52 protein-coding genes and 1 pseudogene (1 of these 53 cut by a window edge) are annotated in these 57003 nt (G+C 70.3%); 29 read left to right on the top strand and 24 right to left on the bottom strand.

Features of this window, described 5'->3' with window-relative positions:
* Positions 1–182: 182 nt before the first annotated feature.
* Together ENC19_RS09840 and ENC19_RS29250 are read right to left on the bottom strand one after the other, a co-directional pair.
* A pseudogene (locus ENC19_RS09840) lies at positions 183–661 on the bottom strand (hypothetical protein).
* 100 nt (positions 662–761) lie between these two features.
* A complete protein-coding gene (locus ENC19_RS29250; RefSeq protein WP_166458377.1) occupies positions 762–1088 on the bottom strand; it encodes a hypothetical protein in 327 nt (108 codons plus the stop codon).
* Positions 1089–1416: 328 nt separating this feature from the next.
* On the opposite strand from ENC19_RS29250, the gene ENC19_RS09830 reads away from it, so the two are divergent.
* The 4 genes from ENC19_RS09830 (at position 1417) to pdxY (ending at position 6616) form a co-directional block, all read left to right on the top strand.
* Positions 1417–3864 carry a M14 family metallopeptidase gene (locus tag ENC19_RS09830; RefSeq protein ID WP_164446890.1) on the top strand — a complete coding sequence of 816 codons (2448 nt, stop codon included), beginning with the start codon at positions 1417–1419 and terminating at the stop codon, positions 3862–3864.
* 105 nt (positions 3865–3969) lie between these two features.
* Positions 3970–4638 carry a HEAT repeat domain-containing protein gene (locus ENC19_RS09825; RefSeq protein ID WP_164446889.1) on the top strand — a complete coding sequence of 223 codons (669 nt, stop codon included), beginning with the start codon at positions 3970–3972 and terminating at the stop codon, positions 4636–4638.
* A 6-nt stretch (positions 4639–4644) separates the two neighbouring features.
* Positions 4645–5649, top strand: a complete 1005-nt coding sequence (locus ENC19_RS09820; protein WP_164446888.1) for a HEAT repeat domain-containing protein — start codon at positions 4645–4647, stop codon at positions 5647–5649.
* Positions 5650–5764: 115 nt separating this feature from the next.
* The gene (gene pdxY / locus ENC19_RS09815; protein ID WP_164446887.1) at positions 5765–6616 is read left to right on the top strand and encodes a pyridoxal kinase PdxY; all 852 of its coding nucleotides are present in this window, start codon (positions 5765–5767) and stop codon (positions 6614–6616) included.
* A gap of 42 nt (positions 6617–6658) precedes the next feature.
* Here pdxY and ENC19_RS09810 read toward each other — a convergent pair whose 3' ends face one another.
* Positions 6659–6832 (bottom strand): hypothetical protein, encoded by a 174-nt coding sequence (locus ENC19_RS09810; RefSeq protein ID WP_164446886.1) that lies wholly within the window; start codon positions 6830–6832, stop codon positions 6659–6661.
* An 18-nt stretch (positions 6833–6850) separates the two neighbouring features.
* Between ENC19_RS09810 and ENC19_RS09805 the strand changes: the two genes are divergently transcribed.
* The gene (locus tag ENC19_RS09805) at positions 6851–7270 is read left to right on the top strand and encodes a helix-turn-helix domain-containing protein (RefSeq protein ID WP_166458385.1); all 420 of its coding nucleotides are present in this window, start codon (positions 6851–6853) and stop codon (positions 7268–7270) included.
* Positions 7271–7323: 53 nt separating this feature from the next.
* Positions 7324–7752, top strand: a complete 429-nt coding sequence (locus tag ENC19_RS09800) for a VOC family protein (protein WP_164446885.1) — start codon at positions 7324–7326, stop codon at positions 7750–7752.
* Between the two features lie 97 nt (positions 7753–7849).
* Here the strand turns inward: ENC19_RS09800 and ENC19_RS09795 are convergent, their stop codons facing one another.
* The 4 genes from ENC19_RS09795 to ENC19_RS09780 all read right to left on the bottom strand — a co-directional run bounded on the left by ENC19_RS09795 (position 7850) and on the right by ENC19_RS09780 (position 12419).
* Positions 7850–8833, bottom strand: coding sequence for a sugar phosphate isomerase/epimerase family protein (locus ENC19_RS09795; RefSeq protein ID WP_164446884.1), 984 nt, complete (start codon positions 8831–8833; stop codon positions 7850–7852).
* Positions 8834–8852: 19 nt separating this feature from the next.
* Positions 8853–10985 (bottom strand): PQQ-dependent sugar dehydrogenase, encoded by a 2133-nt coding sequence (locus ENC19_RS09790; protein ID WP_235944641.1) that lies wholly within the window; start codon positions 10983–10985, stop codon positions 8853–8855.
* A gap of 392 nt (positions 10986–11377) precedes the next feature.
* Positions 11378–11980, bottom strand: coding sequence for a dihydrofolate reductase family protein (locus ENC19_RS09785; protein ID WP_164446883.1), 603 nt, complete (start codon positions 11978–11980; stop codon positions 11378–11380).
* A 70-nt stretch (positions 11981–12050) separates the two neighbouring features.
* Positions 12051–12419 (bottom strand): MmcQ/YjbR family DNA-binding protein, encoded by a 369-nt coding sequence (locus ENC19_RS09780; protein ID WP_164446882.1) that lies wholly within the window; start codon positions 12417–12419, stop codon positions 12051–12053.
* Positions 12420–12551: 132 nt separating this feature from the next.
* On the opposite strand from ENC19_RS09780, the gene ENC19_RS09775 reads away from it, so the two are divergent.
* A complete protein-coding gene (locus ENC19_RS09775; RefSeq protein WP_309246041.1) occupies positions 12552–12935 on the top strand; it encodes a nucleotide pyrophosphohydrolase in 384 nt (127 codons plus the stop codon).
* A 68-nt stretch (positions 12936–13003) separates the two neighbouring features.
* Here ENC19_RS09775 and ENC19_RS09770 read toward each other — a convergent pair whose 3' ends face one another.
* The 4 genes from ENC19_RS09770 to ENC19_RS09755 all read right to left on the bottom strand — a co-directional run bounded on the left by ENC19_RS09770 (position 13004) and on the right by ENC19_RS09755 (position 15087).
* On the bottom strand, positions 13004–13306 hold the full coding sequence (locus ENC19_RS09770; RefSeq protein ID WP_164446881.1) for a hypothetical protein: 303 nt from the start codon (positions 13304–13306) through the stop codon (positions 13004–13006).
* 23 nt (positions 13307–13329) lie between these two features.
* Complete coding sequence (locus ENC19_RS09765) at positions 13330–13695, bottom strand: RNase H family protein (RefSeq protein ID WP_164446880.1); 366 nt, start codon at positions 13693–13695, stop codon at positions 13330–13332.
* Positions 13696–13821: 126 nt separating this feature from the next.
* The gene (locus ENC19_RS09760) at positions 13822–14478 is read right to left on the bottom strand and encodes a hypothetical protein (protein WP_164446879.1); all 657 of its coding nucleotides are present in this window, start codon (positions 14476–14478) and stop codon (positions 13822–13824) included.
* Between the two features lie 78 nt (positions 14479–14556).
* Positions 14557–15087 carry a DUF4352 domain-containing protein gene (locus ENC19_RS09755; RefSeq protein ID WP_164446878.1) on the bottom strand — a complete coding sequence of 177 codons (531 nt, stop codon included), beginning with the start codon at positions 15085–15087 and terminating at the stop codon, positions 14557–14559.
* A gap of 215 nt (positions 15088–15302) precedes the next feature.
* On the opposite strand from ENC19_RS09755, the gene ENC19_RS09750 reads away from it, so the two are divergent.
* The 5 genes from ENC19_RS09750 to ENC19_RS09730 all read left to right on the top strand — a co-directional run bounded on the left by ENC19_RS09750 (position 15303) and on the right by ENC19_RS09730 (position 24914).
* A complete protein-coding gene (locus ENC19_RS09750) occupies positions 15303–17432 on the top strand; it encodes a hypothetical protein (protein WP_164446877.1) in 2130 nt (709 codons plus the stop codon).
* A 31-nt stretch (positions 17433–17463) separates the two neighbouring features.
* A complete protein-coding gene (locus tag ENC19_RS09745) occupies positions 17464–19077 on the top strand; it encodes a class I SAM-dependent DNA methyltransferase (RefSeq protein ID WP_164446876.1) in 1614 nt (537 codons plus the stop codon).
* Positions 19070–20284: a restriction endonuclease subunit S gene (locus ENC19_RS09740; protein ID WP_164446875.1), complete on the top strand. Its 1215-nt coding sequence runs from the start codon at positions 19070–19072 to the stop codon at positions 20282–20284. Before ENC19_RS09745 ends, ENC19_RS09740 begins: the two co-directional genes overlap by 8 nt.
* Positions 20281–23484: a type I restriction endonuclease subunit R gene (locus ENC19_RS09735; protein WP_164446874.1), complete on the top strand. Its 3204-nt coding sequence runs from the start codon at positions 20281–20283 to the stop codon at positions 23482–23484. Before ENC19_RS09740 ends, ENC19_RS09735 begins: the two co-directional genes overlap by 4 nt.
* A gap of 77 nt (positions 23485–23561) precedes the next feature.
* Positions 23562–24914, top strand: a complete 1353-nt coding sequence (locus tag ENC19_RS09730; RefSeq protein ID WP_164446873.1) for a hypothetical protein — start codon at positions 23562–23564, stop codon at positions 24912–24914.
* Here the strand turns inward: ENC19_RS09730 and ENC19_RS09725 are convergent.
* Positions 24877–25092, bottom strand: coding sequence for a DUF397 domain-containing protein (locus ENC19_RS09725; RefSeq protein ID WP_164446872.1), 216 nt, complete (start codon positions 25090–25092; stop codon positions 24877–24879). The two genes, ENC19_RS09730 and ENC19_RS09725, sit on opposite strands and share 38 nt — an antisense overlap.
* Entirely contained in the window at positions 25085–25972 is an 888-nt protein-coding gene (locus tag ENC19_RS09720) for a helix-turn-helix domain-containing protein (protein WP_164446871.1), read from the bottom strand. Before ENC19_RS09720 ends, ENC19_RS09725 begins: the two co-directional genes overlap by 8 nt.
* Positions 25973–26199: 227 nt before the next feature.
* Here ENC19_RS09720 and ENC19_RS09715 point away from each other — a divergent pair, with 227 nt between their 5' ends.
* On the top strand, positions 26200–26454 hold the full coding sequence (locus tag ENC19_RS09715) for a DivIVA domain-containing protein (protein WP_164446870.1): 255 nt from the start codon (positions 26200–26202) through the stop codon (positions 26452–26454).
* Positions 26455–26784: 330 nt separating this feature from the next.
* Here the strand turns inward: ENC19_RS09715 and ENC19_RS09710 are convergent, their stop codons facing one another.
* Positions 26785–27699 (bottom strand): EamA family transporter, encoded by a 915-nt coding sequence (locus ENC19_RS09710; protein ID WP_328824196.1) that lies wholly within the window; start codon positions 27697–27699, stop codon positions 26785–26787.
* Between the two features lie 79 nt (positions 27700–27778).
* Here ENC19_RS09710 and ENC19_RS09705 point away from each other — a divergent pair, with 79 nt between their 5' ends.
* Positions 27779–28678, top strand: a complete 900-nt coding sequence (locus ENC19_RS09705) for a LysR family transcriptional regulator (protein ID WP_164446869.1) — start codon at positions 27779–27781, stop codon at positions 28676–28678.
* Between the two features lie 39 nt (positions 28679–28717).
* Here ENC19_RS09705 and ENC19_RS09700 read toward each other — a convergent pair whose 3' ends face one another.
* Positions 28718–29332: an NADPH-dependent FMN reductase gene (locus ENC19_RS09700; RefSeq protein ID WP_164446868.1), complete on the bottom strand. Its 615-nt coding sequence runs from the start codon at positions 29330–29332 to the stop codon at positions 28718–28720.
* A 63-nt stretch (positions 29333–29395) separates the two neighbouring features.
* On the opposite strand from ENC19_RS09700, the gene ENC19_RS09695 reads away from it, so the two are divergent.
* Complete coding sequence (locus ENC19_RS09695) at positions 29396–29785, top strand: MerR family transcriptional regulator (protein ID WP_164446867.1); 390 nt, start codon at positions 29396–29398, stop codon at positions 29783–29785.
* Positions 29786–29854: 69 nt separating this feature from the next.
* Positions 29855–30973, top strand: coding sequence for an erythromycin esterase family protein (locus tag ENC19_RS09690; RefSeq protein ID WP_164446866.1), 1119 nt, complete (start codon positions 29855–29857; stop codon positions 30971–30973).
* Between the two features lie 61 nt (positions 30974–31034).
* Here the strand turns inward: ENC19_RS09690 and ENC19_RS09685 are convergent, their stop codons facing one another.
* The 3 genes from ENC19_RS09685 to ENC19_RS09675 are packed head-to-tail and all read right to left on the bottom strand — an operon-like array spanning position 31035 to position 34368.
* Positions 31035–31823: a hypothetical protein gene (locus ENC19_RS09685; RefSeq protein ID WP_164446865.1), complete on the bottom strand. Its 789-nt coding sequence runs from the start codon at positions 31821–31823 to the stop codon at positions 31035–31037.
* A 35-nt stretch (positions 31824–31858) separates the two neighbouring features.
* Positions 31859–33154: an HEXXH motif domain-containing protein gene (locus ENC19_RS09680; protein WP_164446864.1), complete on the bottom strand. Its 1296-nt coding sequence runs from the start codon at positions 33152–33154 to the stop codon at positions 31859–31861.
* Positions 33155–33171: 17 nt separating this feature from the next.
* Complete coding sequence (locus tag ENC19_RS09675; protein WP_164446863.1) at positions 33172–34368, bottom strand: FxsB family cyclophane-forming radical SAM/SPASM peptide maturase; 1197 nt, start codon at positions 34366–34368, stop codon at positions 33172–33174.
* 278 nt (positions 34369–34646) lie between these two features.
* Between ENC19_RS09675 and fxsA the strand changes: the two genes are divergently transcribed.
* From fxsA to ENC19_RS09660, 3 genes are read left to right on the top strand one after another with little or no spacing between them, the layout of a single operon-like run.
* A complete protein-coding gene (gene fxsA / locus ENC19_RS09670; RefSeq protein ID WP_164446862.1) occupies positions 34647–34829 on the top strand; it encodes an FxSxx-COOH cyclophane-containing RiPP peptide in 183 nt (60 codons plus the stop codon).
* Entirely contained in the window at positions 34816–38709 is a 3894-nt protein-coding gene (gene fxsT / locus ENC19_RS09665; protein WP_164446861.1) for an FxSxx-COOH system tetratricopeptide repeat protein, read from the top strand. Before fxsA ends, fxsT begins: the two co-directional genes overlap by 14 nt.
* Positions 38710–38720: 11 nt before the next feature.
* Complete coding sequence (locus ENC19_RS09660; RefSeq protein ID WP_164446860.1) at positions 38721–39734, top strand: hypothetical protein; 1014 nt, start codon at positions 38721–38723, stop codon at positions 39732–39734.
* Positions 39735–39765: 31 nt separating this feature from the next.
* On the opposite strand, the gene ENC19_RS09655 is transcribed toward ENC19_RS09660, so the two are convergent.
* Positions 39766–41928: an AAA family ATPase gene (locus ENC19_RS09655; RefSeq protein ID WP_164446859.1), complete on the bottom strand. Its 2163-nt coding sequence runs from the start codon at positions 41926–41928 to the stop codon at positions 39766–39768.
* A gap of 169 nt (positions 41929–42097) precedes the next feature.
* On the opposite strand from ENC19_RS09655, the gene ENC19_RS09650 reads away from it, so the two are divergent.
* The 6 genes from ENC19_RS09650 (at position 42098) to ENC19_RS09625 (ending at position 48013) form a co-directional block, all read left to right on the top strand.
* Entirely contained in the window at positions 42098–42328 is a 231-nt protein-coding gene (locus ENC19_RS09650) for a zinc-binding dehydrogenase (RefSeq protein ID WP_309246039.1), read from the top strand.
* A gap of 94 nt (positions 42329–42422) precedes the next feature.
* Entirely contained in the window at positions 42423–44036 is a 1614-nt protein-coding gene (locus tag ENC19_RS09645) for a flavin monoamine oxidase family protein (RefSeq protein ID WP_164446858.1), read from the top strand.
* 133 nt (positions 44037–44169) lie between these two features.
* Positions 44170–45972, top strand: coding sequence for a RyR domain-containing protein (locus ENC19_RS09640; protein ID WP_164446857.1), 1803 nt, complete (start codon positions 44170–44172; stop codon positions 45970–45972).
* Positions 45962–46468 carry a hypothetical protein gene (locus ENC19_RS09635; protein WP_164446856.1) on the top strand — a complete coding sequence of 169 codons (507 nt, stop codon included), beginning with the start codon at positions 45962–45964 and terminating at the stop codon, positions 46466–46468. The genes ENC19_RS09640 and ENC19_RS09635 overlap by 11 nt, the downstream gene beginning before the upstream one ends.
* 130 nt (positions 46469–46598) lie before the next feature.
* The gene (locus ENC19_RS09630) at positions 46599–47714 is read left to right on the top strand and encodes a WD40/YVTN/BNR-like repeat-containing protein (RefSeq protein WP_164446855.1); all 1116 of its coding nucleotides are present in this window, start codon (positions 46599–46601) and stop codon (positions 47712–47714) included.
* On the top strand, positions 47711–48013 hold the full coding sequence (locus tag ENC19_RS09625) for a MoaD/ThiS family protein (RefSeq protein ID WP_164446854.1): 303 nt from the start codon (positions 47711–47713) through the stop codon (positions 48011–48013). Before ENC19_RS09630 ends, ENC19_RS09625 begins: the two co-directional genes overlap by 4 nt.
* A 6-nt stretch (positions 48014–48019) precedes the next feature.
* On the opposite strand, the gene ENC19_RS09620 is transcribed toward ENC19_RS09625, so the two are convergent.
* The 4 genes from ENC19_RS09620 to ENC19_RS09605 are packed head-to-tail and all read right to left on the bottom strand — an operon-like array spanning position 48020 to position 51276.
* The gene (locus ENC19_RS09620; protein ID WP_164446853.1) at positions 48020–48646 is read right to left on the bottom strand and encodes a response regulator transcription factor; all 627 of its coding nucleotides are present in this window, start codon (positions 48644–48646) and stop codon (positions 48020–48022) included.
* Complete coding sequence (locus tag ENC19_RS09615; RefSeq protein WP_328824195.1) at positions 48643–49824, bottom strand: sensor histidine kinase; 1182 nt, start codon at positions 49822–49824, stop codon at positions 48643–48645. Before ENC19_RS09615 ends, ENC19_RS09620 begins: the two co-directional genes overlap by 4 nt.
* A 4-nt stretch (positions 49825–49828) precedes the next feature.
* A complete protein-coding gene (locus tag ENC19_RS09610) occupies positions 49829–50284 on the bottom strand; it encodes an ABA4-like family protein (protein WP_164446852.1) in 456 nt (151 codons plus the stop codon).
* Positions 50281–51276 (bottom strand): hypothetical protein, encoded by a 996-nt coding sequence (locus ENC19_RS09605; protein ID WP_235944640.1) that lies wholly within the window; start codon positions 51274–51276, stop codon positions 50281–50283. The genes ENC19_RS09610 and ENC19_RS09605 overlap by 4 nt, the downstream gene beginning before the upstream one ends.
* Before the next feature lie 181 nt (positions 51277–51457).
* On the opposite strand from ENC19_RS09605, the gene ENC19_RS09600 reads away from it, so the two are divergent.
* Positions 51458–52192 (top strand): CBS domain-containing protein, encoded by a 735-nt coding sequence (locus ENC19_RS09600; protein WP_164446851.1) that lies wholly within the window; start codon positions 51458–51460, stop codon positions 52190–52192.
* Positions 52185–53201, top strand: a complete 1017-nt coding sequence (locus ENC19_RS09595) for a CehA/McbA family metallohydrolase (protein WP_164446850.1) — start codon at positions 52185–52187, stop codon at positions 53199–53201. The genes ENC19_RS09600 and ENC19_RS09595 overlap by 8 nt, the downstream gene beginning before the upstream one ends.
* Before the next feature lie 84 nt (positions 53202–53285).
* Here the strand turns inward: ENC19_RS09595 and ENC19_RS09590 are convergent, their stop codons facing one another.
* Positions 53286–53903, bottom strand: coding sequence for a CG0192-related protein (locus ENC19_RS09590; RefSeq protein ID WP_164446849.1), 618 nt, complete (start codon positions 53901–53903; stop codon positions 53286–53288).
* Between the two features lie 178 nt (positions 53904–54081).
* Here ENC19_RS09590 and manD point away from each other — a divergent pair, with 178 nt between their 5' ends.
* Positions 54082–55311, top strand: a complete 1230-nt coding sequence (gene manD, locus ENC19_RS09585) for a D-mannonate dehydratase ManD (protein WP_164446848.1) — start codon at positions 54082–54084, stop codon at positions 55309–55311.
* Between the two features lie 129 nt (positions 55312–55440).
* Positions 55441–57003 carry the 5' portion of an AMP-dependent synthetase/ligase gene (locus ENC19_RS09580; protein WP_164446847.1) on the top strand. The gene runs 267 nt beyond the window's last position, so 1563 of the gene's 1830 nt are visible here — the first part of the coding sequence; the start codon lies at positions 55441–55443; the stop codon falls past the right edge of the window.

Raw genomic sequence — 57003 nt, 5'->3', positions numbered from 1 at the left:
GTCGGTGAGGTCGAGAATCCAGATGCCGGTGACCAGGGCCATCGCGCTGCCGCCGAGGCCGGACAGCAGCGACACCGCCACGAACAGGACCGCGTTGCGCCGCATGGGCCCTCCGGAAACGAGTCAGGGAGGCTCACAGCGTCCATTCTTGAGTTACTTCGAGGCAATACTCCGGGTAGATGTCAACGCCGCGTTGACAATGCCTCGGCGAGGTGGCGGGCGACGGCGCGTACCGGGGCGGGTAGTTCGGGATCGTTGGTCGGTAGGTCGGCGCGGATCCGGTTGGCCAGGTCGTACAGGCCGCCGGGCTCGGCCTCCAGGGCGAGCATCGTGGTACGGCGGGTCAACGCGGCCCGGTCGAAGCGGGCATCCCAGCGACGGTCGGCGTCGATCCAACGCCGCAGGTCGATGAGGAGGCCGCGTAACACGGCGACCTCGGCCGGCCAGCCCCGGTCCGCCGCCGCTCGACGGGCCGCACGTGCGGCGGCCAGGCGCTGGCGGCGCTGCTCGGCGGCCTGCCGGCTGGCCAGGCCGAGGGCCCGGCCACCTGGGCCCAGGTCGCACCGGCCAGCCGGGCACGGTCGATGAGATCGAGTTCGGTCTCGTCGAGCCGGTCCCGCGCGGCCGGGACGCCGGCCAGTTGATCGAGCGGGTCACCCACGCGTCAACGCTACATTGACAGCAACCCGGTCCGGTCGGTCAGCCGCCGGAGGTGCTGGCCTTCGGCGACATGACCAACGATCTGCTGGGCGGTCGGTCGCTCAGGCGGCTGCGGACTCGTGGCGGGACCGCTCCGTCGACCAGGTCGACCGGGCAGCCGGGGCTGCCCAGGCGCCTTCCTGCGGGGCGGCGGATGCCGACGTCTCGTCGGCCGTGCCGCCCTGGGCGAGGTTCAGTGCCCGCTGGGCCTGCTGCCACGGCTCGCACGGCCAGTTCTGGCCGGCGCACAGCAGGTGGGTGCAGCCACCGTCCTCGCCCGGTGCGTGCGCGTCGGCGACGTCCAGGGCGAGCCGCCACAGCAGCGGGTCGGTGACCCCGGCCGGACGGTCGGCGGTCTGGTGGTGCCGGTCGGTGGCGTTCTCGGACACGCGTGATCCCCCTCGTAGTCGAGCCTCACGCTCTTGATCTCCAGTCTGCACGCAGGTCAAACACGAGTTCCGCGACGGTCGGGCGAGGTGGGCGTGGTCACCGGGGGCGGGGCCGCCGATGATTGACAGATCCCTATCTGTGGGCGAAGGATGTCGGCATCTCGATCACTCCTACGACCCGGATGCGCGACGCTGCGTAATCGGCGATGCGGGCAGCGTCGACCGCCGAGCGCGTCGCCGTGGCTGTCCCGCAGGCTGGGCGGCCCGGTGGATCCGCGCTGAACCCGCTGCCTCCGTGCCGCGCGCCGAGAAGAGGGGCGACCGCCTCATGTCGAAGGTCCTTACGGGCTTGCGCTGGCGACCCCAGCTGCCCGCCGCCACCGCACTGGCCGCCTTCGCGGCCGTGCTGCTGCTTGTCAATCCCGCTGCGGCGATCGTGCCGCAGGCCGCCGCGCCGGTGACCGCGCCCGCCGACCTCGGCCGGCTCGCCGACGAGCGGGCCAGCGTGGTCGAGGTGATCCTGGCCGACAACGCCGAGCTGGACGCTCTGGTGGCCACCGGCGTCGACCTCGACCATCACATCACCCACACCGGGGACGGCATCGTCGTGCACGCCGTGGTGACCGGCAACGAGGTCACCACGCTGACCCGGGCCGGCTTCACCTTCGGCAAGGTGCTGCACACACCGCAGGACGCGGCTCAGCGGGTGGCCGAGCGGGAGGCGACAATCGCCGCCCACCTGGCCGAGAACCGGGAGTACGCGGCCGCCGCCGACTTCTCCGCCCGGTCCACAGTCTCCGACGTCAGGATCATCCGGGCGGACTACTACACCTCCGGCGACACGCAGGTCCTCTCGGTCGAGGCGAAGTGGGCGCAGGGACAGGCCGACGCCAGCCCGTTGACCGTCGAGCGGGACAGCGGGCCGGGCACCGAGATCGGCTCCGGTGGCACCCAGACCATCTCCCGGTTCGTCGACGCCGGCGTCTACCTCTACCACCGGGGCGCGGCGCAGGTCAGCAGCCGTCCGGCGTACGTGCGGATCACCAGTCCGAGCGGTGACGTGGCGGTGGCCAAGGTCAACGAGTGGCTGCCCATCCCGCCGAAGGACCCCGAGGGGCCGGGCTACATGAAGGACTTCGTGGCCAGCTACCTGACCCCCACCGAGCTGTACGACCGGATCAAGGCACTGTCCGCGCAGTACCCGAAGATCTCGGAGATCGTCGAGTTGCCGTACCGGACCAACGGCTACCGGCGTAAGGCGCAGGCGGTGCTCGGCACCGTCGACGCCAGTCGGGTCGCGGTCGACTCGCTGGCCTGGGGTCACCAGGGCGGCAACGACATCTCCGTCGAACTCGCCGATCCCGGTACTGCCGACGCACCCCTGGCGGTGACCGTCACCGGCACCGCAGTCCGCGTCGACCTCGCCACCGACGGCAGCGGCACCGTCACCAGCACCGCCGAGCAGGTCGTCGCCGCGCTCAACGCGCAGGCGGGGACGCTGCTGACCGCGTACACCTATCGGGGCAGCCCGGGCACCGGGGTGGTCGCGCCGGTCGCGCGGACCGCGCTCTCCGACGGCCTCGCCGCGCCGGCATCGGTCTCCCGCGACCCGCACCCGGTGTACGCCATCCGCATCGGCAAGCACCGCGACGGCTCCCGGCTCGGAGTGCTGGCGTACGCCCAGGAGCACGCCCGGGAGTGGGTGCCGCCGCTGGTCACCATCGAGACCGCCGAGCGGCTGCTGCGCAACTACGCGCACGACCGCAAGACCCGCGACCTGGTGGACAACCTCGACATCTGGATCGCTCCGTCGATCAACCCGGACGGCGGGCACTACTCCTTCTACGACTTCAACTCCCAGCGCAAGAACATGACCAACCACTGCGCCCCGCAGGCGCCGGCGGACTTCCTCGGCCGCAACTCGTGGGGCGTGGACAACAACCGCAACTACACCGAGTACAGCCTGTTCGACGGGTACGCGGGCGCGTCGACCAGCTGCACCAGCGGCACGTACGCCGGCCCGGGCGAGCTGTCCGAGCCGGAGAACCGCAACGTCGACTGGCTGGCCTCCCGACCGAACATCAGGTTCTCGATGAACCTGCACTCGTCCGGCAACTACTTCATGTGGTCGCCCGGCTCGTACGCCCTCCCCGGCCGGGTCTCGGCACCGCGGCCGACGCTGGCCGAGGAGTCGCTGTTCTGGGGCGCGTCGTCGCGGATCCTGACCGCCATCAAGCGGCACCGCAACCTGGCCGTCACCCCGGCCCGGACCGGCCCGATCGCCGACGTGCTCTACTCGGCGGCCGGCAACTCCGGAGACATGCTCTGGTACAAGTACGGCATCTACGCCTGGAACTTCGAGGTCGGCACCTCGTTCCAGCCGGACTGGCAGGAGGCGCACGCCGAGACGATGGAGTTCGCCAACGGCCTGACCGAGATGCTGCGGGTGGCCCGGGACTTCGACACGGACCGGAAGCGACCGAGAAGCTCGCTGTCGGTGCGGGCGAGCGCCACCCCGGGCATGGTGGACGTCACCTTCTCCACCAGCGAACCGGCGGCCGTGTTCTACACCCTCGACCGGAGCCGACCCACCTACGCCTCCACGCTCTACGGCTCGGCCGGCATCCGGGAGGGCGGTGAGACGCTCACCATCCCCGTCGGCACGACCGTGCACTGGTTCTCCGTGGACGCGGCCGGCAACGTGGAGCGCAACTACAAGCCCGACGGCCGGGGCAGCAACCACAACAAGCAGAAGGTCAAGGCACCGAAGCGCTGACCGACGGGCCTTCCGCGGGCCGTGGGTGCCCGGCCAATCGCCGGCACCCACGGCTTGACCTTGACAGAGTGACAAGGTCTTCACTGTGTCGAGGAGGTGATCCGGATGAACACGTCACAGGAGGCCACGCAGACGGCACGGATACTGCGTGGGCTGGCGCACGGCGATGCGTCGGTGCGGCTGCGGGCCGCGCTGGCGGCCGGCACGACCCCCGACCCGCAGTTGATCGACAAGCTGGTGGAGCGCTGCGCGGTCGAGCCCGACTTCTCCGTACGCGAGATGCTCACCTGGGCCCTCACCCGGCACCCGGCCGCACTGACCGTCCCCGGGCTCGTGGCGGAGCTGCGCTCGGAAACCGCACAGGCCCGCAGCCAGGCGTTGCACACCCTGTCCAAGATCGGGGACCGGCGGGCGTGGCCGGCGATCACGCGGGCGCTGCTGACCGACACCGACGACGAGGTGGCCCGCAGCGCCTGGCGGGCGGCGGTGGTGCTGGCACCCGACGGAGACCGGCCGGCGCTGGCCGCCGTGCTGGCGACCCAGCTCGGGCGCGGCGGACGGGAGACGGGGTTGAGCCTCAGCCGGGCACTCGTCGCGCTCGGCGAGGTGATCACTCCGGTCCTGGACGCGGCCGGGACGCATCCCGACCCCGGCGTGCGGCAGCACGCGATCGCCACGCAACGCCTGCTCGACGACCCGGACGCCGGCTTCGAGTTCGCGATCGAGGAGGCCAAGCGCGTGGTGGCCCTCGGCGAGAACGACCGGATCCGGTGACCGACGGTGCTGATCGGTGAGGTGGCCCGACGCTCCGGCGTCAGCGCCCGGATGCTCCGGCACTACGAGTCGCTCGGTCTGGTGGAGCCGACGGGCCGCAGCGGGGTCGGCTACCGGGAGTACTCGAGCGACGACATCCGGAGGATCTTCCACATCGAGAGCCTGCGGTCGCTGGGGCTGTCGCTGCGGGAGGTGAGGCGGGCGCTCGACGATCCCGCCTTCACCCCCGCGCAGCTCGTGGCAGACCTGATCCAGCAGACCCGGGAGCGGATAGCGGCGCAGACGGAGCTGCTCACCCGGCTGCGGCGGATCGGGGCCGCGCAACCCGCCGACTGGGCGGACGTGCTCCAGGTCGTCGCCCTGCTGCAGGCGCTCGGCTCCGAGAACGCCGGGCACCGTCAGCACGCCGCCCTGTCCTCGACCGGTGACCCGACGATGCCGGCGGAGGCACTCGTCGAGGCGGTGTTGGGCGAGTCGGACCCGAACGTCGCCGGTGCGCTGCGCTGGGCGCTGGCGCAGTCGGCCGGCGATGTGGCGGCCCTGCTGGCGGTGGGCCTCGACGCACCCGACGCCGAGGTACGCAAACGCGCCGTCCGGTCCATCGCCGAGATCCCCGACGGTGCCGCGACCGTGCTGCTGCGGGACGCCCTCGCCCACCCCGACCCCGTCGTCCGCAGGTACGCGGCCCTCGCGCTGGGGGCACGTGGCGTGTCCGAGGCGATCCCGACCCTGATCGAGATGATCGTCGAGGAGACAAACGAGGCCGACGCGGCCGACGCCCTGACCGCGCTGGCCGGTGACCCCGCGCTGGCGGACCAGATCGCCACCCGGCTCGTCGAGCGCCTCACCGACAGCGGCGTCGGGCCGCCGGTACGCAGCCGGCTGACGCAGGCGCTCGCCGACATCCCGGGGGCCACGGCCACCCGGGCCCTCACCGAGCTGTCCGAGGACGCGGACCGCACCGTCGCGGCCACCGCCAGGTACGTGCTCACCCTGCGCGACGGACGATAGCGGGATCCGGCGCGATCCGTCCGTACGGTCAGGTCGACAGCGTCGGCACACCGGGCCGACCGGCTGGTGACGGGACCCCGGCCCATCGAGGGCCGCCGACCGCCATGATGGGACGGTGAAGATCCTGTCCATCCAGTCCTCGGTCGCCTACGGCCACGTCGGCAACTCGGCGGCGGTGTTCCCGCTGCAACGGCTCGGCCACGAGGTCTGGCCGGTGCTGACCGTGCACTTCTCCAACCACACCGGCTACGGCGCGTGGCGCGGACCGCTGCTGGCCCCCACCGACGTCGCCGAGGTGATCGCCGGCATCGCCGACCGTGGGGTGCTCGGTGACGCCGACGCGGTGCTCTCCGGCTACCAGGGAGATCCGGCGATGGGCGCGGTGATCCTCGACGCGGTGACCCTGGTGAAGACCGCCAACCCCGACGCGCTCTACTGCTGCGACCCGGTGATGGGCGACGTCGGCCGGGGCATGTTCGTCCGGCCCGGCATCCCGGAGTACCTGCGCGACGTGGTGGTGCCCCGCGCCGACATCGTCACCCCGAACCAGTTCGAACTGGAGTTCCTCGCCGGCCGACCGACGAACACGATCGACGACCTGCTGGCCGCCGTCGACGCGGTACGCGCCACCGGCCCCCGGCACGTCCTGGTGACCAGCGTGCTGCACGGCGACCTGCCGGCGGACACACTGGAGGTGGTGGCCGTCTCGGACGCCGGTGCCTGGGCGGTGACCACCCCGCTGCTGCCGATCACCCCCAACGGCGGCGGCGACGTCACCGCCGCGCTGTACCTGGCGCACCTGTCCACGACCGGATCGCCGGCCACGGCGCTGGAACGCACCACCGCCTCGATCTTCGCGGTGCTGGAGGCCACCCTGGCGGCCGGCACTAGGGAACTCCAACTGGTCGCCGCCCAGACCGCGATCGCCGACCCACCGCCGAGGTTCCCCGCCCGCCGGCTGCGTTGACGCGGCCCGGAAGGGCGGGTCCGCGCCGCCGGCCGGCGACACTCAGGTGAGCCGCTGATCCGTGACGATCTCCACCGCGCACGTATTGTCACCGTCACTTTCGGTTGGTGCTGCTGTCGTCGGCCCCCGCTCAACACCGAAGATCATGCTCATGTTGATCCGGCAGCCCTTCCCGATGCCGAGGCCGGATTGTGCCGAGGCATCCGGACCGACCACGGCATAAGCTTGCCCGTGATGAGCGCTCCACCCCGCCGCGCCTCCGGTGACCTGCTGGTTCACCTGCGACGCGCCCGCGATCACATGGATCGCCACTACACCGAGGCGTTGGATCTCACCGCTGTCGCGGCTGTCGCCAGCGTCAGCAAGTACCACTTCCAGCGCCTGTTCACCGTCACCTACGGTTGCTCCCCGGCGGCGTACCTGTCGCGGCGGCGCATCGAGCGGGCCCAGGACCTGCTGCGGAGCACCAACCTGACGGTGACCGAGGTCTGCTACGCCGTCGGGTTCGCCAGTCTCGGCTCGTTCAGCAGCCGTTTCCGCGCCGTGGTCGGTGAGACACCGAGTGAGTTCCAGCGCCGCTGGGCGAGCAGCGGAGCGCCGCACATTCCCGGCTGTTTCGTCTTCATGTGGGGCCTCGCCGAACGACGTGGGTGACGCCGCAAGCCAGGAGAAGCCGGACGCCGCCGACCGTCTCCTAACCTGGTCCCATGATTACCAACGTCTCGTTGACCAGCGTGTTCGTCAAGGACATCGACGCCGCCAAGACGTTCTACGTCGACATTCTGGGTTTCGTCGAGGGCGTCGACATCACCCTCGGCGAGGGCTACCGGTGGTGCACCGTCAAGCACCCCAGCCAACCGGAACTGGAGGTGCACCTGACCCTTCCCGGGCCGCCGCTGACGCCGGAGGTGGCGGAGATGTTCCGTCGGGCGCAGGACGAGGGCAACCTGTTCGCCGTCGGCTTGGCCGTCGACGACTGCCGCAAGACCTACGATGACCTGCGGGCCAAGGGGGTCGACTTCATCCAGGAACCGGCGGATCGGCCGTACGGGGTGGAGGCCGTCGCGCGGGACAACTCGGGCAACTGGCTGGTCCTGGTCGAACAGCGGGAGTTCACCCCTGCGGACTTCGACTGAGTGAGCAGGTCCGACGACGTACGAGCCTCCGCATCGCCGGGGTGCCGTGCCGATCTGGTCGACTCGGCACCCCGGCGACTACCGCGGAGAAGGTTCGTCAGTACCGCAGATGGCGCAGGTAGCGGTAGCCGACCTCGGCGGTGCGCTGGGGCGTCACGTCCGGCGTGTCGTTCTCCACGATGTACTCCAGCACCGGGTGCTTCCGGAAGATCCGCGCGAAGTCGATCATCCCGGTGCCGAGGTCGGCCATGTCGCCGTCGGCGGCGTGCCGGTCCTTGACGTGGTACTGGAGCACCCGCTGCGGCGCGGCGCGGATCACGTCGAGAGTGAAGCCCTCAGGGTCGCGCACACCGTCGCCGGACTCGATGCCGCCGGTCACCGCCCAGTAGATGTCGATCTCCAGGTGGACGAGCCGGGGATCCAGTTCCTCGGTCAGCACGTCCCACGGCGTACGACCGCCGCCGAGGTCGATGGTGAACTCGTGGGCGTGGTTGTGGTAGCCGTAGCGCAGACCGGCCCGGGCCGCCGCGGCGGCCTCGACGTTCATTTGCTCCGCCCACCGTTTCCAGTCGTCGACGTTCTCCGAGTAGAGGTACGGCACCACCATGAACTTCTGACCCAGCGTCACCGCGTTGCGGATCTTCTCCTGCAGCGCGGCGGGAGTCTCGCTGATCCCGTCGTGGCTGGACGTGGCCTTGAGGCAGATGCTGTCCAGGAAGCGGCGCAGTTGGGCGGCGTTGCGGCCGAAGTAGCCGAGTGCCAGTTCCACCTTCGGGTAGCCGATCCGGGCGAGGTGCCGCAGGGTGGCGTCGTATCCCGGTTCGCCGTTCAGCGCGCCGCGGACCGTCCAGAGCTGGATGCTGATCAGCCCCGGCGGCACCCGCCGCCGACCGCCGTGCCCGTGCCCGGGGTCGTGTCCGTGACCCGGACCGTGCTTCGGACCGGCGGAGGCGGCGGTCGCGCCCACCCCCGCGGTGGCGAGGCCGACGCCGGCCATCGCGGCCATCGAGCCGCGTAGCAGGCCCCGCCGGTCGAGAACGGAACGCCGCAGCGCGGCCATCCCGTCGTATCCGTAACACATGATGACTCCTCTCGTGGTTCTACACGCCGGGTACGAGCACGACCTGGTCGGTCCCGGTCAGCGGCGGCAGTCCGTCGTCACCGGGGTCGGTGTAGGAGGCGACAAACACGGCGGACAGGTTGTCGGTGGCCGGGTCGTGCCCGGACGGGACAGTGGTCAGAATCGACCCGGTGCAGCCGTTGGCGGTGGTCTGCGGATGCCCGTGGTCGTCGTGACCGAGGATGTAGGTCACGCTGACCCGGGCACAGTCGACCGACTGGTCGTCGGTGACCCGTACTTCGTACCGGATGGTGTCGCCGAAGGCGAAGGGTTGGCCCTCGGCCGGCGCGACCAGCTCGACCACCGGCACGGCGTTGCCGACCACGACCCGCACCGAGGCGGACGCCGAGCGTCCCTTCCGGTCGGTAACCTTCAGCGTCGCCTCGTAGCTGCCGTTCTCGCGGTAGGTGAACGTCGGGTTCGTCGACCGCGAGTCGACCCGGTCGTCGTCGTCGAGGTACCACTCGTACCGCAGGCGGTCGCCGTCCGGATCGGTGGTGCCCTCGCTGGAGAACTCCACGGTCAGCGGGGCCAGGCCGGCGGTGTGGCTGGCCGAGACCACCGGGATCGGGCTGCGGTTGCCGTCCCGACCGATGAAGTCGATCCGGGCCACCTGAGCCTCCGGGTTCTCGCTGAAGAATCCGTCGCCGTACTCGAGGACGTAGAGCGCGCCGTCGGGGCCGAACTCCAGGTCCATCGGGTTGTCGAAGACGACCGAGGGCAGCACCGGCTCGATGCCGTCGAGCGTGTCGCGCCGGTCCAGCTGGAACGCCTTGACGTAGTCGCGGGTCCACTCGTAGAACAGCGGCTTGCCGTCGTAGTACGCCGGCCACGCCACCGGGTTGCGGCCCCGGGTGGTGGAGCGGTCGAAGCGGTACGCGGGCCCGGCCATCGGGCCGATGCCGCCGGTGCCCAACTCGGGGAACTGCGCGGAGGCGTCGTAGCTGTACCACACGTCCGGCTGTTGCGTGGCGGGCAGCTTGCGCAGCCCGGTGTTGTTCGGTGACTCGTTGACCGGTGCCGTGCAGTCGAACTCCGCACCGGACTCCTCGGTGGCGAAGTCGTAGTCCCGGTACGGCAACTGCGGGGTGACGCAGTAGGGCCAGCCGTGGTTGCCGGCCTTGCGGGCCACGAACCACTTGCCGTGCCCGGCCGGTCCGCGCAGTGGGTCGGGCTGACCGGCGTCCGGGGAGTAGTCGGCGACGTACAGATCGCCGGTCTTGCGGTCCAGTTCGATCCGGAACGGGTTACGCAGCCCCATCAGGTAGATCTCCGGCCGGGTGCCCCGGGTGCCGGGCTTGAACAGGTTCCCCTTCGGGACGGTGTACCTGCCGTTGGCGCCGACCTTGATCCGCAGAATCTTGCCGCGCAGGTCGTTGGTGTTGGCGCTGGTGCGCTGCGCGTCGTACGCCGGGTTGCGGCCGGGCCGCTCGTCGATCGGGGTGTACCCGCCGGACTCGAACGGGTTCGTGTCGTCCCCGGTGGACAGGTACAGGTTGCCCTTCGCGTCGAAGACGATGTCTCCGCCGACGTGACAGCAGATGCCCCGGTTCACCGGCACGTCGATGATCCGCTGCTCGGTACGCAGGTCCAAGGTGTCCTTGACCAGCCGGAACCGGGACAGTCGGATGACCCCGTTGAACGGTGCGAGTTCCTCCTCGGTGCCCCAGGCGGGCGCGTCGCCCTCGTTGACGTCCGGGGTGGACGGGTCGTCGACCGGGGTGTCCATCGGCGGCGAGTAGTACAGGTAGACCCAGTTGTTGCCGCGCCGGCCGAAGCCCGGGTCGATGGCGACGTTCTGCAGGCCCTCCTCGTCGTGCTGGTAGACGTCGAGGGTGGCGGCAATCGTGTTGCGGCCGGTGTCGGGATTGTGCAACCACACCTCGCCGGCGCGGGTCACGTGCAGCACCCGACCGTCGGGTAGCACGGCCAGGTCCATCGGTTCGCCGGGACGGTCGTTGAGGGTGACCTTCTGGAAGGCCGTGTCGGGCGGGGGAGTGGTGGTGCCGGGCGCGGCCGTGGGGTTGGTCGGCGCGGCCATCGAGCTGGCGGGCGGGGCGACGAGCGTGATGGTCGTCAGACCGGCCACCGCGAGCGCGAGTCGTCTCTTCAACTGCCTCTCCTTGGTGTGAGGACGGGTCGGGCAGGTCGGGGACGTACGGGGTGCTGGGCTTCTCCTCCGGGTTTTGGGCAGCACCGAATGGCCCGTTGGACCGCCGGTGGGCGGCGCGGGCGCGGAAACTGAGGATTGGGGTAGGTGTCCGAGGGGCCGTCGGAGGTCACGAGCGTGGCGCTGGCCCCTGCGGCGGTTCACCCCGTCGTAACATCCGGGGTGAAGTTAACAAAAGCCATGTCGATGTGTCCATGGCTTCTGCCAGGTTAAATCGAACTTTCGGCCACGATGGCGAAAGGATCGTCCACACACGAAAAACCGCCCTCGGTCTCTGGGCGGCTCCGCAGCACCCGAGGGCGGTGCAGGTTGGACCGACGACTCAGCGTGGCCCTTCAGGCCACCGGCTCGGCGTCGCGGCCGCCTCGGACGGCGTACCGGTGCATCGTCACGCCCTGATCGAACGACGCCTGCTCGATCAGGTCCAGCTCGACCGGCTCGTCATGGTCGTCGAACAGCGGCCGGCCGGTACCGAGCACGACGGGGTGGGTGAAGAGCAGCAGTTCCTCGAGCAGCCCCGCCCGCAGCAGGTTGGTGGCCAGGGTGGCACCGCCGACCCCGATGTCACCGTCGGACTGCTCCCGTAGCAGAGCGAGCTGCCCGATCGCGTCGTCCCCACCGATGACCCGGGTGTGATGCCCGGCGTTGTCGCGGGTGCGAGAAACGAGCACCTTGGGCATCGAGGTCCAGATCTCGCCGTACTCCCGCAGGTATTCCGGCAGAGATTCGTCGTCGCGGGCGCCCGGCCAGAACGCCTCCATCGTCTCGTAGATCGTGCGGCCCTCGACCATGAGCGACATCGCCCGCGCCCGCCTGTTGAACTCCCGATGCAGCGACTCGCCGATGCGCATCCAGTCGCCACCGCCCTGCTCACCCGGGGCGCGCTCGATCCGCAGATCGACCGACACGTTCATCCAGTACACGAACCGACCCGACACGCTCTCTCCCAAGTGTTTGGCGATCTGCAACTGCTTCCGGCCCGACGCCAGGTTGTGTCGGAGCGTGGCTTCATCGAGGCGCGTCGAGCCGGGCGAGCAACGTCCGGGGTGCCACCGCCCGGTAACCGTCCTCGATGATCTCGGCCAGCTCGGCCTCGCCGATCCCGGTGTCGAGGCGTACGCCGACCCAACCGCGATGCCCCACGTAGGGCGGGCGGAAGTAGGTCCGCGGATTCTCCGCGATCAGCTCCTCTGCGGAGCCCGGCGGGGCGGCGCACCAGAGGTGGGCGAAGTCGTTTTGGTGGTGCCCGTCCGGCCAGACCATGACGAAGGACCTTTTGCCCCGGATGAACCAGGTCGGGGTGCCGTGGCTCAGTCGCTCGCTGACCTCGGGAAGACGCAGGCAGGCCCGCCGGACGATCGCCACCATGTCGGTCATCGGCCCACGCTAGGACACGGGTCTGACAAAACCTGGGAGCGCCGGAGGTTCGATCGGGAAGCCGGGCCGGGGCGGCACTTACCAGCCCGGCCGAAGTCGGCTGATGGTCCGACGGCGGTAGGGTTCGGCCCCGTGGAACACGAACCGAACGACCCCGGGCTGGCCGACCTCGTGCACCGGCTGCGCCGGTTCGCCGACGAGCGGGACTGGCAGCGGTTCCACACGCCGAAGAACCTGGCGATGGCCCTCGCCGGCGAGGTGGGCGAGTTGCTGGCCGAGTTGCAGTGGCTCACCCCGGAGGAATCCGCGCAGGTGATGGCCGATCCCGAGCACGGCGCACGGGTGCGCGCCGAGATCGGCGACGTCATGATCTACCTCGCCCGCCTGAGCGACATCCTGGGCATCGACCCGGTGGCCGCCGCCACCGACAAGTTGACGGAGGCGGCCCGGCGCTACCCGGTCGAACGGTCGTACGGCTCCGCGGCCAAGGCTCCATCGGCAGACAGCGCTGGTTAGCCGCGACCACCCTGAGGCCCCGAGCCAACTGAGGAATGCGCAGCAGGCCTACCCGCATCGGCCTACGGTCACCGGGATCGGTCCCAGGGACGGTGGGCGGCGCGTAGATGGATGACGAGGGTGTCGACCGGGATGCCCAGCACAGCGGCGAGCAGCGTCAGCGGCTCAGGGTGACCCTGCGCGGTCAGCTCGTCGAAGATCTCCAGCAGGACGCGCCGCCGGAACTCCTGCGCTTCCGGGCCGGCGGGCAGCGCGGCTATGCGACGCTGCACGTACCGCCGAGTGACGAGCTGGCACGGACCCTGCTCATCGGTTCGTTTCGGGTCGGGCAGGTCGGCGGGCGGTGATACCGGGCCGTGGTCGTTCGACATCCCGCTCCCAGTGATCGACGCGGTCAGCATGTGGTGTGCCAGTCGCGCAGGAACGCGTCGACCAGGTCGTAGGCCCGTGGGCGTACGTCGAAGACCTCGCCGAGCCGACGGCGCGCCATGTGCGACAGGGCGTCGGCCGTCTCGTTGAGCGCGTGGCCGGTGTGTGCCTTCACGTGCGTGAAGGACAGGTCAGGCCGCCGGGCCACGAGCTGTGCCAGGCGGACGAGGGTGGGCTGCGGCGACCACCGACGTGGAAGCAGGTCGTAACCGGCCGGCGTCTCCTCGGTCTGGCCGGCCTGCCAGCGGTGTAGGTACCGCAGGGCGGTGGTGCGCTCCCGCAGGGGAGCGGGGAGCAGGTCGAGGGTACGCAGGATCTCATCGGTACGCACGACGCCTCCTGACGTCTCGCGGGGGATGGGGAAGGGGCGCCGGAGCGAGACAGTGGGCTCGCCCCGGCACGGCGAAGCTGATGTCGCAGCCGGATCAGGTCGGCGAAATTGTCGAACTTTGGTCCGCTACGACTCGGAGATGTCGGCCACGACGGCGGTCAGCTTGTCGCTGGAGCGCTTCGTGCCGGCGCTCTCTTCCTCCTGTACCGAAGCGGAGTCACCGGTGACCTCAAGGGTGTTGATGATCGGGTCTTCGGCTCCGGTGACCTCGTAGGTGATCTCGTAGGTCTTCGACGGATCCAGTTCGCCGCCCAGATAGGTGACGTCGATCCGGTAGTTGATGTTGCATCCGGCGCTGCCGAAGCACTGCTTGCGTAGGATCTTCACGCCGAGCTTGAAGTCTTTCGTGGTGGGCGTGTGAAAGGCAGGGGCTGCGGTCGTGGGGGCAGCGGTGTGCGTTGCCGCGGTTTTCGTGGCGGCGGGGCTGCTCGGTGCGGCCGATGTCGAGCTGCTCACGCTGGCGGCCTGGTCACCGTTGCTGGCCGCGACACCACCGATGGCGATGCCGGCGGTGAGGGTGATGACCAGAGCCGCTCCGCCGAGAATCCAGGGCTGAGCGGTTGGACGCTTCGGCGGGCTGACGGCCTCAGCCACCGTGACTCCGGACCAGGATGACGCATCAGGGGCGGGCACCGGGCCGCCTGGCGGTGCGGCCGGAGACTGGTTCGCCTGCGGCGAATCGGTGGGCTGGTCGGGCGGTTTGGGCGCGGACGGATCGGTCATGGCGTACTCCCGATGTGAGCGGTGGAAGTTGTGCACAGTCGGGGCGGGCAGGGAGGCTCGCCCCGACACGGAGACAAGTCAGCTGAGCGAGACCTCGACGCCGCCGGAAAACGGCGAGTCGTGCAGCTCGAGCTTGGTGAGCTTGACCTTCTTCGGGATGTCGAAGACGAGGACGCCGGTCACCTGGTTGCCAGGGTTGATCTCCGCGAACAGGGTCTGCTGGTCCTCGTTGGCGTAGATCGCGGCCTCCGAGTCGGTGGAGTACTCGGTGCCGTCGGCGTCGTACGCCTTCTGACTGCTGTCGAGCAGCGTCTGCGGCTCCTTGCCGATGTTCTTGACGTTGACCGTCACCAGGCAGAACTGGCCCTGGGCCTTGTCGCCGAGCAGGTCGGAACCGACCTTGCGGACACCGCACTTGTTCGACTTCACCGTGAACTCGAACTTTCCGTCCCGAACGGCCTGGCCGATCTTCGCGGTCTTGGGCTTGTCCTCACTCTTGGCGGCGGTGTCGCCGTTGCCGGCGCTGCCGCCCTCGTCGGTAGCGCCGGCGCCGCAGCCCAACGCGATGAGGGCGGTGGCGAGCAGCGTGAACGTGGTGGTCTTGCGCATGAAGGAGCTCCGATTCTGGAGGGATGGCGTGGCTTCCGAGCGGAAGCGGTTCGTTGATGCCGCTGAATCACAGCAGCGGTCATCGTCCGAGCGCCAGCTAAAAGGCATCCGAAGGTTGGTAACCAGGGTTACCAAAAGGACGACTGTCGGAGACTCGGCGGGTCGCTTACTGTCGACCCGTCGCCTGACGAACGAGCGGGACGAGGAGGTGCCCCATGGTCGTTACAGATCTCATCTCGCTGCCCGAGATCGCCACCCTGGCTGGGGTGCGGCGTCCTGTGGTCACCACCTGGCGTCGCCGCTATCCGGCCTTTCCCACGCCGGCCCAGGTCGACCGTGGACGGCCATTGTTCAAGGCGCGTGAGGTGGTCGACTGGCTGGTCGACACCGGCCGGGCCGAGCGCCAGTCAATCGAGCCGGACCTCCGGCTTCACCTGCTCGCCGGCCTGACGCTCCGGGCCGCCTCGTCGACGGGGGTCGGCCGGCGCCGCACGCTCACTCCGCAGCAACTGGTGCCCGCCATCACCGCCCTGATCTGTCTGCATCACCTCGACGACGAGCCGCTGCACCCGAGCGGCTACACCGACCGGCAGGTGGTGGAGGCGCTTCGTGAGCGCGCCGTCGAGGTCGACTGGGACGACGAGCTGCTGCGATCGGAGATCGAGGCGCTGCCGACTGAGGCGGCCTGGCTGACCGAGGTGGTCGACGAGCTGATCGAGGCGGCGTGGGGCACCGCCCAGGCGTACGAGCGGGTGCTCGCCGCCCGGAACCGGTTCGCCGTGCCGCAGCTCTACGAGGCGGCGATCCTCCCGCAGTTGGCCCGTCTCATGGTCGGGCTCTCCGGCGTACGCGAGCACGCCGACCTGCACGGATTCGTGCAGGTGGCCGACCCGAGTGCCGGTGCCGGCGACCTGCTCATGGCCGCCCGCCAGGTGCTAGGCGAGCATGATCCGGTCATGTTCGCCGCCGAGGCCGACCCGCTGCTGGCCCGCCTGGCCCGCCGCCGGCTCGTCGTGCACGGCGTCTCACGGGGCAGGTGGCAGCTCGACATCGGCGCAGCCCGACAATCGGGCCCGGTCGCAGGCGACGCGCAGTTCATCCAGCTGCCCTACCAGTCGGCCGAGAGACGCACCGACCTCGATCCGTTTCCGGAACTGACCCACGTGGCCACCTCGCTCACGCCGGGGCAGACCGCGGTGGTGTTCGGCCCTGCGGAGCTGCTCGTCGGCGTGCTGCCGCCCTACAAGGCGGCGGCCCGCTCCCGGAACGAGCTGCTGACCACGAATCGGGTCGAAGCGGTCGTGCAGCTTCCCGGCGGCATGGTGCCCTTCCGGCCGGGCTACCAGACCGCCCTGTGGGTGCTCCGGCACGAGGAGGCACCGGAGTGGCAGGGTCGGGTGCTGCTGGCAGACGTCTCCGACCGGCCGCTCACCGACCGGGTGGCCGACGAACTGATCCTCGACGTGGCCACCTGGCGCCGGGAAGGTCACCGCCCGGAGCAGCACCTACGGGCGTACGCCAGCCAGGTGCGGATCGCGGACCTCATCGTGCCCCGACGCCCGTTGACCGCCCGCCGGCCGGCAACGTTGCGGGAGATGGTCCGCGACGGCCGGAGGACGGTCGCCGAGCTGGCCGAGCTGGAGGTGGACCTCAACCGGCTGGCCGGACCCCGCCCACAGGTCCGCACTCTCCTGGCCGCGCAGGACGACATCCAGCGAGCACCGACCAGGTCCATCGGCGCACTGGTCCGGGACGGTCACCTCGTTCTGCTCAACGGCAGCCGGATCGCGGACGCCGACGTCAGCGGTGACGGCCACTATCCGGTCGTCGGGCCACCGGAGCTGGCCGGGGCCACCCAGGTCGGGTCCCGACGGATCGACCGTGCCGTGTTCGCCCAGCGCTATCCACGCGCCCGGCTCACCGAAGCCGGTGACCTGCTGGTGACGATGACGCCCTGGCTGCGGGCGTACCACGACGCCGCAGGCACCTCGGTTGTCGACTATCCGACACGCGTGCTGCGCATCCTGCCGGACGGGGGTGAACGGTTCACCCCGCGAGTGCTGGAGGCCCTGCTCAACGCCGTACCCACGCAGCGGCCGGCCGGCGCGGTGCGCGCCGCGACCCGGCTGGCCGACCTGCAACTTCCCCTGCTTCCGCCCGCTGACGTGGCGCGGCTCGACGCGCTGCTGGCGGCCGTGGAGGAGCGCCGTAACCTGGCGCGCCGTGAGCTTGCCCTGCTCGACGAGATCGGTTGGCGGACGGTGGATGGGCTCACCGATGGCACCCTGACCACCACGCCGGGCCCGCCGCTGGCTGGACCACCCCAGGCTGACCAGCAAAACTGACCGCACCGCAGGAACGGATACGAGGAGCACCATGCCCCCCAGAAAGAGGGCGGCCGGGCAGAACGCACTGCCCGGCATGCCGACCATGGCCGACCTACGCGACACCCTCTGGAAGGCCGCCGACAAGCTCCGCGGCTCGATGGACGCCGCGCAGTACAAGGACTTCGTCCTGGGCCTGGTCTTCCTCAAGTACGTCTCCGACTCGTTCGAGGAGCGCCGCGACCAGATCAAGCAGGAGGTGCTCGACCAGGGCATCCCCGAGGCCCGGCTGGACGCCTTCCTCGACGACATCGACGAGTACGCCGGACACGGTGTCTTCTGGGTGCCGGAGGAGGCCCGCTGGATCCACCTCGCGGATCGGGCCAAGGGCGGCGAGATCGGGCTGCTGCTCGACAACGCCATGGACGTCATCATGAAGTCCAACCCGGCGCTGCAGGGCGTGCTGCCGAAGATCTTCAACCGGGACAACGTCGACCAGCGGCGGCTGGGTGAGCTGGTCGATCTGATCAGCGACGCCCGGTTCACCGGCCACGGCGACCGACCCGCCCGCGACGTGCTCGGCGAGGTGTACGAGTACTTCCTGGAGAAGTTCGCCCGGGCCGAGGGCAAGCGCGGCGGCGAGTTCTACACCCCGCGCAGCGTGGTCAAGCTGCTGGTCGAGATGCTGGAGCCGTACTCAGGGCGGGTCTACGACCCGTGCTGCGGGTCGGGCGGCATGTTCGTGCAGGCCGAGAAGTTCGTGCTCAACCACCGGGGCCGGCGCGACGACATCGCCGTCTACGGTCAGGAGTCCAACGAACGCACCTGGCGACTGGCGAAGATGAACCTCGCCATCCACGGCATCACCGGCAACCTCGGCCCGCGCTGGGAGGACACCTTCCACGCCGACAAGCACCCCGACCTGCGCGCCGACTTCATCCTGGCCAACCCGCCGTTCAACATGTCGGACTGGGCCCGGAGCGTCGAAGACCCGCGCTGGCGCTACGGCGTACCGCCGGCCAGCAACGCCAACTTCGCCTGGCTGCAGCACATCGTCTATAAGCTCGCCGAGCGGGGTGCGGCGGGCGTAGTGCTCGCCAACGGCTCGATGTCGTCAAAGCAGTCGGGCGAGGGCGAGATCCGCGCGGCGATGGTCGAGGCCGACCTGATCTCCTGCATGGTGGCGCTGCCCCCGCAGCTTTTCCGCACCACCCAGATCCCGGCCTGCCTGTGGTTCTTCGCCAAGGACAAGGGGCCGCAGGGCGCGAAGCGGCTCGCAGACCGGCGCGGCGAGGTGCTCTTCATCGACGCCCGCAACATGGGCACAATGGTCGACCGCACCGAGCGCATCCTGACCGACGAGGACGTCGCAAAGATCGCTAGCGTTTATCACGCTTGGCGGGGCATGGCATCCGCGCGAGTCCAGGATCAGAAGTACGAGGACGTGCTTGGCTTCTGCTACTCGGCGAGCATTAACCAAATCCGTGAGCACGACCACGTGCTTACCCCTGGCCGCTACGTCGGCGCGGCGGAGATTGATACTTCTGACGACGAGCCGATCGTCGACAAGATCGAACGCCTCAAGAAAGATCTGTTGGCCCACTTCGAAGAGTCCGCGCGGTCGGAGAGGGCTGTTCGCGTCCAGTTGGAGCGCCTCGATGCCTGACTTGATTTTAGGTGAATCTCTTGAGGTGCTAATTGACCATCGGGGAAAGACGCCGAGGAAGCTCGGTGGTGACTTCGTTAGGCAGGGCGTGCCGGTGGCCTCGGCGCTGTTGGTGAAAGACGGGCGGCTTGCGCTGGGAGAAGCTCGCTGTGTTACGGAGGAGATGTACGGCCGCTGGATGTCGGTCTCGCTAAAGCGTCATGATGTTCTTCTGACGTCTGAAGCTCCGCTTGGGAGAGTGGCTCTTGTTCCTGACGATTCCCCGTTGGTGTTGGGCCAGCGACTCTTCGGGCTGCGCGGGAAGGCTGGCGTCCTAGACAGCAGGTTCTTGTTCTATGCACTGCAGACAGATGCCGTTCAGTCTGAGCTGCGGGGGCGGGCGACCGGAACAACGGTCGCAGGCATCAGGCAGTCCGAGCTAGTTCGGGTTCGCATTCCTGCGCCGAGTTATCCCGAGCAGGTGGCGATTGCAGCCGTGCTGGGGGCGCTGGATGAAAAGATCGCGGTCAACGATCGGATCGTCGAAAATTCCTATGAACTTGTCCAGGCTCAATGGACGAAATCGGCACTCGGTGCGCGCAACTTCGTTCCTGTCTCTCAGCTGGCAGAGGTGAACAAGGGCTTGTCCTATAAGGGATCGGGTCTTGGTGGTAGTGTGCCCCTTGTGAATCTAGGCAACTTCAGCACGGACGGGCGATTCAAAGGATCGGCGCTAAAGTATTACGACGGAGAGTCGAAGGACCGTCATTGGGTCAGTCGCGGCGGCCTGCTTATGGCCAACACCGACCTTACCCAGCGCCGCGAGATTCTCGGTCAGCCGGCTCTAGCGATGACAGATGCCGAAAGAGCTCTTTTTACGCACCACGTATTCGCGATTCGCCCGCATGCTGGCGTCGAAGGCGATCTGCTCTGGCTGTACGGGGCATTCCGCGATCCTCTCTTCCGTGAACGCGCTATAACCTACGCCACCGGAACTACCGTTGTCGCGCTTCCGCGGGACGCAGTCCTAACCTATGAAGTGCCGTGGCCGGGGCAGAAAATTAGGCGAGACTGGAGCGACAAGGCCCAAGCGCTCATCGATGACACAGCCGCCCGCAGTGGCGAGAACCGGACTCTCTCACACCTACGCGATGCGCTGCTGCCCGGACTGATGTCGGGGGGGATTCGGGTTCGAGATGCCGAGAGTGCTGTGGAGGACGCGACATGAGTCGGGGAGGATCCGCGCTCTCGCATGACCTGACCGAAGCGCAGTGGGAGGCGCTTGCGCTGGATGCGTTGGGCGAGTTGGGCTGGGAGCCCGTACCCGGATCGTCACTTGCGCCCGGGACCGGCGAGCGTGAGTCGTGGGCGGAGCTGATTCTGCCTGGCCGGCTGCGCGACGCTGTCGCCCGGCTCAACCCGCAGCTCCCGCCCGCGCAGGTCGATGAGGCAGTCGCCTATGTGCTCAGCGCCCGCTCGCGGGACGCCCTGGCTGAGAATCGGCGGCTGCACGAGCTGATGGTCAAGGGCATTCGATCGATCCTTCACACCGACCAGCATGGTGCCGAGCACAACCCGACCGTTCGGCTGGTCGACTTCCGGAACGAGGCTGCCAACGACTACCTGGTCGCCGACCAGGTGACGGTGACCGAGGGCGACCACAAGCGACGGTTTGACGTCGTCTGTTACCTGAACGGGCTCCCGGTCGGGTTGGTCGAGCTGAAGAAGGCTGGTGACGCGTACGCCGATCTGCGGGGTGCCCATCGGCAGGTCGGCACCTACGTCGAGGAGTTGCCGCTGGCGTTCCGGGCCAATGTGGTCTGCGTTGTCTCGGACGGGATCACCGCGCGGTACGGCACCGCCTTCACGCCGTTCGAGCATTTCGCGCCGTGGAACGTCGACGACGCGGGCGAGCCGGTGCCGCAGCCGCCGAAGAGCGACGAGGATCTGGCGCTCAACCTGACGCTCTACGGCCTGTTCACTCCGCGCCGGTTCCTGGAATTGCTGCACGGCTATGTCGCCTTCGCCGAGGTAGGGGGAGGGCCGGTAAAGCGGATCGCGAAGCCGCATCAGTACTTCGCGGTGGAGAAAGCGGTTCGCAAGACCATCGAGGCGACCCGCAGCGACGGCAAGGCCGGCGTCGTGTGGCACACGCAGGGCTCCGGCAAGTCGATGGAGATGGAGTTCTACGCCCACCAGATCGCCACCCACCCGAGCATGGGCAACCCGACCATCGTCGTGATCACCGACCGGACCGACCTGGACGAGCAACTCCTGGAGGCGTTCGTCGCCAGCGAGCTGCTGCCGGAGCGGCCGGTGCAGGCGGTCACCCGGGAGAGCCTGCGCAACGAGCTGACTAACCGGCGTACCGGCGGGATCATCTTCACGACGTTGCAGAAGTTCGGGCGTACCCGGGACGAGCGGGACTCGGGCCGTAAGCATCCGCTGCTGTCGGACCGGCGCAACATCATCGTGGTCGTCGACGAGGCGCACCGCAGCCACTACGACAGCCTCGACGGCTACGCGCGGCACCTGCGCGACGCCCTGCCGCACGCGACGCTGATCGCCTTCACCGGTACGCCCATCTCTGAGGCCGACCGCGACACCCGGGCGGTGTTCGGCGACTACATCGATATCTACGACCTGACCCGGGCGGTCCAGGACGGCGCGACGGTCCGCGTCTACCACGAGAGCCGGCTCATCCCGGTGGACCTGCCGGCCGACATCGACCCCGAGACGATCGACGAGCGGGCCGACACGCTGACCGCCGGGCTGGACGACGCCGAGAAGGCGCGAATCCAGCGCACGGTCGCGGTGATGAACGCCGTCTACGGTGCGCCCCACCGGGTCGAGGCGCTGGCTGCTGATCTGGTCGAGCATTGGCAGGCCCGGTCCGAACAGATGCGCAAGTACATCGGCGGGCCCGGCAAGGGCATGATCGTGTGCGCGACGCGGGACATCTGCGCCCGCCTCTACGACGAGATGATCGCGCGGCTCCCCGAGGGCTGGCACTCCGACGCCGACGACCTCGGCAAGATCAAGGTTGTCTACACCGGTGGCCCGGACGACGAGCCGCACATCCGCAAGCACGTCCGGCGGCCCTCGCAGACGAAGGTGGTCCGTAACCGGGCGAAGAATCCCGATGACGAGCTGGAACTCATCATCGTCCAGTCCATGCTGCTCACCGGGTTCGACTCCCCGCCGCTGCACACGCTCTACCTCGACAAGCCGATGCGTGGCGCGGCGCTGATGCAGGCACTCGCGCGGGTCAACCGCACCTTCCGCGGCAAGCAGGATGGCCTGCTGGTGGGCTACGCCCCGATCACCCAGAGCCTGCACGAGGCGCTGGCCGAATACACCAAGAGCGACCAGGACAACAAGCCGGTCGGCCGGGACACCGATGAAGCCGTAGCCCGCATCCGGGATCTGCACGACGTGTTATGCGGGACGATCCTGGCCGGATACGACTGGCGCGGTGTGCTGACCTCCGGCGCCAAGAACGCCTTTACCAACGCCGTGCTCGGCACCATCGACCACCTGCGCGACCCAAGCCTGCCAGAAAACCAGCCTGAGCCCGGCGAGGCGACTCTCGCCCAACGTTTCCGGCAGGCCGCCGCCAGCCTCGACCGGCTCTATGCGCTCTGCGCCAGCAGCGGCGACATCAACGACCTCCGCGACGACATCGCCTTCTTCCAGGCCGTACGGGTGTGGATGGCCAAGTACGACGTGGAGGACCGCCGCTCGCGCGGCCTGCCCATCCCCGTCGAGGTGGCGCTCTACCTACGGGAACTCACCGCCGGCGTCATCGAGGCGGGCGGGGTCACCGACATCTATGCCGCCGCCGGCATCGACCGGCCCGATCTGTCCCACCTCGACGAGGCGTACCTGGCGAAGCTACGCGCCTCCAAGACACCGAACCTGGCGATCGAGGCGCTGCGGCGGGCCATCGAGCAGACCATGCGGAAGGTCACCCGGCACAACATCGTGCGGCAGGAGGCCTTCTCGGCCCGGCTGATCGAGTTGATGCGCCGCTACACCAACCAGAACCTGACCTCCGCCGAAATCATCGCCGAGCTGGTGGCGATGGCGAAGGAAGTCAGCGCGGAGGCCGACAGAGGTAAGCAGTTCAGCCCGGCGCTCACTGACGACGAGTTGGCGTTCTACGACGCGGTCGCCACGAACGAGTCGGCCGTGGCCGTGATGGGGGAGGGGCAACTCGCCGCCATCGCCCGGGACCTGGTGGCCTCCGTCCGCCGGTCCATCACCGTCGACTGGACCTCCCGCGACGACGTACGCGCCAAGCTCCGCTCCACCATCAAACGCCTGCTCGCCGTGCATGGGTACCCGCCGGACGCCGCCGAGGACGCCATCCGGCGAGTGCTTCAGCAGACCGAGACCTTCGCCGAGGAGTGGTCACCCGAGGCGTAGAGGGAGACCCGCTGCAGACATCGGGCCGGAGGATGAGCGGGCTATTGAACAGATAAGCAGATTTTCAGGAGGGGTTTGTGTACATCTTCGATGGGTTAACCGCCTCGGCTGCTATGCGAACACAGGCAGAGATCGACTCGGTGATTCGGCAGCTGGCCAAGAACGACGCCTACCAGCCGGTCCTTCGCTCTGCGGGCCGGGAATTGCTGCGTCTCACGGGCAGCAAATTACGCGCTAGTCAGGAGAGTAATTTGCTGCTAGCCGTATTGGGAGGCCCTCGCGCTACTCACTCGCCGGATACCCCCATGCTTGGCGAACTCTTTTTCCTGGACGGCTCAGCCATGATCGTTCAGCCTATGAGGTCTCGCCTTGCGATCGGTGAAGTTCGTGGCCACGAAAAGGATACAAAGCTTCCTGAATTTGCCGAGGAGTTGGGAAGGGCGGCTAAGGCTGCCTTGGATGGGCGACGTCTCCGTGGGATGTCCTTCGAGTGGTTGCCACTGACTCAGGACTGGCTGAGGGGCAATTCGGTTCATTACGGACCACGGAACCCGTTTGTCTCGCCTCGCTCGATTCGCAATAGGAGCGAGCTGAAGACGAAGCCGGCCGCTCTTTCGATGGACGACATGGAGGACGCGGCGCTTCTCGTGCGCCCGGAGCAACGCCTTTTCCTGCAACGACTAATCCAAGTCGGGAAGGCGCGTTCGGTCGATGCACGGCAGGACATCAGTGCAGAGACGGTTGAACCTCTTCTTGCTCGCGGGCTAGTCAACAAGGAATTCCTGGTAGTTTGTCGGAAGGATTCATCGACCCTCTGTACAGCGCAGTCTAAAGAAGAGATCGAGGGCGTTAAGTTTCGATGCTCGAACTGTGGTCGCGCATTCTCGGACGAGCATGTTCAAGAGATCTATGCCCCGGCTCCGCGCGCAAAGGAGCTGACAGATGGAAGTCATTGGATGACCCTCTGGATCACCCATCTACTGCTCACAGCCGGAGTTGAGATGAGCCAGATTGCCTGGGGTGCCACCGCAGGAGAGGACGAGCTTGACATCGTGGCGAGTATCAACGGCGTCACCGTCTTCTTCGAGCTGAAGGACAGGGAGTTCGGTCTAGGTGATGCTTATCCGTTTAGCTCTCGGGTTCAGCGCTACGGCGGCGACGTTGGGGTAATTCTGTCGATGGATAGGGTTGCGGAGGAGGTCGTGAAGTACTTGAACGAGCAGCGTGGGCCTACAATTCATGCCCTGGCGGGAATGGGAAAGATCGAGTCCGATCTGCGTAAGGTGTTGGAGGGCATCGCAGTCAACGCGGTCCTCTACTCCGTGTCAATGCTTACAGCTCGGAGTCGAGTTGACGTTAAGCCTCTATTGCAGGAGTGGATGAGGCACCGTGCTAGTCGCGCTCTTCCGTTCGGTGTGCCAAGCCTTTGACGCTATCGATGAAGGTCGGCCATGCAAGCCGGGCGAGGATGAGTGCGTGACCAGAAGGGTCCTTCGAGTCGCGGACGGCGACGATGCCGGGGAGGTTGGTCGCAACCTCGACGCAGGCGCCGCCGTTGTCGCCGCTGCGGGTGCTCTTGCGCCAGACGGCGCCGGTCAGGTCAGTCATGCCGGATCTCCCCGATGAGCCTTTTGATCATGTCCTTCGATTCTGCCTCGCCGAGGGCGAGCGCATCCAGTCCCCGCCAGACACGTTCGTATGCCGCGAGTTCATCCGGCTTGTCGAGGTAGAGCGCCCCGGTCAACGATTCGCTGTAGACGACGGACGGCTCCGGGGCGGTCCGACCGCCCTTGGTGGGAGGGAAGTCGAGAACCATGAAGGTGCCGGCCACTGCACCGGGCTGGGGGCCTGCTGCCAGCGGAAGCACCCTGACCGACACGTTCGGCAAACCCGACAGCCGGATGAGATGGTCGAGTTGGCCGCCCATGATCGCCGGACCGCCGACGCCGCGCCGGAGCACCGCCTCCGACAGGATCGACTCCAGGCGCGGCGCGGCGGGAAGTCGGCGGGTAAGCAGAGCTTGGCGCTGTATCCGCACCTCAACGGCCTGTTCTCGTTCCTCGTCGCTCATCATTCGCCCAAGGCGGATTAGTGCGTGTGCGTACTCCTTGGTCTGGAGGATGCCGGGGATCAGTGATTCGTCGTAGCCGCGCAGCCGCGAAGCGGCGGATTCCAGGCCGACGTACAGCTCGAACCAGCTCGGCACGGCGTCCCCGTAGGCGTGCCACCAGCCCTTGGATTTCGTCTCGACGGCCAGGCCGCGCATCGCCTCGGTCATCTCCGGGGACACCCCGTACAGCTCGCACATGGCCTTGACGTCGAGCACCCGGACGGAGCCCATGCCGCATTCGAGCCGCCAGATCTTCTGCCGGCTGTATTCCAGGGCTTCGGCGGCGGCGTCCAGTGTCACCCCGGCCTCGTTGCGGAACTGGCGCAGCAGCCGGCCGAGTTGCCGGCGCGGCACGGTCGATCCGATGTCTTCGGCCATTCGCACACTCCCTGGTTCCGGCTCGCAACACTGCGTCACCTTCTGCTGTAACGCTTATCGGTTCCGACGAAGAAAGTCAATGCACAAGCGCGAAAATCTGGCCTGGAACGTTGCTAATCCACTGCGGAGCGTTCCAGGATGGTCACAGCGCGGCGGCTGGCCGATTCCCCCCGGACGGCCGCCGCGTTCCGATCACACCGCCCCGCCCACCATGGAAAGGCGGCGACATGTCGACCTACCGCTCCACTGCGTACTCCGGGCTGTTGCCCTGGCAGGTGCGCGGGCATCGGTTCCGCCGCGTCTGGCGCGGACGCCGCGGCCTGGCCCCCGACGAGGTGTACGCGTTCCTCGATCGGGTTGCCGCCGAATTGGCCACCGTCCAGCAGGCGCTCGCGGAGAGTCACCGGGAGACCGCCCGAGTCAAGGCCGCGCTGCGTGACTGGCAGTCCGCGCGGGCCCGCGCCCGAGATGATGACCGATGACCTGCCGCCGTGGCGGCAGAGCGGCGGGCGACCTGTCCGCCACGGGACAGGGGCGCGGCATGGGTAGGCGGTGGAAGTGGTTCTTGCGGCCGGGGCCGATCGCGCTCGACCTGACTGGGCAGGCCGTGCCGGACGGGGACGTGCCGGGGCGGTTCCGGCGGGTGTCGGTCGAGCATGTAGTACCGGAGCTGCGGGTGACCTCGCGGTGCGACGGTGCGCTCGTCTACGAGCGGCCCGAGGAACGGCCGGCAGTGCCGTCGGCACGGAATCAGCGTGCGGGTCGTTACGAACCGGGCCGGCGGTGCCCCCGGGCGGACTGGGCCGACACGATCATCGTGCGCTGCCTGCGGACGTACTGGCGATGAACGTCTTCGACCTGTCGTGGCCGGCGACGATCGCGGCGAGGCAGCACACGAAGCCGGCCGACTGGATCGGGGTGAGTGACTCGTCGAGCAGCACCGCCCCGAGCAGCGCCGCCACCACCGGCGAGAGCAGGGTGAGCACCGCGACGGAGGTGACCGGCAGCGTGGCGATGCCCCGGAACCACAGGACGTAGGCGAGCAGGCCGCCGGGCAGGCCGAGCCAGAGGTAGCCGAGCGCGCTGCTGGCGTCGACCGCGGGCGGTGCCCCCTCGACCAGCAGCGTCACCGGCAGCAGGAACAGGCCGCCGGCCGTGAGCTGCCAGCCGGCGTACGCCGTGGGGCCCACGCCCTCCGGGCGCCCCCATCGCTTGGTGAGCGTCACCCCGACCGCCATCGCCCCGGCGCCGCCGAGGCCGGCCAGTAGTCCGACCACGTCGACGTCCGCGTCGGGACCGATGACCAGCAGCCCGACCCCCGCGACGCCGACGATTCCCCAGGCGAAGCTCCAGGTCGACGGGGGCTGGTGCAGCACGGTCACCGCCAGGACCGCCACGGCCAGCGGCTGCACCGCGCCCAGCGTGGCGGCCACTCCGCCGGGCAACCGTTCGGCGGCGACGAACAGCAGCGGCAGGAACACGCCGATGTTGAGCACGCCCAGCACCGCCGCCTTGAGCCACCACCTGCCGTGCGGCAGCGCCCGGCCGATGGCGAGTGCGGCAAGGCCCGCCGGCAGTGCCCGGATCAGCCCGGCGAAGAGCGGGTGGCCGGCCGGCAGCAGTTCGGTGGTGACCACGTACGTCGTGCCCCACACCGCCGGTGCGAAGGCGGTCGTGGCGGTGGCGGCCAGGCGACCCGTGGTCGGAGGGGGTACCGGATTTGTCACGTGAATCAGGATCGACGCGCCGAACCGATGAGTCCAACACATCCTTGTCAACCCAACCATCACGATTCACGATTGATGGATGGAGCTTCAGCAGCTGCGGTACGTGGTGGCCGTCGCCGAGACGCGGAACTTCACCCGTGCGGCCGAGCGCTGTCTGGTCGTCCAGTCCGCGCTCAGCCACCAGATCGCCCGCCTCGAACGGGAACTCGGCGCCCGCCTGTTCGACCGGACCAGCCGCCGGGTGCGGATGACCCCGGCCGGTGAGGCGTTCCTCCCGGCGGCCCGTCAGTGCCTGGACGCGGCCGAGCGGGCCGCCGCCGAGGTCGCCTCGGCGGTCGGGGAGATCCGGGGCCGACTCACCGTCGGCATGATTCCGACCGTCGCCGCTGTCGACATCCCGGCCGCGCTTGACGCCTTTCATCAGCGGTATCCGCACGTCCGTATCCGGCTGCGCGTCGGTGGCAGCGAACAGCTCATCGACCAGGTCAAGGAAGGTGCTGTCGACATCGGATTTCTCGGACTTCCGGTGACCGCCCGGCCCGAAGGGGTGGTCGCCCGACAGTTGGCGTACGACCGGTTGGTGGCCGTGGTCGCCCCCGAACATCCGCTTGCCGGGCAGGCCGAGGTCGACCTCGCTCGCCTGGCCACCGAGACGTTCGTGGACCTGCCGGCGGGATCGGCGGGGCGGGCCCAGTCCGACCAGGCGTTCGCCGCCGCCGGAGTGCACCGCGAGGTCGCCTTCGAGGTGAGTACCGTCGACTCGATGATGACCCGGCTCATCCGTCGGCAGCTCGGCATCGCCCTGCTGCCGTCGACCTTCGCGCCGCAGCTGCCGGGTGTGGTCACCATTCCGGTGCGGGACGCCCCGGCCCGGATCGAACACCTCGTCTGGAACCGGACCACCCTCACCCCGGCGGCGACGGCGTTCCTCAACGAGCTGGACGTCCCCGTCGCCGACGGCGAGAGCAGTGACCGCTGAGTGCGTCCGCGAAGCCGTGACCGAAGACCGGCTCCGCGATCAGATCGTGAGGGGGCGGTCCCGACGAGCGTCGGCCAGCACCTGCGCCCACCAGCGCAGTTCGGTCAGGCTCGCGGTCAGGCCACGGGAGAGCTCCGCGTCCGGAACGTAGCGACCATGATCGTCGAGCGACGTCCACGGTGCCCGCAGGCCCAGGGCCCGGCGGGTGGTCACCACGCTGAGTTCGGCGAGCACCCCGCGCAGGTGCTCGATCGCCGCGTATCCGCCGTGGACGCCGTAGGCCACGATCGTCGCCGGCTTGACCCGCCACTCGCCGTAGTGCCAGTCGATCAGACGTTTCAGCGAGGCGGGGTAGCTGTGGTTGTACTCCGGCGTGACGAACACGAACGCGTCGGCGGCGGCGATCCGGTCGGCGACCTCGCTCTTCGGCCCGCCGCCAGGGTAGAGGAGGCTGTCGTCGGGCAGCTCGACGTGGGCAACGTCGATCAGGTCGAGTTGCGCAGGGTCGAGCGCGCCGGCAGGGTCGAGTGCGGCGGCCACCCACTGGGCGATCGTCGGGCCCATCCGGTCCTTGCGGACGCTGCCCGAGATCACGGCCACCCGCTGGCCGGTGGCGGGGGAGAGGCTGCTGTGCTGGTCGGTCGAAATAGCCATGTCCGAGACCGTGCAGGTTCAACATATGTTGAAGTCAAGTCCTGGTGTGCCTACCCTGCGTTCATGACAGTGCTCACGGGTCCGCCTCGCACGTTCAGCGTCAGTGAGGTCGCCGTCGACAGCGGCGTCGCGCCGTCGGCCGTGCGGTTTTACGACAACCACGGGGTCATCAACGCGGTACGCACCGCCGGCAATCAACGTCGCTTCGACGGTTCCGCAGCGTGCCGGATCCAGGTCGCCAAACTCGCCCAGCGAGCTGGGCTGAGTGTCCGCGAGATCGCCGCACTCTTCGCCGGCCTGTCGGCCGACCCGACGCCCGACGAGTGGGCGGATGTCGCCCGTCGGCTGGTGACCGAGGTCGAGGAGCGGGTTCGCGACCTCAAGGCGCAGCTCGCGGCGATGGGGTCGGGCACCCGGCTGTGCGAGATCGGGCGGAACGATCCCGCGCGGTGATCGTTCCGCGAAGGTGGCAGTCGTCGCGGACTTGACTTCACCATATGTTGAACCCCGATCGTCGGGTGCATGAGTGATCTCCGAACTCCGGTCCCGTCGTCCGCCCAGCGGCTTGCCGCCCTCGTCGAGACGGCCACCATCGTCGGCCTCGGGACGAGTACCCGAGAGGCCACCGAGACCTTCCGGCTGGTCGAGGAAACCACCCACGAGTTGATTCGGCGCGGATTCCGGGTCGTCGCCCTGCTCGACAACCAGCGGGTGGGTGACCTCTACGACCGGTACGTCCGGGGCGCGGACCTCGACCTGGCCGCCGCGCTCCACCAGGCGTGGGGTCCGTGGCGGACGGTCGAGATGCGCGACGCGCTCGTCCGGCTGCGCCGGCACAACGAGCATCACCCGGACGATCCGGTACGCGTCATCGCCGTCAACGGACGACGTGCGCTGCCCGCCGACTACGAACGGGTCGTGGCGCTGCTCGCCCCGGCGGAACCCGCGACCGCGACGCGGATCGGCGAGATGTTCGACGTCATCCGTACCGCCCACGACAACGGTGAGCACGTCCAACGCCTGCACGGCACCCACCCCGGCGTGCCCTTCGTCGACCTCGCCCGCACCGCCCGCGACCTGGCCGCCCACCTGCCCGACAGCCCGGGACGTGACGAGGCGCTACGGCTCATCGAGGGGATCGTCGACTTCCACGCGCACGCCCTCGGCGCCGGGTACGACGCGGCAGCGGAGGAGCGCGCCGCCGCCGAGCGACTCCTCGATCACCAGCGGGTCAGCGGCGACCGGGTGGTGTTCTGGGAGGGCAGCGCCCACGTCGCGGCGCACGGCGCGACCATGCTGGGTGCCCATCTGCGGGCGGCCCTGGGCAGCGATTACGCGGCCGTCCACGTCACCTTCGGCCACGGCGGCATCCCCGGCCGGGACGTTCCGCGCCCCGTCGGAGCGTCACTGGACGCGGTGCTGCTCCAGGGCGGTGGTGCGCGGATCATCGACCTGCGTTCCGCCGTACCCGCCGACCTCGCGGACCGGCCCGGACGACCGTGGCGTACCCGACTGATCTCCGGTCTCTACCAGGCGGACCACGACGAGCAGCACTACTACGAGCTGCCCTCGCTGGCGGGCAGCTTCGACGCGATCGCCTTCGTCCCGACGGTCACCCCGATCCACCCCCTGCCGGGCTGAACCGACCCGTCGGACCCGGCCGGCTCCGCCACCAAGCGTTGCGCCGGCCGGCGGGTCCCGCTCAGACGGGCCGATGGTTGTTCGAGCTGCGTGCCCGCTGGATCAGGTTCTCCACCCACCGTTCGAACTTGCTGCTGCCGCCACCGAGCAGTCCGGCGAGATCGTCCTCGGTGACCCCGCCACGGGATGCCAGCGACTCGACCATCGTCCGCAGCCGGCGATGATCGTCGTCCTCCGTCGCGGTCACGCCGACCACGCCGGCCCCGAGGTGACGTTGCAGGTCCTGGAGAATGTCCATCATCTGCGGCAGGGTCTCGATGACCTGGGACAGACCGGCCTCGTGCGGGCTGGACGAGCCGCGCAGCTCCTGCAGGGTGAGGGCGACCGACATCGGGGTGACGATGTCCGCCTCGCTGCCGATGGCGTCGATGGCCCGGCCGAGCTGCTCCTTGGCGGCGTGCACGCTGTCCAGGTCGGTGTGGTCGACCAGGATCGTCCGCATGCCGTGCACGTCGAAGGGCAGTTGCTGGTCCTTCGCCATCAACTGGACGAACGGTTTACGCAGGGCGTGCCGGACCGCCAACTCGTAGAAGACGTTGGCGTTCTGGTCGGTCAGGTCGGCGATCACCAGGTCGTTGCGGATGATGCGGTCCAGCACCTGGGAGGTGATCAGACCGGCCCGTTCGATCTCGTCGCCACGGATCGCGACGAAGCCACGCGCCTCCACCACCGGGCGGATCACGTGCTTGAGGATCTGGTCGCTGCGTCTGCGGATGTCCGAGTCCTCCGGACCGATCGGGGCGATCACGAAACATTCACGACGCGTAGGCTGCTCGCTGTCCTCCCCCATGAACCCAGCGTAGTTGAGGCCGGCGAGGCGGGTGTTCAGCCGGTCGGTGCCCGGTGCCGGTCCCACCGGTTGCGGTGTGCGGCCAGCAGTCGGTTTGCCTCGGCGGCCGCCCGCGCGGCGACCGGCTCCGCCAACCACCGGTCGAGTACGCCGGCCATGCCCTCGACCAGGTGTCGACCCACCGGGGTGAGTCGCCGCTGCGCGGCCAGCACCGCGACGGTGTCGGCGGCGGCTCTGCTCCACCTGGCGAACTGGACCTCCGCGTGGTGCCGCGCCGCGCCCGAATCCGTCACCCGCGCCTGGCGACGCCAGAACCCCGCCACCCCCAGGTGGGCGTACGCCCCGTGCAGCAGGCCGTCCAACGGCCGCGGGTCGGTCCGCCACGGTGCGTAGAACAGCTCGGCGGGGCCCGGTTCCAGCGTGGCGAACATGTCGGTCAACGCGGCCAGTTTGGCGTGCTGGATCTCGTGCGCGAGCGCCACGGCCGTCGACCGGGCATCCGGTGGCAGCGACATGGCCACCGACCCGAAGGCGTGGTGGAAGGTGCCGCTGCGGGTGCTCATCCGGGGCGCGCGGATCGGCACCAGGGCACGCAGCAGGGCGGAGATCTCCTCGGCGACCGGTCGGTGGTGGTCGACCAGAATTCGCCACGCACCGTCGAGGCGTGACCGCCAGGCGTCGGTCGGGGTACCGCCGCGGTCGTGGTCGGTGCCCACTCCGGGTACGTACCGCCAGGTCCGGGTGTCCACCTGCAGCGACAGCGCCAGTCCACCATGTGCGACGTCCAGCCGGGACAGTGGCCGCCATCGGCGGTCGGACGACCGACCGGTGTCGATGTCTAGCCGCTTGCCGGCGGCGATCACCCACGCCTGCCCGCCGCAGGTGCGGACCCGAGCCCGGGTCGCGGTGACCGGGAGGGTCAACGTGCCGAGGCCCGGCAGATCCAGCCGGCCGTCGGCGCCGGGAGCCAGCGGGACGTCGAGTTCGACCTCGGTGCCGGCACGGACGGCCGCGGTGACCGCCACGGCGGCCAGCAGCCCGGGGTGTGCCGCCGACGCGTTGCCCGTCTCCAGCAGCGACACGGTGCCGAACGCCCACGCGGCGACGGGCGGATGGGAGAGCGCGGCCACGCGGTCCGGCGTGGGAACCTCGGCCAGCACCCGGTACGCCGTCTCGACCACCGCCCGATCCGGGTGCGCCGTCTCGCGTACCAGCAGCAGCAGGGCGCGTACCAGCAGGAGGATCTTGCTGTGCTGGGCGGCCCGCAGCCACGTCACCGCCGCCACACCGCCCCGGCCGGCGGCGAGTTCGGCCAGGACCGACCGCGGCATCCGGTGTACCGACGGAATCAACGGGTCGCCCGGGGCAGCGTCGCCACGTCCCGACGGACCGTCTGACGAATGTGGTCGATCAGGGCGTACAGGTCGGGGCAGTAGACCGAGGGGTTGTCGAAGCCGTTGTCTGCCCGCCAGCGGTGGGTGCGCAGCCCGCCACCACAGACCCGCCGCAGGTCGCATGCGCCACACGTGGCGCAGAGCGCCGCCGCGCCGCTCTGCTGGGCCCGCACCGCCGGCAGGGCGAGGGCGACGTCGAACGGATCCCGCTGCACGTGCAGCCCGGTACCCGCCGCGCCGGCGTAGGCGGCGGCGAGGGTGTCGTCCATCTCGATCCGACCATCGGTCTGCACCACCGCCACCACCACCGGACTCAGGCCGACGCCGGCCAGGTGGGAGGCGCCGCCGAGCAGCAGTTGGATGATCTCGTCGAAGAGGCGGATCCGGACCGGCGGGACCGGCGCGTGGTACCACCTGTCGAACACCGAGATCAGCCAGCGCGCGTACGGGGTCCGTCGAGGATCGGCCGGGCGTCCGGGCGGGGGAGTGTGCCAGGTGCCGTGCGGTAGCAGGAAGTCGATCGTCGACGGCCGGTGTTCGAGCAGACTGAGATAGGTGGCGACCGGGTCGTTGCGCAGGTCCACCGTGCACAGCAGCCCGTTGAACAGGTGCGGGTAGCCCGCGGTGAGGCGCCGCAGCGCGGCCACGACGCGGGCGTGGCTGCCCTGTCCGTCGGGCCCGCGCCGATGCCGGTCGTGCGCGGCCCGGTCGCCGTCGAGGCTGACGCTGAGCCGCACGTCGAGCCGGTCGAACAGGCTGAGGTACCGCTCGTCCAGCCGGATGGCGTTCGTCTGCACGGTCATCCGTACCGGCACCGGTGCCACGCCCTGTCGGATGACCGACACGGCCGCCTCGACGCGTTCCGGGCCGGCCAGCAGCGGCTCGCCGCCGTGCAGGATCACCGACACCCGGTCGAGCCGGTGTGCCCGGGCGTGTTCGCCGATGCGCCGGGCGGTCGCGTCGAGCACCTCGGGTGGCATGGTCCGGGGCAGGTCCCGCCACCGCTGGTCGGCCATCGTGTAGACGTAGCAGTGGTCGCAGGCCAGGTCGCAGCGGCTGTGCAGCTTGAGCACGAACTGGCGGAAGGCGACGGGTGGCGCGGGGTGGGTGGCGGTGCCGCCGGTTGACCGGTGGCCGTCGGATCCGGGCATCAGGCGTTTCACCGTCCTGGCTGCGGCCGGTCGGCCGGGGGCGACGGGTCCACAGCATACATCGACGCATGACGCTCTGTTCGCCGTGTTTGACCTGATCCGGGGTCGCCGGTCCGCGGCCGGACCGTCGCGGCGGGAGAGTGGCCCGGCCCGCGTACGGCCGTCTGGCGACCACGTCATACCGTTATCATGGGCGTACGCAGCGGATCTGGCCAACGTCGACGTCCGCACCTGCGACGCGATCATTGTGCGAGAGGCAGACAGGCGGTGATCGGGCAATGGACACCGGGGAGGACTCGTTGCGCTCCGATCTGATCGATCTGACCGACGTCGACCTGGTCGCGCTGGACGCCGTGCCGAGCGAGGTGCTCCTGGCCGCGTTGCGCCGGTTGCAGCGCCGCAGCGGCGCCGCCGGTGACCAGTACGCGGGCTGGCAGAGCGCCATCGATGGCGACGACTGACCGCGAGGACGCCCCGGTCGTCCCGGGTGACGTCCCGCAGCAGCGACCGGCCCGTGGCCATGCCGGCCAGCCGGGCCGGGAGGAAACCGTCGGCACCTGCACCATCGTCTCGTTCGTCTCGCCCACCAGCGGCACCGGTCGCAGCAGCGCGGTCGCGAACATCGCCTGGATCCTCGCCTCCAACGGCAAGCGGGTCCTCGCCGTGGACTGGTGCACCAAGACACCGAGGGTCTACGACTACCTGCGCTCGTTCCGCGTGGACGCGGTGCCGGCCGCCGGGGTGCTCGGCCCGGAACTCGCCACGCTGATCAGCCCGCATCCGGACACGCACCCGCACCGGGCGGCGACGAACGCGCCCCCCGGGCCGGAACAGGGCATGCTCTACCGGTACGCGATCTCCGGGTCGAGTTTCGGGTTCGAGATGATCGGCATCAGCCTCGACGCCAACGCCCTACCCGAGGTCGATCCGGTCCGCGCCCGGCAACTGCTACGACACGGCGGCTACGACTACGTGCTGATCGACACCCCGGTCGACCTCACCCTGCCCGGCATCACGTACACCGCCATGCTCAGCGACGTGGCGGTGGTGTCGATACCGCCTCGCCGGCAGGCGATGCAGCAGGCGGCGGACCTGGCCGCCCAGCTCCAGCGGGAGGCCACCGGCGGCATCCGGGTGCTCGCCGCACCGACGCTTCGCGATGTCAGCCAACCGTGGTACGGACCGGCCCGTGACTCGGCCCGCAAGGCGTTCGCCAACCTGCTCGACGAGTCGACCACCGGGCTGTCCGGTGCCTCCACCGTGGAGATAGTGGAGGTGCCCGAGCCGTCGTACGACACCTACGACGACGTGCTGGCGGTGCTGGCCGACGCACCGGGCAGCGAGAACACCCTCCTGGCGGCCTACGAGCAGATGGCCTCCTGGATCAGCGGGGGCGCGGTGGCCCGGGTGGCCGACGTACCCGAGCGGATCCGTCGCCGCTATCGCCGGGGTGTGCTGCTCGACCCGGCCGACGGCGCCGACGACATCCAGGTGCTCTACGAGCCTGTCGACCGGCCGTTCGCCGACTGGATCGCCGGACAGTTGCGCCGGGCCAACGCCCAGGTGCAGCGGCACGTCGTGCGGTCGGGGCTGGCGCCGGCCCACGACCCGGACGCCACGGTGCTGGCGATCCTCTCGCCGGGCGTGATGCGGGCCCTCGGCACCGCGGCGTCGGCCACCGACGTCGAGGTGTTCGGCGTACTGACCCGCGGGGATCCGCCCGAACAGCTGGATCCGAGCCGGGTCATCGACCTCCGGGCGGTCGACGGGGTGCGGGCCCAGCCGCTGCTGCTCAGCCGGCTCGGCCTCATCGCACCCGGGCAGCCCACCGGCGACCTGCGGACCGCGCCGCGCTACCCGTCCGAAGCGGACCGTCGGTTGCGGACCAACCTGCCACCGCGTAACGAGTCCTTCGTGGGTCGCGGCGAATACCTCGAACGGCTGCGCGACCAGCTCACCGACGGTGGCGGCCCGGTGACCCTGACCGGGGGCGCCGGAGTCGGCAAGAGTGAGATCGCCCGGGAGTTCGCCCACCGCTTCGCCTACGACTACGACGTGGTCTGGTGGATCCCGGCGCAGGACCGGGAGACGGTGCAGGCGGCGCTCGGCGAGCTGGCCCAGGAGATCAACGTGGCCGACAGCGTCGGGGCGGCCGAGGCGGCGGTGGCCGCCCTGTCGGCTCCGCGCAGTGCCTTCGCCCGCTGGCTGTTGATCTACGACAACGCCGACGACGCGGAGGTACTGGCCGGACTGCTACCCCGCCCGGGCGTCGGGCACGTGCTGTTCACCTCGCGGGACGACGGCTCCTCCAACCTGCCGGCACCGCTGGAGGTGGCGGCCTTCACCGGCGACGAGAGCACCGCGATGCTGCGGCGGACCCTCGGCATCAGCGCCGAGGACGCCCGGGCCATCGCGGCCGCGGTGGAGCACCTGCCGCTGGCGTTGCGGCTGGCCACCGCGTGGATCCGCGAGCGGACCCGGGCCCTGGAACGTGCGGGTACGCCCAACCTGGAGGCCGTCGGCCGGTGCGTCGCCGAGTTGCTGGACGGGCTGCGGCGGCCCTCGACCGAGGAGGAACCGACCGAGCGGATTCCCGGCTCCCGCACCTCGACCGTGGCCCGGATGCTGGACATCACCCTGGCGACGCTGCGGGAGACCGAGTTCGGGTCGTTGGCCATCCGGGTCGCCGAACTCGGCTCGTTCCTCTCGCCGGAGGGCATCGGCTTTCCACTGCTGCGGTCGGTGCCGATGCTCACCCAACTCGCCGCCGCTGCCGACCTCGACGCGGAGGAGTTGCTGCTCGACGCCGGAGAGGTCGACCTGGTACTGACCGTCGGCGCGCGGTTCGCCCTCTTCGACATCGACTGGGGGCGTGGCGCCGCGCTGCGGATGCACCGGGCCATCCAGGTCCTGCTGCGCGAGGCGATGCCCGAGCCACAGCGCCGCGAGCGTCATCGCCAGGTGCTGCGCGGGCTCGCCGGCTACGCGCCGACGGACCCGGAGGCCGACGATCGCCGCTACCTGCCGGTCTTCGAGGAACTGCAGCGCCACCTGGTGCCCTCCGGCGCGCTGACGGCCGACGAGGCACCCGTGCGGCACTGGGTGGTGAAGCAGGTCCGCTACCTGTTCTTCTTCGGCGACAGCGACGCCTGGCAGTCCGCGGTGCGGTTGGCTCAGCAGGTCTGCGACCGGTGGACGGTCGACGGCGAATTCGACCAGTTGACCATGCGGCTGTTCGTCCAGACCGCCAACCTGCACCGGGTGCTGGGCAAGCACCAGGAGGCGCTGCGTCTGGACGAGCGGGTGCTCAGCGAGCAACGTCGCCGCCACGGGCTACGCCACTTCCGGACCCTCATCGTGGGCCGGGGCCGCGGTGGTGACCTGCGCGGTCTCGGCCGGTTCGAGGACGCGCTGGTGGAGGACCAGGCGACCCTCATCGGCTACCAGGAGGTGCTCGGCGACGACCACCCGAACACCCTGATGGCGATCAACAATCTCGCCATCGCCTTCCAGCTGACCGGCGACGCCCGGGAGGCACTGCGGCTCGCCCACCAGCTGCTCGACCGGTGGATGTCGCTGTTCGGGCCGGAGGAACCGGCGACCTGGCGGGCGTCGTGCCTGGTGGGGACGCTTGAGCGGGAGGCCGGCGAGTACGACCTGTCGCTGGCCACCCTGCGCGAGACCCTGGAACGGGTGCACGAGCTGCGCTCCGCCAGCCACCTCGACGAGTTGCGCGTCAACCGGAGCCTCGCGGTCACCGAACGCCGGCTCGGGCTTGCCATCGCCGCGAAGAAGCGCAGCATCGAGACCTTCCGGGGCTACCGGGACCGGTTCGGCGAGGACCATCCGATCACCCGGTCCAGCCTGCTCAGCATGGCCGTGGACTACTACCGCGCCGGCGACGCCGGGATCGCCGTCGAACACGCCATCCGCTGCCTGCGGGGCTACGAGCGGCAGTTGGAGGCCGGTCACCCGTTCACCGCCGTCTGCTCGGTCAACCTGGGGTTGTTCCAGCGTGGGGCCGGGGAGTACGACCAGGCCGTACGGGACGGCGAGCGGGGCCTGCGTACGCTGCGCGCCCGGCTCGGCGACACCCATCCGTGGACGCTCACCGCCGCCACCGCCCAGGCCGGTCACCTGGCGGTCCGGGGCGACTTCGCCGACGCCGTCCGGATCCAGGAGGACACGCAGCACACCTGCCTGCGCTACCTGGGCCGACGCCATCCCTGCACGGTCGACGCCGTCGCCAACCTCGCGGCGATCCGGGCGCTACGCGACGGTGCCCCCGACGCGGGCGCTACCGCGCTCACCGACACCGACATCGACGTGCCAAGAAGCTGAGGAGTGGACAGGTGACGGATCCGCAGCTTATCGACGCGCTGGTGGAGGAGTCGGCCGAGCAGGACGTGCCCGGGTTCCGCAAGAAGCGCAACCTGTGCCGGGAACTACTTCTCGGCGACACCGGCATCTACCACATCGCGCACTACACCGGCGGTGTGCTCGACTTCGCGCTGGACATCCTGGACCATGCGTCGACGCCGCCCGCACTCGACGGTGCCGAGCCCGCGCAGCGCCGCGAAGTGCACCGCCGGGCGGGTGCCCAACTCGTCTACCGGGCGGCCGACCTCAGCCGGCGGGTGTGGGAGCTGCAGTGCGGCGGGCTGGTTCGGCTGGCCGTCCAGACCCGCACGGATCTCGTCTTCTGCAACACGGTGACCGGTGGCGAACACGTGGTGGGATTCGGATCCCTTCCGCCGGCCGGCACCGAGGCGGTCGCCGACCCGTCCCGGGCGAGCGGCATCGACCGGGCGGCGGCCCAGCTCGCCACCGCGCTGCGTCAACTGGTACGGCTGCCGTCGCAGAACCCGGGCGGCTGGCTGACCGCCGGTGACGCCCAGGTGCCGGTCGCGGCGTCGGCCGCCGACTTCATGGCGTACGTGGTCGGGTCTGCTGAGTCCGGCGGTCTGCTCAGCACCACGTTGCGGCCGGCCGGGCTGCACTATCTCAGCCACCACCGGGCGGGGGAGCAGACCGCCGCGGCCGACATCCTGCGGCATCCGGAACTGGAGTCCTTCTTCAGTCGCGGGGTCACCGTGGCCGGTCGGCGGGCCCGCTACGAACGTCTGGCCGGGGACCTGTCCCTGCTGGCGTTGCAGGTCAGCCGGGACCTGCGCCGTACCGTGGCCGGTGAGGCCGAACGTCTGGTGCTCGACCTGGAGATCGGTGCGGTCTTCTACTACCTGCTCGCGCCGGAGGAGTACCTCTTCGGCGTCGCGCTCGACCAGGACTGGGTCACCCAGGCGGATCTCGACATGTCGGCGGTGGGCCGGCAGCTGGCCCGGCTGGACGTGCCGACCGGCACGTGAGCCGGGGGCTCGCGGTGCGCGACGGGTGTGCTCAGGCGTTCACCAGCAGCCGCCGCACCCGTGCGCTCAGGCCGTCGAACACCGACCGTGCCTCCGTCCAGCTGCGCGAGCGCTCCGGCGGCTCCGTCGGGTCGCCGTCACCCGGTACGGCCAGGTCACCGAGCACGTCCAGCTGGAACAGCGGCAGATACTCGGCGATGCCGTCGTAGGTTTCGCAGAGCCGGTCCAACCGGTCCAGGTCCCCCGGACGTGGGGCCCGACGGTGCCCCTCGTACCACCGTTCGACGCCGTGGCGGAACGCCTCGATCAGCCGTCGCAGCACCATCGAGGTGCCCAGCGCCCGCTGCACGTCCCGGGAGCGCAGGCCCGATCGCAGCAGCGCGGCGTTCTCGACCGCCTGCCGGATCTCGGTGCCCGCCGGGGCGAACGCCTCGCGTAGGTGGCGGTCGAAGCCGGTGAGCTGGTCAAGCGCCTGGATGGCGTCGGCGAAGAGCCGGGCGACCGGGCCGGGCAGCGGGGTGGACGCGACATCCGGTCGCCTCGGGTGCTGCTCCCGTTGCACCGGACTGCGCGGATCGTGGCGCAGGTCGTCCCGAATCTCGTCCAACTGGTACGACAGCCGCTCGATGGAGCGTTGGGCGTTCGTCTGCTGACGCTGGATGCGCTCGACGCGCGTGCGCACCGAGGTCAGCGTGTCCGCGCCGAGCGCCTGTTCAAGCCGGCGCAGAGATGCCTTCACGCTGCCCGACAGGTCCTCCGGAAAGGACTGCGGCTCGTAGACGATCGGCTCCACGCTGAACGTCTCGGCGAGGTCGGCGGCGAACTCCGCCGGCAGGTGCCCGACGACGACCAGGATGACCTCGCTGTCCGGCACCGCTGCCCGGATCGCCACCACCCGGCGGTTGAGGGCGTCGACCTCCTCGGACTTGAGCACCGACTCGGTGAGCAGCACGCAACAGCCGGCGTTCCGTTCCTCCAGCGGCACCCAGAAGTCGACCGGCAGGTCCCGTAGCGAACCCACCAGGTGGTCCCGCTGGTACGACCAGCCGTCCTGGGTGAGCACCCGCCGCACGTCGGCGGCCACATCCTGCCGGCTGGCCAGGTCGAACTGGACCCGTACCGCCTCGCGGACCATGAGGTGGGTGACCGGCGTGTCGGCATGCGCCGCCCGCTGGTACAGGTGGTAGCACAGCCGGATCAGTCGGCGGGGCACGCCGTCGGTCAGGTTGGTGAGGTACTCGGTGGTCTCCACGGTGAAGGGGGCGAGCCGTGCCTGGCCGAACGTGCGCAGCTGACTGCGCCGGATGAAGTCCCGCACGTCCCGCGCGCTCAGCGCGGACATCCGCACGATCGGCCCGATCCGCTGCCGCACGTCCGGGCTGAACAGGTGCAACATGTCCGGCAGCCCGGCGATCACCAGGAAGGCGCCGGCGGCGGCGAAGAGCTCGATCAGGCGGGAGAACCGGGCCATCGTGTCGTCACCCGGGCCGCCCGCCGCCGACAGGAACTTGTCCACCTCGTCCAGTACCACCACGAAGCGTCCGTGGCGCTGCCCGCACAGCAGGGCGAGCGCACCCAGCACCGCCACCGCGTCGGACTCCACGTCGACGCGGGCGGGGACGCCGGCCGCCGCCAGCGCCGGCCCGGGCGGGTGACCGGTCAGCCAGTCCCACGCTGTCGCCTCGGTGGCGGGATCGAGCAGCATCGCCAGTACCGTGCCGACCGAGGGATCGGTGGTGACCGGGGCCAGCTCCGCCCGGAGCCGCTCACCGAGCCACCCCGCTGCGGGCGACCCGTCCGGCGCGGTCACGGCGGGTGACGCCGCCCGGTGGTCCTCGACCAGGGCCCGCACCGCGTCGCGAGACAACCGACCGAGCAGCTGGCGGCTCAGTGACAGGAACGTGTCGGCGGGTGCGTCGAGGTAGACCGCTCGGATCGCACCCCCGGTGCTCTCCTGAGCGTGGGCCAGCAGTTCGGCGGCCAGATGGGTCTTGCCGGTGCCGTAGTCACCCACCACCGCGACCGTGCCGCCGTCGCCGCTGCGCAGGTAGTGGTCCAGATGAGCGAGGGCGTCGCGGATGGCGGCGGTGGTGACCGTGGTCGCCTGCGCCCGGCCCTCGGCCACTCTGGCGACCGCGGTCGGAGAGAACGGGTTGACCGGGACGACCGCCGGTGGATCTTCAGTTGCATCCATCTTTCTGATCCTCCGGTAGCTCTGGTCCGGGCACCAGGAACTCCCACGGCCCGGGCAGGCACTGCTCCTCCGCGCCTCCAGGGCGTCTTCAAATCGTAGCTGTCAGTGGCCATTCCGGCGGACCTCCGAAGGCGACAGATCGGTCTCACCTGCGAAAAAGGCCCGATCGGTGGGCCGCCGGTCGGCGCGACGGCGGGCCACAGCCGAGGGTCCGGCAAGCCGGCCGGGTGGCGGGCGCACCGCAGAATGGTCCGCATGCGAGCTCGCCGAGGAGCGGCTTCAGGTCGTCATCGACCGCAGCTACCCGATGACCGAGATCGTCGAGGCGCACCGGCACGTTGACGCCGGACACAAGGTCAGCAACGTCGTGATCGACGTTTCGCCGGCCCGCGATCGCTAGTCCGGTCGGCCGGAGATCGGCGCGAAACAAGAGAGATGCATCGATGTAACTGCCGCCTGGGATCGTCGGGCTTCGATCTTGCGCGGGAGGTGCGGTGACGATACCGACGACGCGGCGGCAGTTCCTCCAGGCCGTCGGGGTGTCCGGCGGGGCGGGCGTGCTCTACGGCACGATGGGTGCGCTCGGGCTGGCGCCCGCCGCCCAGGCGGCACCACCGTTCCGGGCACCGAACCGGTCCGACTTCACGCTGACCGGCCGGTCGGCGAAGTCCGTGCTGGTGCTCGGGGCCGGCATCGCCGGCCTGGCCACCGCGTACGAGCTGGGCAAGGCGGGCTACCGGGTGCGCATCCTGGAGGCGCGTGACCGGCCCGGCGGGCGCAACTGGACGGTGCGGGGCGGCACCACCGAGACCGACCTGGACGGACGCACCCAGCGGGCCCACTTCGCCGACGGGCAGTACCTCAACGCCGGCCCGGCCCGCATCGCCCAGCACATGGTGACCCTCGACTACTGCCGGGAACTCGGCGTGCCGATCGAGATCTTCGGCAACCAGAACGCCGACGCCTACTACGTCAACGAGAACGCCGGGGCGCTGTCCGGCCGGCAGATCCGGCACCGCGAGGCCAAGGCGGACGTCTACGGGTACGTCTCCGAACTGCTCGCCAAGGCCACCGACCAGGGTGCGCTCGACACCTACCTGACCGGTGAGGACAAGGAACGGCTGTTGGAGTTCCTGCGCGGGTTCGGCGCGATCGGCGGTCGGGTCGCCGACGACCCGGCGGCCAGCTGGCGGTACGCGGGCACCAACCGGCGCGGCTACCTGGTCGAGCCGGGCGCCGGCTTCGAGGCGGGCACCCCGAAACTCACCCCCTACCCGCTGACCGACGTGCTGGCCAGCGGCATCGGCCGGTACTTCTCCTTCGAGTTCGGCTACGACCAGGCGATGCTGATGTTCCAGCCGGTCGGCGGGATGGACCGCATCGCGTACGCCCTCGAAGCCGCCGTGGGCCGGCGCCTCGTGACCTACGGCGCACAGGTGCGCTCGATCTCCAACACCGGCTCCGGGGTCAGCGTGGTCTACGACGGGCCGGGCGGCCGGCCGCGCACCGCCACCGCCGACTTCTGCGTCTGCACCATCCCACCGCAGGTGCTGGCGAAGATCCCGTCCAACCTCACCCAACCGGTCCGGGACGCGCTGGCCTACCCGGTCCCGAACGCCACCGGCAAGATCGGCCTGCAGTACCGGCGACGGTGGTGGGAGCAGGACGAGAACATCTACTCCGGCATCACCAACACCAACCTGGACCTGGCCACGATCTGGTACCCCTCCTACGGCTACCACGGCGCGAAGGGCGTGGTGGTCGGCTACTACAACTTCGGCGCCAACGCCCAGGCGTACGCGGCGCTGACGCCCGCCGAGCGGGAGGCCCGCGCCGTCGCGCAGGGCGTGAAGATCCACGGCGAGGCGTACCGGACGGAGCTGGAGACGTCCTTCTCGGTGGCCTGGGACCGCACCCGCCACTCCGAGGGCGGCTGGGTGTCGTGGCCGTCGCGCACCAGCGGCCAGTACGGCCGGCTGCTGGAGCCGGACGGCCGGGTCTACTTCGCCGGTGACCACCTCAGTCACTACATCGCCTGGCAGGCCGGGGCGTTCGAGTCCGCCCGCAAGGTCGTCACCGACCTGCACGCCCGGGTCATGTCGAGCTGAACCCCGACATCTCGGCCCCGGGGAAACGGCGCCACCTGCGAAAAGTGCCCGGCCGGTCGGCACGTCGCCGGCCCTGGTGATCGACTTTGTCCAATAGCATGACGCGCATGGTCGTAATCCGGTGGCTGGTGCGATGACCCAGCCGGTCCCCGGTGCGGCCCGTCCCGCCGCGTGGTGGCTTCGGGTCGTCTTCGGGGTGATCGGCCTGATCGCCTCGGTGCTCGGTTACGTCGGCCTGGAACGCCTGTCGCAGGCACGCCCCGAGGCCATCGCCGACCGGTACGACATCCTCTACTACGACCTGCAACTGTTCTTCCTCAGCGCCGAACTCTTCGAGCAACCCGGTCCGTATCCGTGGCAGTTGCAGGTCGCCCGGTTCATGGCACCGCTGTTCACCCTGCTGGCGGTGGCCGAGGCCGGTCGGCTGCTGCTGGCCACGGAGATCCGGCGGCGGCGGGCCCGGCGGGCCAGTGGCCACGCCGTCGTCTGCGGCGACTCGCAGTTCGCGCACATGCTCGCCGACCGGCTGTACGCCGACGGTGGCCGGGTGGTCGTCGTACGCTCCGAACCGTTCGGGCCGCTGGAGTACCGCCGACGCCGCTACCTCGGTGTCGTCGGCGATCCGACGAACGTGGAGGTGTTGCGGGGTGCCGGCCTGCCCCGGGCGCACACCGTCTACGCCTGCACCGACGACGACGACCGCAACCACGCCATCGCCAACACCGCCAACCGGCTGATCCAGGACCGTCGCCACCCGCCCCGGGTCTACGTCCAGGTCCACGACCCGGAGATGTGCCTGTCGTTGCAGGCCCGGCGGCTCGGCGCCGCCGGGTCCAGTCGGCTGCGCCTGGACTACTTCCACGTCGACGACATCGCCGCCCGGGCCCTGCACCGGCACCATCCGCTGCCGTCGGCACCGGACCGGCCGACGACGGTCCTCATCGCCGGCGACGGCAGCTTCCGAAGGGCACTGCTGGTGGAGACGGCCCGGCACTGGCGGGCGCACCAGGCCGACCAGGGCGGGCCCGACCGCCGGCTGCGGGTGGACCTGGTGGCACCGGACGCCCGCGCCGAACTCGCCCTGGCCACCTCCCGCTATCCGTTCCTCAGCGAGGTCTGCCGGCTGGCCGGGTACGACCGGGACATCGCCGGCCTGGTCGGCCTCGACCATGTCACCGCCGAGGGCTACGACCGCATCTACCTGTGCGCCCCCGACGAGATCGGCGGCCTGCGCTTCGCGCTGGACACCCCCGCCCTCTGGCGCGGGACGCGCAGCATCGTCTTCGTGCCGGTCTACCGGCAGGCGGCGCTGGCCGCCGCCTTTCACGGCGACGCCCGCCACGACCTGCTCGACGAGGTGCACGGGAAGCTGCGGCTGTATCCGGTGCTCACCCATGCCTGCGACGCCGGGCTGATCGCCGAGGACCTCACCGAGCGGCTCGCCCAGCAGATCCACCTGCGGTACCTGTACGCCCAGCAGCGAGCCGGGCTACGCCTCGGCGACGCGCCCGCCATGGTGCCCTGGTCCCGGCTGCCGGAGTCGCTGCGCCGCGCCAACCGCAGCCACGTCCAGGACATCGCGGCCAAACTGCTGAACCTGGGCTGCGTGGTGGCCCCCCGGCACGGTGGCGCCGGTGACGCCTCGGCTGCCGGGCGGGCCATCGACGACCGGATCGAGCAACTGGCCCGGCTGGAACACGAACGGTGGTGCAGGGAACGGCGCTCCGAGGGCTGGACGTTCGGCGAGCCGCGCGACGACGCCCGGCGCCGACACCACCTGCTGCGGCCGTGGGACGAACTGTCGTCGGCCGCGAAGGAGCAGAACCGGGAGGAGATCCGGGCGTTGCCCGACGTGCTGTCCGACAGCGGATTCGAGTTGATCCGGCTGGGCCCCAGCGTGCCAGTCCAGCGGGGAGGCTCGGCCGATGCCGCCTGAACGCGAACCGGTCCGCGTCGGGGTCACCGGCCACATCAACCTGACCCCGGCCACCGAGCGGCTGGTCGCCGAGGCGATCCGCCTCGAACTGCGCAGGATCAGCGACCGGCCGGTGCACGGTGTCACCTGCCTGGCGGCGGGCACCGACCAGATCTTCGCCCGCGCGGTCCTGGACGGCGGTGGCACGTACGAGGTGGTGCTGCCGGCTCCCGACTACCGGGACACCATCGCCCCGGCGGCCCGGAGCAGCTTCGACGAGTTGCTCAGCCGCGCCACCCGGGTGCTGCACACCGGCCACCGCACCTCCGGCACGGCCGCGTACGTGACCGCCAACCGGGAGCTGCTGTCGCGGGTGCAGCGGCTGCTGGCGGTCTGGGACGGCGAACCGGGCTGCCACGACGCGTCGACGGACCGGACCGTCGGCTGGGCCCGCGAGCGGGGCATCCCCACCACCGTCATCTGGCCCACCGACGCCCGGCGGTCCCGCTTGGGATGAGCCCCCGGTGGCCGGTGCTGTCCGTTCCGCTGATGCCAATTCGTCGTACCCGGGGAGTAGACCGACCAGGACCGGTGTATGTCCGGTGCGGCGACCGCCCGCCGGCCCGACGAAACGAGAGGATGCTCAGATGAGTGGTGTACGTGTGCTGGTGGGGACGCGCAAGGGTGCGTTCGTCCTGACCGCCGACGGCAGGCGCGACAGCTGGACGGTCGACGGGCCGCACTTCGGGGGCTGGGAGATCTACCACCTCACCGGGTCGCCGGCCGACCCGGACCGGCTCTACGCCTCCCAGTCCGGCGGCTGGTTCGGGCAGCTGATCCAGCGCTCCGACGACGGCGGCCGGACCTGGACCACTGTCGACAACGACTTCGCCTACGCCGGTGACGTCGGCGACCACCTCTGGTATGACGGGACGCCACGTCCGTGGGAGTTCAAGCGCATCTGGCACCTCGAACCGTCCCGCGACGACCCGGACACCGTCTACGCCGGCGCGGAGGACGCCGCGCTCTACGTGACCACCGACGGCGGCGGCAAGTGGACGGAGCTGACCGCCCTGCGCACCCACCCGAGCGGGCCGTCCTGGCAGCCCGGCGCGGGCGGCCTGTGTCTGCACACGATCATCCTGGACCCGGCCCACCCGGGTCGGATCTACACCGCCATCTCGGCGGCCGGCGCGTTCCGCAGCGACGACGGCGGCACCAGCTGGCTGCCGATCAACAAGGGGCTGCGGTCGGGGGAGATCCCCGACCAGGACTCCGAGGTCGGCCACTGCGTGCACCACATCACCCAGCACCCGTCCCGGCCCGACACGCTGTACATGCAGAAACACTGGGACGTCATGCGCAGTGACGACGCCGGAGCGAACTGGCGCGAGGTCAGCGGCAACCTGCCGTCGGACTTCGGCTTCCCGATCGCGGTGCACGCCCACGAACCGGAGACCATCTACGTGGTGCCGATCAAGAGCGACTCCGAGCACTACCCGCCGGAGGGCCGGCTGCGCGTCTACCGCAGCCGCACCGGCGGCGACGAGTGGCAGCCGCTGACCGACGGGCTGCCACAGTCCGACTGCTACGTCAACATCCTGCGCGACGCGATGGCCGTCGACACGCTCGACCCCTGCGGCATCTACTTCGGCACCACTGGTGGCCAGGTCTACCGCTCCGCCGACGGCGGCGACAGCTGGGCGCCGATCGTCCGGGACCTGCCGCCGGTGCTCTCCGTGGAAGTCCAGGTGCTGCCGTGATCCGGGTCGTCCTCCCGGCTCACCTGAAGACCCTCGCCGGGGTGACCGGCGAGGTGCGGATCGAGGTGGCCGGCCCCGGGCCGGCCACCCAGCGCCTGGTGCTCGACGCCATCGAGGCGCGCTACCCGATGCTGCTCGGCACCATCCGCGACCGGCACAGCGGTAAGCGCCGCGCCTTCGTCCGCTTCTACGCCTGCGAGGAGGACCTGTCCAACTGTCCACCCGACACGCCCCTGCCCGAGCGGGTGGTCGCCGGCGAGGAGCCGTTCATCGTCCTCGGCGCGATGGCCGGCGGATGACCCGGTTCACAGGCCACGGGCGAACAGTGCCAGGCGTACCCGGTTGGGGCTGCCCGTCTTGGTCATCAGGCTGGTGATGTGGGACTTGACCGTGGTCACGCCGATGTGCAGCCGCTCGGCGATCTCGCCGTTGGACAGCCCGTCGGCGACCAGGTCGAGCACCTGCTGCTCCCGGGCGGTCAGCCCGGTGACCGGCGTCGGCGTCCCGGTGCGGGCGTGCACCGCGCGCCGCACCAGCCGGCGCAGCACCTCCGAGCTGAACGGGCTGTCGCCGGTCGCGGCGCGGCGCACACCGTCGAGCAGCTCGGTCGGCGGCGCGTCCTTGAGCAGGAAGCCGCAGGCGCCGGCCGTCAACGCCGGATAGAGGTGGTCGTCGTCGCCGAACGTGGTCAGCACCAGGACGCGGGCACCGGGACGGTCGGCGAGGATCCGGCTGGTCGCGGAGATCCCGTCGACGCCGGGCATGCGCAGGTCCATCACCACGACATCGGGCACCAGCCGGGCGGCGAGGGCGATCGCGTCCCGGCCGTTGTCGGCCTCGCCGACGACCTCGATGTCGGGCTGGGCCTCGCAGAGCATGCGCAGGCCGGCGCGGATGAGGTGCTGGTCGTCGACAAGCAGTACCCGGATCATGTGCGCTCCGTCGCTGCCGGGCCGGCGGGCAGCACGGTGGCGACCCGCCAGCCCGGTCCGGTCGGTCCGGCCGTCAACTGTCCGCCGAGGACCTCGACGCGTTCGCGCATGCCGGTGATGCCGTGGCCGCCGCCGACCGGCACCGGGGCGGGCACCCTGCCGCGACCGTCGTCGACCACCTCCCAGTGGACGGCGCCGTCGACCACGGTCACCGACAGTCGCGCCACCGCGTCGGTACCGGCGTGCTTGGCCACGTTCGTCAACGCCTCCTGGCTGAGCCGTAGCACCGCGAGGCCGCGTACCGCGTCGAGGCTACCGACCGCCGGGTCGATGTCGGCGATCACGGTGATCCCGGCCTGCCGGGCCCGGTCCACCGCGGCGCCGAGCGCGGCCGGTAGCGCCGACGGTTCGATCGCGGTCAGCGCGGCGTCGCCGCGTACGCCGTCGGGGTCACGCAGCACCGCGACCAGCCGACGCAGGTCGGCAAGGGCCGCGGTGCCCGTGCCGTGCACGTCGTCGAAGACCGCGCCGACCCGGGGATCCAGGTCGGTGAGCACGTGCCGGGCCACCCCGACCCGCAGCACCATCGACGCCACGTGGTGCGCGACCACGTCGTGCAGCTCCCGGGCGATGGTGCCGCGTTCGTCGGCGCGGGCGGCTCGGTTCTCCGACTCGCGCCGCCGCTGCTCCTCCTCGGCCCGCCGCCGCGACTGCTGCCCGAGCTCCCGGGTGGTCCGGATGACCAGCCCGAGCAGCACTGGCACGCCGACCTCCGGCAGCAGCCCGAACACACCGGAGAGCAGGCGCGGCAGCGGGTCACCGATCGAGTCGGTCAGGTCGACCACGGCCAGCAACCCGGCCGCCAGCCAGATGGTCCGGCTCCGGTGGGCGGCCATGGTCAGTTCGAGCAGCGCCCAACTGGCACCCACCTGGTTGATCGTGAAGTCGTCGACCAACCAGATCGCGCCCGCCAGCAGCGCGGTCTGGGTGAGCATGTTGGCCAGTGGCCGGTGGTGCAGCGAGAGTCCGACCGCGAAGGCCAGCACCGCGAGCACCCACTGGACCGTGGTCGGTGCGGACATGGTGCCGAAGAACAGGTAGCCCAGGCCGGAGAGGATGAGCAGCACCATCCGCACGAGGCTGTCGCGCGCGTCGAACAGTCGTCCCACCCAGCCCACGGCCTCAGCCTAGGTGTCGCGGTTCGCGGCCAGAAGTCACCGTCGGCGGTGCCCATCTGGCGCGGACGAGCAGATAGGCGGCCAGGCCGAGCGGCCCCAGCAGGATCGTCGACACCAGCACCGGTGCCATCGCCAGCGGGGGGACCGCCCGTTCCCGGCTTTCGAGCCAGGCCCACCGGCCGACGAACAGGTCGAAAGCGATCATGTGTGCCCAGGCCGCCGCGGCGCCCTCGGCTCCGCCCAACAACTCCCGTACGCCGTCGAGGGTGGGCGACACCACGGCCGGCAGGACCTCGCCGAACGCCGGGATCACCAGCACCGCGTAGATCACCACGGCCGGGAGCACGATCAGCGGCGACCGGATGATCCGGTGGGTCACCCGCCAGGTCGGCAGCAGGATCATCAACGCCCAGAAGGGTGCCGCCACCGCGAAGGTCAGCGTGAACAACGTGGCACTCACGCCGTCACCTCCGTCCGCTCGTCACCCTCGACCCGCTCGCTGTGCGGTCCCGCCGGGCCCGCTGGCCGGTGCTCGCCGCCCGCCGGAGCCCCGCTGCGGGCCAGCACCGCGCCGGCAGCGGCGACGGTCACCACCGCCAGCGTCGCGACGGCGGTCAGGGTGAGCGTGTCCGGTCGCAGCAGCGGCTGCCCGCGTAGCGCCTGCCAGGTCAGCAGCACGGTCGCCGCACCATAGCCGACGCCCAGCACGAGCAGCAGCCGCGCCCGGGTGCGCTCGTCCAGCCGACCACCAGCGATCCGGCTCAGCAGCAGCGCCAGGATCGGCAACACCTGCATCCCGTGCAGCCCCACGAAGTGCCCGATGCGCAGATCCCCGCCGGTGGTGCTCCAGCCGACCACCGGCAGCCCCGGCCCCCCGTCGGCCACGCCCACGCTGTGTGCCCCGGCGATGCCTTCGATCACGGGAGCCTGTGCCGGCAGGGTCATCGGTACCGCCACCAGCATGCCGAGCGCCGCCAGCCCGAGCCCCAGACCGATCGCGTACCGGCCGGCGCGGCCGGCGACCGGCTGCCGCAGCACCGCGACACCGATGACGACGTGCGCGACGAACAGCACCATGATCGCCGCGCCCATCAGCTGCCACAGCACGGCGTTCAACGGAGTGGTCTCGTTGTAGTGGCTGGTGGTGCCGCGGATCACCTGCCCGACGATGACGCACATCTCCACCACACCCATGGCGACCACCACGGTGACCGCCCACTCCGCGATCCGGCTGCGCCGACGCAGCAGCGAGAGCAGCCAGGCCAGGGTGCCGCCGTACAGCACGAAGGACACCGCGAACTTGAACGGCTTGAGCCAGATCGGCGCGCCGGTCACGACCCGCTGGTCGGCCACGATGCCGACCGCGCAGACGACGGCGAGCACCGCCATCGCCGAGACGAAGACCATCAAGGGGCGGTGCCGGTTCATCCGCCGCGACAGGTTGTCAGTCATGCCTGTAGATGCTCGTCGGCGTACGGGTCGACGTCGCCCGACCACTGGCCCCGACCACGGCCGATGGTCGGATGGCCCTCCCCTACCCGGGTAGGAGAGAAACCCCGTCCTGCGGCAGGGCCCAACGCCTCTGTCGACAGCGCGGCGGCGGTGCGAGGCTGGACGGGCAGGGAGGCAGGCGATGACCACCAGAGCTTCGAAACGAAAGTCACAGTGGACGGTCGGCGACGTGATGACAGGTGACGTCGTGTCGGTGCGGCCTGACACCTCGTACCGCGAGGTGGTCGACACGCTGATGGGCAGGGGGGTGAGCGCCGCGCCCGTGGTGGACCCGGACGGGCGCGTGCTCGGCGTGGTGTCCGAAGCCGATCTGTTGCACAAGATCGAGGCTGCCGGGGACGAGCGGCACCGCCGGATCATCGGCGTTCGTCGGGTGGCGGCGAAGGCACAGGCCACCGTCGCCGCCGACCTGATGACCGTGCCGGCGGTCGTGGTCGAGCCGACGGCATCGGTCGCCGCGGCGGCTCGACGGATGGAGGCGGCACGGGTCAAGCGGATGCCGGTCGTGGACGCCGACCGACGGCTCGTCGGAATCGTGTCACGGCGGGACCTGCTGCGGATCCACACCCGGCCGGACGAGGAGGTCAGCGCCGACGTCGTCGACATCGTCCTGCGCGGCCTGTGGATCGCCCCGGACACCGTGACGGTAGGCGTGGCGGACGGTGTGGTGACGTTGTCCGGCACCGTCGAGAGTCGCAGCCTCGCCGGTATGGTGGCCGATCACACGGCCAGGCTCGCCGGTGTCGTCGAGGTGGTCGACGAACTGGACTGGGAACGCGACGACTCGGAGTTGATCGAGTCGCGGGGCTACGCGTTCGGCTCCGCCGAGCGCCTCATGCGGCCCTCGCGTGACTGACCACCGGCTCCGGCACCCGCACGGGGCGCAGCACCCGACCCGGCGGGTGGCGGGTCGAGGACCCGGCTGGTACCGGGGCGACGTCCACCTGCACACGGTGCGCTCGGCCGGCGGCGAACTCACCCCCGGGCAGCTCGTCGCCGCCGCCCGCGAGATCGGGCTGGACTTCGTCGCCACCACCGAGCACAACACCGCCGCCGGGCACGGTGACTGGAGCCGGCACGCGGGCGACGACCTGCTGGTCATCCTCGGTCAGGAGGTCACCACCCACACCGGCCACTGGCTCGCCCTCGGCCTGGAACCCGGGCACCAGGTCGAATGGCGCTACGGCGTACGTGACGACGTCGTCGACCGGCACCTGGACCTGGTGCGCCGATCGGGCGGTCTCTGCGTGGCCGCCCACCCGTACGCGCCGTACGAGTCCGGAACCCTGGCCTACCCGTACCGGTGCTTCGACGCGGTCGAGGTGTGGAACGGACAGTGGCGTTCGGACCTGCCGTGGAACGCCGACAACGAGGCGGCGTTGGCCGAGTGGGGCCGCAACCTCGCTCACGACATCCATCAGGGACGGTGGTGGCCGGCGCTCGGCAACAGCGACACCCACCTCGCCGGTCAGCTCGGCACCCCGCACACCGTGGTCTACGCCGAGGAGTTGAGCGTCGAGGCGATCCTCGCCGGCCTGCGCGCCGGCCGGAGCTGGATCGCCGGCTCCGCCGCCGTCGACCTGGCGTTCGCCGCCACGACAGGTGACCGCGTGGTCGGCGTGGGTGAGCACCTGGACACCGGCGGCGCACCGATCGAGGTACGGGTGCGGGTGTCCGGGGCACCGGCCGGCACCGTCAGTCTGCACACCGAGCGCGGCACCGTGCTCCGCGAACGACTGCCCGCGGACGGCTCGGGCACGGTCCGCTGGCACACCACCGCGCGGGACAGTGGCTTCGTCCGGGCAGAGGTGCGCCATCCGGACCGGCGGATGGCGGCCCTCACCAACCCCGTGATCCTGGCCTGACCGGCGCCGCCCGCCGCCGTGGTGCCGGTCGACGCCTCGCGCGGCGGGTCGGCGCGGGGCCGGCCGCGCGGCGTACGTGGCGGCTCAGCGCGGCGCAGCGTACGCCAGCGGGGCCCGTACGTCGTCCCAGGTACCGGTCAACGTGGCGCCGGCCGGCGCGGCGGCGGATCCGGGGCGGCGGATCACGGCCAGCTCGACGGTGTCGGTGACGATGAGCGTCGGGTCGCCGTCGACCACCCGGCGCACCGCGCCGACCGTTGGCACGTCGACCGCGGGCGCGTCGCTGGTGATGCCCATGCTGGGCGGGCGCACCTCGCGCCGGCCGTCGACCTCGAAGTACTCCTCGGCCTGCCCGGTGCCGGCCAGGATGGCCTCGGCCAGGGCGGCCGCGTACACCGGGTCGCCGACCGCGTCGTAGACCCAGCGCCGGCCCAGCACCGAGTGTTCGGTGGTGCCCACCAACCACTCGTCGGCTCCGTCCAGCGGTGTCCCACGGTAGGTCAACGGCACCTGGTGCACCGGCCCGTCGCCGCCGCGTACCAGGAGGGTCTCGATGCCCACCTGCCCGGCCGGGTCGTCGAACCGGTACGCGGCCACGCGTGCCACCTCGGCACCGCCCGTGTACCAGTTGCGGCTCGGCAGCCAGGCCGCCAACAGTTCCAGCTTGCTGGGACGGATGTCCGCTCGGTGCAACAACGCCATGAGCCGCATCGTACGCACCACCCGAATCCGCCTCGGCGGTTCCCGTCCGCGGATGGCGGCGCGGCGGTGTTGTGGCCTAGCATCTCGGGCCAGTACAACGTCGAGCCCAACGCGGGTTCCCCCCGACCCGCCGCCGGTGCCGCCGCCGGGTTGACGGCCCGCGGGAAAGGCACCCCTCGTGAAGATCGTGGCCGCCGACGTCATCGTCACCAGCCCGGACCGCAACTTCGTCACCCTGAAGATCACCACTGAGGACGGCCTCACCGGCCTCGGCGACGGCACGCTGAACGGACGCGAACTCTCCGTCGCCTCGTACCTGCGCGACCACGTGGTGCCGTTGCTGCTCGGGCGCGACGCCCACCGCATCGAGGACGCCTGGCAGTTCCTGTACCGCTCGGCGTACTGGCGGCGCGGGCCGGTCACCATGGCGGCCATCGCGGCGGTCGACGTCGCGCTCTGGGACATCAAGGCAAAGGCCGCCGGGATGCCGCTCTACCAGCTGCTCGGCGGCGCGTCCCGCACCGGCATCATGGCGTACGGTCACGCCTCCGGGCGGGATCTGCCGGAGCTGTTCGACTCCATCCGGGCCCACCTCGATCTCGGCTTCCGGTCGATCCGGGTGCAGACCTCCGTGCCGGGCATCAACGCCGTGTACGGGGTGGCCACCCAGCCCAGCGCCGATGGCAAGCGTTACGACTACGAGCCGGCGCAGCGCACCCCGTTGCCGGCCGAGGAGGACTGGGACACCCGGGCATACCTGCGGCACCTGCCCGGCGTCTTCGAGGCGGTGCGCAGCGAGTTCGGCCCTGAGCTGCCGTTGCTGCACGACGGGCATCACCGGATGACCCCGATCCAGGCCGCCAAGCTGGGCAAGGCCCTCGAACCGTACGACCTGTTCTGGCTGGAGGACTGCACCCCGGCGGAGAACCAGGAGGCGCTGCGACTGGTCCGGCGGCACACCACCACGCCGCTGGCGATCGGCGAGGTGTTCAACACCGTCTGGGACTACCAGACGCTGATCCGGGAACAGTTGATCGACTACGTACGCTCCGCGGTCACCCACACCGGCGGGATCACCGCCATGCGTAAGCTGCTCGACTTCGCCGCGCAGTACCAGATCAAGTCCGGCATCCACGGGCCGACCGACATCTCGCCGGTCGGCATGGCCGCCGCGCTCCACCTCGACCTGGCCATCCACAACTTCGGCATCCAGGAGTACATGCGGCACGGCGCGCTCACCAACGAGGTGTTCCGCCAGTCGTTCACCTTCACCGACGGCTACCTGCACCCGGGTGAGCAACCGGGCCTCGGCGTCGAGCTGGACGAGGAAGCGGCCGCCCGGTTCCCGTACCAACCGGCGTACCTGCCGTTCAACCGGCTCCAGGACGGCACCGTCCACGACTGGTGACCCGCCCACCTTAGGCACGGAGTTGGGCGTGGGGGTGGGTTTGGGGTTTTTCGCGGTGCGGCGTCGGAAAGCGGTTCACCATCTGTTCGGATGGCCTTGGCCGGGTGACGCGACGGCAGGTGAGCGGGCGTGCGGGAGACAGCGGTCGAGCCGGTCGTCGGTGGTGACGACGCCGGCCTGGCGGAGCAGGTGTGGCGCAACGCGGCCGAGGATCCGGACGCGGTGCAGTTCGTCCGGCCCGACCCGGACCCGAGGTCGTGGCCGGTGCGCCGCTCGGGCCGCGGTGGCGCCCTGCCGGTGACCTGCCGGCAGTTCCGCGACGACGTGGCGGCGGTGGCCCGCGGTCTCGTCGCCGCCGGCATCGGGCACGGCGACCGGATCGGGTTGCTCAGCCGCACCCGGTACGAGTGGACGCTCGTCGACTACGCGCTCTGGTCGATCGGTGCGGTGACCGTGCCGATCTACGACACCTCCAGCCCCGACCAGATCCGCTGGATACTCGGCGACTCCGGTGCGGTCGGCTGCGTGCTGGAGACCGCCGACCACACCTTCACCGTGGCCGAGCTGCGCTCCGAACTGCCCGGGTTGCGGCAGACCTGGCGCATCGACGCCGGCGAGCTGATCGAGCTGGTGGCGCGGGGCCGCGCCGTCGACACCGCCGAGGTGGATGCCCGCCGCGCCGCCGTCACCGGCGACGACGTCGCCACCATCGTGTACACCAGCGGGACCACCGGCCCACCGAAGGGCTGCGTGCTGGCCCACCGCAACCTGTCCGCCGACGTCGGCAACGCCACCGCGGTGCTGCCCGAGTTGCTGCACCCGGGTGCGTCGACGGTGCTGTTCCTGCCGCTGGCGCACGCCTTCGCCCGGCTGATCCAGATCGGCATGGTGCACAACCGCGCGACCATGGTGCACAATGCCGACATCTCCGGGGTCCTCGACCAGCTACGCCGGTTTCGGCCCACCTTCATCCTGGCCGTGCCCCGGATGTTCGAGAAGATGCACGACCAGGCCCGGCGTACCGCCGAGGACACCCACCGGGGGTGGCTCTTCGACCTCGCCGAGCGGGCGGCCGTGCGGTACAGCCGCGCCCTGGAAACCCCGGGCGGACCCGGGAGGCTGCTCCGCCTGGCGCACCTGGTGTTCGACCTCGCCGCGTACCGCCGGTTGCGGGCCACCCTCGGCGGGCGGTGCCGGCTGGCCATCGTGGGCGGCGCGCCGCTGGGGGAGCGGCTGGGGCACTTCTTCCGGGGGGCGGGCATCACGGTGCTGGAGGGGTACGGGTTGACCGAGACCTCCCCGGCGCTGACCGCGAACCTGCCGACGGCGATGCGCATCGGCACGGTCGGCCGTCCGCTGCCGGGGGTCGAGATCCGCATCGCCGACGACGGTGAGATCCATGCCCGGGGCGAGGTGGTGTTCGGCGGGTACTGGAACAACCCGGAGGCCACCCGGGAGGCGTTGACCGACGACGGCTGGCTGCGCACCGGTGACCTGGGCACGATCGACGACGACGGTTTCCTGCGGATCACCGGACGGACGAAGGACATCATGGTCACGGCCGCCGGCAAGAATCTGGCGCCCGCGCCGATCGAGGAGCGCATCCGAGCGCATCCGCTGGTCAGTCAGGTGATGCTGGTGGCCGACGGCCGGCCGTACCCCGCCGCTCTGGTGACGGTGGACCCGCAGGCC

The organism is Verrucosispora sioxanthis, from assembly GCF_010560025.1.
Classification (GTDB): domain Bacteria; phylum Actinomycetota; class Actinomycetes; order Mycobacteriales; family Micromonosporaceae; genus Micromonospora; species Micromonospora palythoicola.
This window is presented reverse-complemented; position numbering and strand designations above follow the sequence as displayed.

What these genes read in the sequence shown, in the direction of transcription:
- ENC19_RS09715 (WP_164446870.1), top strand. Translation starts at nt 26,200, where the DNA reads ATGTCGACCTACCGCTCCACTGCGTACTCCGGGCTGTTGCCCTGGCAG.
- ENC19_RS09630 (WP_164446855.1), top strand. Translation starts at nt 46,599, where the DNA reads ATGAGTGGTGTACGTGTGCTGGTGGGGACGCGCAAGGGTGCGTTCGTC.
- ENC19_RS09705 (WP_164446869.1), top strand. Translation starts at nt 27,779, where the DNA reads ATGGAGCTTCAGCAGCTGCGGTACGTGGTGGCCGTCGCCGAGACGCGG.
- ENC19_RS09655 (WP_164446859.1), bottom strand. Translation starts at nt 41,928, where the DNA reads ATGGATGCAACTGAAGATCCACCGGCGGTCGTCCCGGTCAACCCGTTC.
- ENC19_RS09700 (WP_164446868.1), bottom strand. Translation starts at nt 29,332, where the DNA reads ATGGCTATTTCGACCGACCAGCACAGCAGCCTCTCCCCCGCCACCGGC.
- ENC19_RS09740 (WP_164446875.1), top strand. Translation starts at nt 19,070, where the DNA reads ATGCCTGACTTGATTTTAGGTGAATCTCTTGAGGTGCTAATTGACCAT.
- ENC19_RS09830 (WP_164446890.1), top strand. Translation starts at nt 1,417, where the DNA reads ATGTCGAAGGTCCTTACGGGCTTGCGCTGGCGACCCCAGCTGCCCGCC.
- ENC19_RS09605 (WP_235944640.1), bottom strand. Translation starts at nt 51,276, where the DNA reads ATGACTGACAACCTGTCGCGGCGGATGAACCGGCACCGCCCCTTGATG.
- ENC19_RS09770 (WP_164446881.1), bottom strand. Translation starts at nt 13,306, where the DNA reads ATGTCGAACGACCACGGCCCGGTATCACCGCCCGCCGACCTGCCCGAC.
- ENC19_RS09755 (WP_164446878.1), bottom strand. Translation starts at nt 15,087, where the DNA reads ATGCGCAAGACCACCACGTTCACGCTGCTCGCCACCGCCCTCATCGCG.
- ENC19_RS09600 (WP_164446851.1), top strand. Translation starts at nt 51,458, where the DNA reads ATGACCACCAGAGCTTCGAAACGAAAGTCACAGTGGACGGTCGGCGAC.
- ENC19_RS09690 (WP_164446866.1), top strand. Translation starts at nt 29,855, where the DNA reads ATGAGTGATCTCCGAACTCCGGTCCCGTCGTCCGCCCAGCGGCTTGCC.
- ENC19_RS09640 (WP_164446857.1), top strand. Translation starts at nt 44,170, where the DNA reads ATGACCCAGCCGGTCCCCGGTGCGGCCCGTCCCGCCGCGTGGTGGCTT.
- fxsT (WP_164446861.1), top strand. Translation starts at nt 34,816, where the DNA reads ATGGCGACGACTGACCGCGAGGACGCCCCGGTCGTCCCGGGTGACGTC.
- ENC19_RS09800 (WP_164446885.1), top strand. Translation starts at nt 7,324, where the DNA reads ATGATTACCAACGTCTCGTTGACCAGCGTGTTCGTCAAGGACATCGAC.
- ENC19_RS09590 (WP_164446849.1), bottom strand. Translation starts at nt 53,903, where the DNA reads ATGGCGTTGTTGCACCGAGCGGACATCCGTCCCAGCAAGCTGGAACTG.
- ENC19_RS09750 (WP_164446877.1), top strand. Translation starts at nt 15,303, where the DNA reads ATGGTCGTTACAGATCTCATCTCGCTGCCCGAGATCGCCACCCTGGCT.
- ENC19_RS09805 (WP_166458385.1), top strand. Translation starts at nt 6,851, where the DNA reads ATGAGCGCTCCACCCCGCCGCGCCTCCGGTGACCTGCTGGTTCACCTG.
- ENC19_RS09695 (WP_164446867.1), top strand. Translation starts at nt 29,396, where the DNA reads ATGACAGTGCTCACGGGTCCGCCTCGCACGTTCAGCGTCAGTGAGGTC.
- ENC19_RS09725 (WP_164446872.1), bottom strand. Translation starts at nt 25,092, where the DNA reads ATGACTGACCTGACCGGCGCCGTCTGGCGCAAGAGCACCCGCAGCGGC.
- ENC19_RS09620 (WP_164446853.1), bottom strand. Translation starts at nt 48,646, where the DNA reads ATGATCCGGGTACTGCTTGTCGACGACCAGCACCTCATCCGCGCCGGC.
- ENC19_RS09720 (WP_164446871.1), bottom strand. Translation starts at nt 25,972, where the DNA reads ATGGCCGAAGACATCGGATCGACCGTGCCGCGCCGGCAACTCGGCCGG.
- ENC19_RS09675 (WP_164446863.1), bottom strand. Translation starts at nt 34,368, where the DNA reads ATGCCCGGATCCGACGGCCACCGGTCAACCGGCGGCACCGCCACCCAC.
- fxsA (WP_164446862.1), top strand. Translation starts at nt 34,647, where the DNA reads ATGGACACCGGGGAGGACTCGTTGCGCTCCGATCTGATCGATCTGACC.
- ENC19_RS09735 (WP_164446874.1), top strand. Translation starts at nt 20,281, where the DNA reads ATGAGTCGGGGAGGATCCGCGCTCTCGCATGACCTGACCGAAGCGCAG.
- ENC19_RS09825 (WP_164446889.1), top strand. Translation starts at nt 3,970, where the DNA reads ATGAACACGTCACAGGAGGCCACGCAGACGGCACGGATACTGCGTGGG.
- ENC19_RS09780 (WP_164446882.1), bottom strand. Translation starts at nt 12,419, where the DNA reads ATGACCGACATGGTGGCGATCGTCCGGCGGGCCTGCCTGCGTCTTCCC.
- ENC19_RS09685 (WP_164446865.1), bottom strand. Translation starts at nt 31,823, where the DNA reads ATGGGGGAGGACAGCGAGCAGCCTACGCGTCGTGAATGTTTCGTGATC.
- ENC19_RS09760 (WP_164446879.1), bottom strand. Translation starts at nt 14,478, where the DNA reads ATGACCGATCCGTCCGCGCCCAAACCGCCCGACCAGCCCACCGATTCG.
- ENC19_RS09680 (WP_164446864.1), bottom strand. Translation starts at nt 33,154, where the DNA reads ATGCCGCGGTCGGTCCTGGCCGAACTCGCCGCCGGCCGGGGCGGTGTG.
- ENC19_RS09745 (WP_164446876.1), top strand. Translation starts at nt 17,464, where the DNA reads ATGCCCCCCAGAAAGAGGGCGGCCGGGCAGAACGCACTGCCCGGCATG.
- ENC19_RS09635 (WP_164446856.1), top strand. Translation starts at nt 45,962, where the DNA reads ATGCCGCCTGAACGCGAACCGGTCCGCGTCGGGGTCACCGGCCACATC.
- ENC19_RS09795 (WP_164446884.1), bottom strand. Translation starts at nt 8,833, where the DNA reads ATGTGTTACGGATACGACGGGATGGCCGCGCTGCGGCGTTCCGTTCTC.